This window comes from Streptomyces sp. NPDC045470, assembly GCF_040646595.1.
Lineage (GTDB): Bacteria > Actinomycetota > Actinomycetes > Streptomycetales > Streptomycetaceae > Streptomyces.
This window is the reverse complement of sequence record NZ_JBEZAN010000030.1, coordinates 1-51,638: the sequence shown is the minus strand read 5'-3', so window position 1 is coordinate 51,638 and position 51,638 is coordinate 1. Positions and strand designations below refer to the sequence as shown.

41 protein-coding genes, 2 pseudogenes and 1 riboswitch are annotated in these 51,638 nt (G+C 71.2%); of the genes and pseudogenes, 26 read left to right on the top strand and 17 right to left on the bottom strand.

Translation table 11 applies throughout. From position 1 onward, the window contains the following. Positions 1-132: 132 nt before the first annotated feature. Positions 133-3,804 carry a cobaltochelatase subunit CobN gene (gene cobN / locus AB0A97_RS39155; protein ID WP_361160072.1) on the bottom strand — a complete coding sequence of 1,224 codons (3,672 nt, stop codon included), beginning with the start codon at positions 3,802-3,804 and terminating at the stop codon, positions 133-135. A gap of 55 nt (positions 3,805-3,859) precedes the next feature. Continuing rightward, positions 3,860-3,932, bottom strand: a riboswitch (cobalamin riboswitch). Positions 3,933-4,049: 117 nt separating this feature from the next. On the opposite strand from cobN, the gene cobG reads away from it, so the two are divergent. The 4 genes from cobG to AB0A97_RS39135 all read left to right on the top strand — a co-directional run bounded on the left by cobG (position 4,050) and on the right by AB0A97_RS39135 (position 8,619). Beyond that, positions 4,050-5,690 (top strand): precorrin-3B synthase, encoded by a 1,641-nt coding sequence (gene cobG, locus AB0A97_RS39150; protein ID WP_361160069.1) that lies wholly within the window; start codon positions 4,050-4,052, stop codon positions 5,688-5,690. A gap of 55 nt (positions 5,691-5,745) precedes the next feature. After that, the gene (locus tag AB0A97_RS39145; protein WP_361160067.1) at positions 5,746-6,378 is read left to right on the top strand and encodes a precorrin-8X methylmutase; all 633 of its coding nucleotides are present in this window, start codon (positions 5,746-5,748) and stop codon (positions 6,376-6,378) included. After that, positions 6,375-7,913, top strand: coding sequence for a precorrin-2 C(20)-methyltransferase (locus AB0A97_RS39140; protein WP_361160064.1), 1,539 nt, complete (start codon positions 6,375-6,377; stop codon positions 7,911-7,913). Before AB0A97_RS39145 ends, AB0A97_RS39140 begins: the two co-directional genes overlap by 4 nt. Positions 7,914-8,121: 208 nt before the next feature. Beyond that, complete coding sequence (locus AB0A97_RS39135; protein WP_361160061.1) at positions 8,122-8,619, top strand: hypothetical protein; 498 nt, start codon at positions 8,122-8,124, stop codon at positions 8,617-8,619. 246 nt (positions 8,620-8,865) lie between these two features. On the opposite strand, the gene AB0A97_RS39130 is transcribed toward AB0A97_RS39135, so the two are convergent. Together AB0A97_RS39130 and AB0A97_RS39125 are read right to left on the bottom strand one after the other, a co-directional pair. Next, positions 8,866-9,078, bottom strand: a complete 213-nt coding sequence (locus AB0A97_RS39130; protein ID WP_361160059.1) for a DUF397 domain-containing protein — start codon at positions 9,076-9,078, stop codon at positions 8,866-8,868. Continuing rightward, positions 9,075-9,896, bottom strand: a complete 822-nt coding sequence (locus AB0A97_RS39125; protein WP_361160056.1) for a helix-turn-helix transcriptional regulator — start codon at positions 9,894-9,896, stop codon at positions 9,075-9,077. The genes AB0A97_RS39130 and AB0A97_RS39125 overlap by 4 nt, the downstream gene beginning before the upstream one ends. A 127-nt stretch (positions 9,897-10,023) precedes the next feature. Here AB0A97_RS39125 and AB0A97_RS39120 point away from each other — a divergent pair, with 127 nt between their 5' ends. From AB0A97_RS39120 to AB0A97_RS39110, 3 genes and pseudogenes are all read left to right on the top strand, one after another. Beyond that, positions 10,024-10,251, top strand: coding sequence for a hypothetical protein (locus AB0A97_RS39120; RefSeq protein WP_361160054.1), 228 nt, complete (start codon positions 10,024-10,026; stop codon positions 10,249-10,251). Positions 10,252-10,491: 240 nt separating this feature from the next. Next, a complete protein-coding gene (locus AB0A97_RS39115; protein WP_361160047.1) occupies positions 10,492-10,704 on the top strand; it encodes a hypothetical protein in 213 nt (70 codons plus the stop codon). Between the two features lie 20 nt (positions 10,705-10,724). After that, a pseudogene (locus tag AB0A97_RS39110) lies at positions 10,725-11,045 on the top strand (MvdC/MvdD family ATP grasp protein); the annotation flags it as partial. A gap of 33 nt (positions 11,046-11,078) precedes the next feature. Here the strand turns inward: AB0A97_RS39110 and AB0A97_RS39105 are convergent. Continuing rightward, entirely contained in the window at positions 11,079-11,846 is a 768-nt protein-coding gene (locus AB0A97_RS39105; RefSeq protein ID WP_361160044.1) for a cobalt-precorrin-6A reductase, read from the bottom strand. Between the two features lie 17 nt (positions 11,847-11,863). On the opposite strand from AB0A97_RS39105, the gene AB0A97_RS39100 reads away from it, so the two are divergent. After that, positions 11,864-13,054, top strand: a complete 1,191-nt coding sequence (locus AB0A97_RS39100; RefSeq protein ID WP_361160042.1) for a cobalt-precorrin-5B (C(1))-methyltransferase — start codon at positions 11,864-11,866, stop codon at positions 13,052-13,054. Between the two features lie 32 nt (positions 13,055-13,086). Here AB0A97_RS39100 and AB0A97_RS39095 read toward each other — a convergent pair whose 3' ends face one another. Genes AB0A97_RS39095 through cbiE form a run of 3 tightly spaced genes read right to left on the bottom strand, consistent with a single transcriptional unit; the run spans position 13,087 to position 16,059 of the window. Beyond that, positions 13,087-13,752, bottom strand: coding sequence for a cysteine hydrolase family protein (locus AB0A97_RS39095; protein ID WP_361160107.1), 666 nt, complete (start codon positions 13,750-13,752; stop codon positions 13,087-13,089). A 49-nt stretch (positions 13,753-13,801) separates the two neighbouring features. After that, positions 13,802-14,587 (bottom strand): precorrin-4 C(11)-methyltransferase, encoded by a 786-nt coding sequence (gene cobM, locus AB0A97_RS39090; RefSeq protein ID WP_361160039.1) that lies wholly within the window; start codon positions 14,585-14,587, stop codon positions 13,802-13,804. Beyond that, positions 14,584-16,059 (bottom strand): precorrin-6y C5,15-methyltransferase (decarboxylating) subunit CbiE, encoded by a 1,476-nt coding sequence (cbiE, locus tag AB0A97_RS39085; protein WP_361160036.1) that lies wholly within the window; start codon positions 16,057-16,059, stop codon positions 14,584-14,586. Before cbiE ends, cobM begins: the two co-directional genes overlap by 4 nt. A 294-nt stretch (positions 16,060-16,353) precedes the next feature. Here cbiE and AB0A97_RS39080 point away from each other — a divergent pair, with 294 nt between their 5' ends. The 3 genes from AB0A97_RS39080 (at position 16,354) to AB0A97_RS39070 (ending at position 19,148) form a co-directional block, all read left to right on the top strand. Beyond that, entirely contained in the window at positions 16,354-16,587 is a 234-nt protein-coding gene (locus AB0A97_RS39080; protein WP_361160033.1) for a hypothetical protein, read from the top strand. Positions 16,588-17,202: 615 nt separating this feature from the next. Beyond that, positions 17,203-18,453 carry a hypothetical protein gene (locus tag AB0A97_RS39075; protein ID WP_361160030.1) on the top strand — a complete coding sequence of 417 codons (1,251 nt, stop codon included), beginning with the start codon at positions 17,203-17,205 and terminating at the stop codon, positions 18,451-18,453. Beyond that, the gene (locus AB0A97_RS39070) at positions 18,450-19,148 is read left to right on the top strand and encodes a hypothetical protein (RefSeq protein WP_361160027.1); all 699 of its coding nucleotides are present in this window, start codon (positions 18,450-18,452) and stop codon (positions 19,146-19,148) included. The genes AB0A97_RS39075 and AB0A97_RS39070 overlap by 4 nt, the downstream gene beginning before the upstream one ends. Here AB0A97_RS39070 and AB0A97_RS39065 read toward each other — a convergent pair. Further along, on the bottom strand, positions 19,126-21,189 hold the full coding sequence (locus AB0A97_RS39065; RefSeq protein WP_361160024.1) for a tetratricopeptide repeat protein: 2,064 nt from the start codon (positions 21,187-21,189) through the stop codon (positions 19,126-19,128). The two genes, AB0A97_RS39070 and AB0A97_RS39065, sit on opposite strands and share 23 nt — an antisense overlap. A gap of 560 nt (positions 21,190-21,749) precedes the next feature. Between AB0A97_RS39065 and AB0A97_RS39060 the strand changes: the two genes are divergently transcribed. Further along, entirely contained in the window at positions 21,750-24,737 is a 2,988-nt protein-coding gene (locus AB0A97_RS39060) for a BTAD domain-containing putative transcriptional regulator (protein WP_361160021.1), read from the top strand. 525 nt (positions 24,738-25,262) lie between these two features. After that, on the top strand, positions 25,263-26,291 hold the full coding sequence (locus AB0A97_RS39055; RefSeq protein WP_361160018.1) for a cation diffusion facilitator family transporter: 1,029 nt from the start codon (positions 25,263-25,265) through the stop codon (positions 26,289-26,291). A gap of 78 nt (positions 26,292-26,369) precedes the next feature. Here the strand turns inward: AB0A97_RS39055 and AB0A97_RS39050 are convergent, their stop codons facing one another. After that, complete coding sequence (locus AB0A97_RS39050) at positions 26,370-27,311, bottom strand: NADP-dependent oxidoreductase (RefSeq protein WP_361160015.1); 942 nt, start codon at positions 27,309-27,311, stop codon at positions 26,370-26,372. Positions 27,312-27,593: 282 nt separating this feature from the next. Here AB0A97_RS39050 and ligD point away from each other — a divergent pair, with 282 nt between their 5' ends. Together ligD and AB0A97_RS39040 are read left to right on the top strand one after the other, a co-directional pair. Next, positions 27,594-28,529, top strand: coding sequence for a non-homologous end-joining DNA ligase (gene ligD, locus AB0A97_RS39045; RefSeq protein ID WP_361160012.1), 936 nt, complete (start codon positions 27,594-27,596; stop codon positions 28,527-28,529). Positions 28,530-28,741: 212 nt separating this feature from the next. After that, complete coding sequence (locus AB0A97_RS39040) at positions 28,742-29,899, top strand: betaine/proline/choline family ABC transporter ATP-binding protein (RefSeq protein WP_361160009.1); 1,158 nt, start codon at positions 28,742-28,744, stop codon at positions 29,897-29,899. Between the two features lie 70 nt (positions 29,900-29,969). On the opposite strand, the gene AB0A97_RS39035 is transcribed toward AB0A97_RS39040, so the two are convergent. The 4 genes from AB0A97_RS39035 to AB0A97_RS39020 all read right to left on the bottom strand — a co-directional run bounded on the left by AB0A97_RS39035 (position 29,970) and on the right by AB0A97_RS39020 (position 33,967). After that, positions 29,970-30,887, bottom strand: a complete 918-nt coding sequence (locus AB0A97_RS39035) for an ABC transporter substrate-binding protein (protein ID WP_361160007.1) — start codon at positions 30,885-30,887, stop codon at positions 29,970-29,972. Positions 30,888-31,111: 224 nt separating this feature from the next. Beyond that, on the bottom strand, positions 31,112-31,786 hold the full coding sequence (locus AB0A97_RS39030) for an ABC transporter permease subunit (protein ID WP_361160005.1): 675 nt from the start codon (positions 31,784-31,786) through the stop codon (positions 31,112-31,114). Positions 31,787-31,828: 42 nt separating this feature from the next. Then, positions 31,829-32,500 carry an ABC transporter permease gene (locus AB0A97_RS39025; protein ID WP_361160002.1) on the bottom strand — a complete coding sequence of 224 codons (672 nt, stop codon included), beginning with the start codon at positions 32,498-32,500 and terminating at the stop codon, positions 31,829-31,831. Between the two features lie 204 nt (positions 32,501-32,704). Continuing rightward, positions 32,705-33,967, bottom strand: a complete 1,263-nt coding sequence (locus tag AB0A97_RS39020; RefSeq protein WP_361160000.1) for an alpha/beta hydrolase-fold protein — start codon at positions 33,965-33,967, stop codon at positions 32,705-32,707. A gap of 597 nt (positions 33,968-34,564) precedes the next feature. On the opposite strand from AB0A97_RS39020, the gene AB0A97_RS39015 reads away from it, so the two are divergent. The 11 genes from AB0A97_RS39015 (at position 34,565) to metG (ending at position 49,755) form a co-directional block, all read left to right on the top strand. Beyond that, positions 34,565-36,121 (top strand): VWA domain-containing protein, encoded by a 1,557-nt coding sequence (locus tag AB0A97_RS39015; protein WP_361159998.1) that lies wholly within the window; start codon positions 34,565-34,567, stop codon positions 36,119-36,121. 207 nt (positions 36,122-36,328) lie between these two features. Further along, positions 36,329-36,763 carry an SseB family protein gene (locus tag AB0A97_RS39010; RefSeq protein WP_361159995.1) on the top strand — a complete coding sequence of 145 codons (435 nt, stop codon included), beginning with the start codon at positions 36,329-36,331 and terminating at the stop codon, positions 36,761-36,763. Beyond that, a complete protein-coding gene (locus tag AB0A97_RS39005) occupies positions 36,760-37,377 on the top strand; it encodes a hypothetical protein (protein WP_361159993.1) in 618 nt (205 codons plus the stop codon). The genes AB0A97_RS39010 and AB0A97_RS39005 overlap by 4 nt, the downstream gene beginning before the upstream one ends. After that, positions 37,377-42,098 (top strand): putative T7SS-secreted protein, encoded by a 4,722-nt coding sequence (locus tag AB0A97_RS39000; protein WP_361159990.1) that lies wholly within the window; start codon positions 37,377-37,379, stop codon positions 42,096-42,098. The genes AB0A97_RS39005 and AB0A97_RS39000 overlap by 1 nt, the downstream gene beginning before the upstream one ends. Positions 42,099-42,804: 706 nt before the next feature. Continuing rightward, on the top strand, positions 42,805-43,062 hold the full coding sequence (locus tag AB0A97_RS38995; protein WP_361159987.1) for a DUF1266 domain-containing protein: 258 nt from the start codon (positions 42,805-42,807) through the stop codon (positions 43,060-43,062). Between the two features lie 50 nt (positions 43,063-43,112). Beyond that, positions 43,113-43,358, top strand: a complete 246-nt coding sequence (locus AB0A97_RS38990) for a hypothetical protein (protein WP_361159984.1) — start codon at positions 43,113-43,115, stop codon at positions 43,356-43,358. Between the two features lie 258 nt (positions 43,359-43,616). Further along, the gene (locus tag AB0A97_RS38985) at positions 43,617-45,194 is read left to right on the top strand and encodes an MFS transporter (protein WP_361159981.1); all 1,578 of its coding nucleotides are present in this window, start codon (positions 43,617-43,619) and stop codon (positions 45,192-45,194) included. 148 nt (positions 45,195-45,342) lie between these two features. Continuing rightward, positions 45,343-45,750: a YciI family protein gene (locus tag AB0A97_RS38980; protein WP_361159979.1), complete on the top strand. Its 408-nt coding sequence runs from the start codon at positions 45,343-45,345 to the stop codon at positions 45,748-45,750. Positions 45,751-45,767: 17 nt separating this feature from the next. After that, positions 45,768-46,913, top strand: coding sequence for a DUF6596 domain-containing protein (locus AB0A97_RS38975; RefSeq protein WP_361160104.1), 1,146 nt, complete (start codon positions 45,768-45,770; stop codon positions 46,911-46,913). Between the two features lie 124 nt (positions 46,914-47,037). Beyond that, a complete protein-coding gene (locus tag AB0A97_RS38970) occupies positions 47,038-47,910 on the top strand; it encodes a methyltransferase domain-containing protein (RefSeq protein WP_361159977.1) in 873 nt (290 codons plus the stop codon). Positions 47,911-48,045: 135 nt separating this feature from the next. Further along, on the top strand, positions 48,046-49,755 hold the full coding sequence (gene metG, locus AB0A97_RS38965) for a methionine--tRNA ligase (RefSeq protein WP_361159974.1): 1,710 nt from the start codon (positions 48,046-48,048) through the stop codon (positions 49,753-49,755). A gap of 57 nt (positions 49,756-49,812) precedes the next feature. On the opposite strand, the gene AB0A97_RS38960 is transcribed toward metG, so the two are convergent. The 4 genes and pseudogenes from AB0A97_RS38960 to AB0A97_RS38945 form a co-directional block, all read right to left on the bottom strand. Further along, a complete protein-coding gene (locus AB0A97_RS38960; protein WP_361159971.1) occupies positions 49,813-50,247 on the bottom strand; it encodes a PIN domain nuclease in 435 nt (144 codons plus the stop codon). Next, a complete protein-coding gene (locus AB0A97_RS38955; RefSeq protein WP_361159969.1) occupies positions 50,244-50,453 on the bottom strand; it encodes a type II toxin-antitoxin system VapB family antitoxin in 210 nt (69 codons plus the stop codon). The genes AB0A97_RS38960 and AB0A97_RS38955 overlap by 4 nt, the downstream gene beginning before the upstream one ends. A 120-nt stretch (positions 50,454-50,573) precedes the next feature. Then, positions 50,574-51,190, bottom strand: a pseudogene (locus tag AB0A97_RS38950) (Uma2 family endonuclease). A gap of 68 nt (positions 51,191-51,258) precedes the next feature. Then, a partial coding sequence (locus tag AB0A97_RS38945) for an amino acid--tRNA ligase-related protein (RefSeq protein ID WP_361159966.1) occupies positions 51,259-51,638 on the bottom strand: 380 nt, incomplete at its 5' end.

Here is a 51,638-nt window from a genome sequence, read left to right as displayed (position 1 = left end):
GGCGGGGCGCCCCCCCGCCCGCCCCCCCGCCCCCGGCCTCCCCCGGCCCCCGCCCCCCGGCCCCGCGCGGGGGGCGGTCTCACCCCCCCCCCCCCCCCGGCGCTCCGGCGTCAGTCCGTGTCCGGGAACCCGTCAGCTCTTCTCCTCCAGGTCGCCCTCGGTCTCCAGGAACGCCTCCCGGAGCGCCGTCAGCGTCTCCTTGTCCGGCTCGGCCCACATGCCGCGCGACTCCGCCTCCAGGAGGCGTTCCGCGATGCCGTGCAGGGCCCAGGGGTTGGCCTCCTGGAGGAACGCGCGGTTCTCCGGGTCCAGGACGTACGTCTGGGCGAGCTTGTCGTACATCCAGTCGGCGACGACGCCGGTCGTGGCGTCGTACCCGAACAGGTAGTCGACGGTCGCGGCCAGCTCGAAGGCGCCCTTGTAGCCGTGGCGGCGCATCGCCTCGATCCAGCGCGGGTTGACCACGCGGGCGCGAAAGACCCGGGAGGTCTCCTCGACCAGCGTGCGGGTGCGGACCGTCTCCGGGCGCGTCGAGTCGCCGATGTACGCCTCGGGCGCGGTGCCCTTGAGCGCGCGCACCGTCGCGACCATGCCGCCGTGGTACTGGAAGTAGTCGTCCGAGTCGGCGATGTCGTGCTCGCGGGTGTCGGTGTTCTTCGCCGCCACCGCGATCCGCTTGTACGCGGTCTCCATCTCCTCGCGCGCCGGGCAGCCCTCCAGGCCGCGCCCGTACGCGTAACCGCCCCACACCGTGTAGACCTCGGCGAGGTCCGCGTCGGTGCGCCAGTCGCGGGAGTCGATGAGCTGGAGCAGACCCGCGCCGTACGTGCCGGGGCGGGAGCCGAAGATGCGGGTGGTGGCGCGGCGCTCGTCGCCGTGCGCGGCCAGGTCGGCCTGGGCGTGCGCGCGCACGTAGTTGACGTCGGCGGGCTCGTCCAGGGACGCGGCGAGCCGTACGGCGTCGTCCAGCAGGCCGATGACGTGCGGGAACGCGTCGCGGAAGAAGCCGGAGATGCGCAGCGTCACATCGACGCGCGGGCGGCCCAGTTCGTCCGCCGGGATCGGCTCCAGGCCGGTCACCCGGCGCGAGGCGTCGTCCCACACGGGCCGGATGCCGAGCAGGGCGAGCGCTTCGGCGACGTCGTCACCGGAGGTGCGCATCGCGCTCGTACCCCACAGGGACAGACCCACCGAGGTCGGCCAGTCGCCGTGGTCGGTGCGGTAACGCTCCAGGAGGCTGTCGGCGAGGGCCTGGCCGGTCTCCCAGGCCAGCTTGCTGGGTACCGCCTTGGGGTCGACCGAGTAGAAGTTGCGGCCGGTCGGCAGCACGTTGACCAGGCCGCGCAGCGGCGAGCCGGACGGGCCCGCCGGGACGAAGCCGCCGGCCAGCGCGTGCACGGCGTGGTCGATCTCGTCGGTGGTCGCGGCCAGACGCGGCACGACCTCGCGGGCGGCGAAGGCGAGGATCGCCGCCACCGGCTCGCGCTGGTCACCGGGCAGCTCGGCGGTGACCCGCTCGACGGCCGCCGGGTCCCAGTCCGCGTCGTCCATGGCCTGCACCAGGCCGCGGGCCTGCTCCTCGACCGCGTCGGCGGTCGTCCGGGTCGCCGCCGACTCGTCCAGGCCCAGCGCCTCGCGCAGGCCAGGCAGCGAGGACGTGCCGCCCCAGATCTGGCGGGCGCGCAGGATGGCGAGGACGAGGTTGACGCGTGCCTCGCCCGCCGGCGCGCCGCCGAGGACGTGCAGCCCGTCGCGGATCTGCGCGTCCTTGACCTCGCACAGCCAGCCGTCGACGTGCAGCAGGAAGTCGTCGAAGCCCTCGTCGTCCGGGCGCTCCTCCAGGCCGAGGTCGTGGTGGAGCTTGGCGGCCTGGATCAGCGTCCAGATCTGGGCGCGGATGGCGGGCAGCTTGGCCGGGTCCATGGCGGAGATCGCCGCGTACTCGTCCAGCAACTGCTCCAGGCGCGCGATGTCGCCGTACGACTCGGCGCGGGCCATCGGCGGCACCAGGTGGTCGACGAGGGTGGCGTGCACCCGGCGCTTGGCCTGGGTGCCCTCGCCCGGGTCGTTGACCAGGAACGGGTAGATCAGCGGCAGGTCGCCGAGGGCCGCGTCCGGGCCGCAGGCGGCGGACAGGCCGGCGTTCTTGCCGGGCAGCCACTCCAGGTTGCCGTGCTTGCCGAGGTGGACCATGGCGTCGGCGCCGAAGCCGCCGTCCTCCTGGGAGGCGGCGATCCAGCGGTACGCGGCCAGGTAGTGGTGCGAGGGCGGCAGATCGGGGTCGTGGTAGATCGCGATCGGGTTCTCGCCGAAGCCGCGCGGCGGCTGGATGAGGATGAGCAGATTGCCGCGGCGCAGCGCCGCCAGCACGATGTCGCCGTCCGGGTTCCGGCTCCGGTCCACGAACATCTCGCCGGGCGGCGGGCCCCAGTGCTCCTCGACCTGCTCGCGCAGTTCCTTCGGCAGCGTGCCGTACCAGCGCTTGTAGTCGGCGGCGGGGATGCGGACGGGGTTGCGGGCGAGCTGCTCCTCGGTGAGCCATTCCTGGTCGTGGCCGCCGGCCTCGATCAGCGCGTAGATCAGCTCGTCGCCGTCACCGGACTCCAGGCCGGGCACGGGCTCGTCCCCGTAGTCGTAGCCCTCTTCGCGGAGGCGCCGCAGCAGCGCCACCGCGCTCGCCGGGGTGTCCAGGCCGACCGCGTTGCCGATGCGGGAGTGCTTGGTCGGGTACGCGGACAGCACCAGCGCCAGGCGCTTGTCGGCCGGGGCGACGTGGCGCAGCCGGGCGTGGCGTACGGCGATGCCGGCGACCCGGGCGGCGCGCTCGGGGTCGGCGACGTACACCGGCAGGCCGTCCTCGTCGGTCTCCTTGAAGGAGAACGGGACGGTGATCAGCCGGCCGTCGAACTCCGGCACCGCGATCTGGCTGGCGGCGTCCAGCGGCGACAGACCCTCGTCGTTCTCCTCCCAGGCGCTGCGCGGCCCGGTCAGGCACAGGGCCTGGAGGATCGGCACGTCCAGCGCGGCCAGCGCGCCCGCGTCCCAGGACTCGTCGTCACCGCCGGCCGACGCCTCGGCGGGCTTGGTGCCGCCCGCCGCCAGCACGGTCGTCACGATGGCGTCGGCGGCCCGCAGCTCCTCGATCAGCTCCGGCTCGGGCGCCCGCAGCGAGGCGACGAACAGCGGCATCGGGCGGCCGCCGGCCTCCTCGATCCGCTCGCACAGCGACTCTATGAAGCCGGTGTTGCCGCTCATGTGGTGCGCGCGGTAGTAGAGCACGGCGACCAGCGGGCCGGTCGCGGCGCCCGTGTCGTCCGTACGGGCCACGACCTCCGCGCCGGTACGCGCCTCGGCCGCCAGGTGCTTCGAGCGCTCCAGGTGGCCCCAGGAGGGCGCGGCGGCCGGCGGCTCGAAGCCGTGGCCGGTCAGCAGCACGGTGTCGGACAGGAAGCGGGCGAGCTGCTCCAGGTTGGCGGGGCCGCCGTGCGCCAGGTAGGCGTGCGCCTCGGCCGCGATGCCGATGGGGACGGTGGACGCCTCCATGAGCTGCGCGTCCGGCGCCTGTTCGCCGGTGAGCACCACGACGGGCCGGGTCCGGCCGGCGGCGAGGAGCTGGTCCAGGCCCTCCTGCCAGGCGCGCAGACCGCCGAGGAGGCGGACGACGACCAGGTCGGCGCCGTCCAGGAGCGCGGGCAGCTCGGCGAGGTCGAGACGGGCGGGGTTGGCGAGCCGGTACGGCACGGGACCGGCGGCCGCACGGGCGCTGAGCAGGTCGGTGTCGGACGTCGACAGCAGCAGGATCATTGCGGCGTCTGGCCTTCCTCGGGGTCCGCGCCCCGGGCGGTGTCACGGACGGCGGGAGTTCCTGGCTCGCCCCGCGGTGGCCGGGCTCACAGTGGCGGGACCGCGCCGGGTTTCCACCGGGCTTCCTCCCTTGGCGCCGTCGCTGGCGTCCGATGGGCCAGCTGACCCACCGACCTGCATAGTAGAGGCTGTGATCGAACGGCGGGCAGCAGACCGTACAGACCATCGTCGGTATGCTCGCCGCCATGCCGCCCACCCCCGCGATACCCCCGCACCGGGACGAATCCCTCGTACGGGACAGCGGTGCCGCCTGCGCACAGGACCGTGGCGACGCCGTACCGCCCCGCGGGGACGCCGTACGGGGCCGTGCGGACACCCGGGGACCGGAGCACGCGGACGCCCGCGTACCGGCCCGTGAAGACGCCCTCGCGCAGGACAGCGGACCCGCCCGCACCCAGGACCGGGGCACCGCCCGCGTACGGGGCCGTGAAGACCCCCTCGTACGGGACCGCGGGGACGCCTGCCCCGGAGCGCTGCGGCTGCACTCCGCCGCCGACGGCTCCCTGGCCCGACTCCGGCTCCCTGCCGGGCTCCTGACCCCCGCTCAGGCACGCGCCCTCGCCGACGCCGCCGACCGCCTCGGCGACGGCCACCTCTCCCTCACCTCCCGCGGCAACGTGGAGCTGCGCGGCCTGGGCGACGGCTGCGCCGCGCCGCTCGCTGACCTGCTGCGCACTGCCGGCCTCCTCCCCTCCGACCAGCACGAACGCATCCGCAACATCGTCGCCTCGCCGCTCGCGGGCCTGGACGGGCAGGGCGCCGACGGCGGCGCCGCCGTCCAGGAGTGGGCCCGTGAGCTGGACCGCCTGCTGTGCGCGAGCGACACGGCCCCCGCCCTCTCCGGCCGCTTCCTCTTCGCGCTGGACGACGGCCGCGGCGACGTGGCCGCGCTCGGCGGCGATGTGACGTTGGTCGCAGAACCCGGTGGCACGGCGCTGCTGCGCGTCGGCGACGACTCCGCGGCCCTGCGCCTCCCCGGCAGTGAGGCCACCCGCGCGGCCCGCACCGCCGCAGAAGTCTTTCTCTCCGTGGCCCACGAGGCCGGCAACGGCTCCTGGCGGGTCCGCGAACTCCCGCCGGGGCACGACGCCGCCGCCGTACGCGCCCTGCTCCGTACCCGCCTCCCGCAGCCGTACGAGACGACCGCGGCCCCCGCGCCCACCGCGCCCCGCCCGCCCCGTCCCGGCATCTTCACCGCCCCCGACGGCACCCGGGCCGCCCTCTCCCTCCTCGCCCCCCTCGGCCGCCTCACCACCGCCCAGCTACGGCGGCTGGCGGACGTGGCGGCCCAGGACGGCCACGGCGAACTCCGTATGACACCCTGGCGCGGCGTGGTCCTGCCCGGCCTCTCCCCCGAGGCGGCCGGCCCCCGGCTGCGCGCACTGGCCACGGCCGGCCTGGTCACCGACCCGGCCTCCCCCTGGTACGGACTCGGCGCCTGCACCGGCCGCCCCGGCTGCGCCAAGTCCCTGTCCGACGTACGGACGGACGCCGTGACCGGCCTGCGTACGGACGGCACCGGCGGCCCGCCCGGGGACGGCACCGGCGCACGCCGGGAAGACACCGGCCCGCGCGAGGACGGCACCGCCCCGCACCGGACAGGCGGCACCGGCCTCCTGCCCGTCCACTGGTCGGGCTGCGCACGCCGCTGCGGCCACCCGCACGGCGCGTGGGTCGATGTCGTCGCCACCGGCGACGCCTACGAGGTGTCCGTACGGGGCACCCGGCACGCGGCGCCCGCCACGGCCACCGTCCCCCTGACCGAACCCGGCCGCCTCGCCGACGCCGTCGCGTCGGCCCGCGCGGCCGGCCGCACCACGCCATGACGGCCCCCCGCACACCTGACCTGACCGATGACATGACCGAGGGCAACGAAACACAGTGAGCGAGTTCGACTACGAGAAGGACGGCGCGGAGATCTACCGCCAGTCCTTCGCCACCATCCGCGCCGAGGCGGACCTCGCGGACCTGCCCGACGACGTCAGCCGGGTCGCCGTCCGCATGATCCACGCCTGCGGCATGACCGACCTCGTACGCGACCTGGTGTACTCCCCGAAGGTCGTCGCCCACGCGAGCGAGGCCCTGCGCGGCGGCGCCCCCGTCCTCTGCGACGCCAACATGGTCGCCAGCGGCGTCACCCGCAAGCGGCTGCCCGCGGACAACGAGGTGCTCTGCACCCTCGCCGACCCGTCCGTACCGGACCTGGCCAAGCGCATGGGCACCACCCGCAGCGCCGCCGCCCTCGAACTGTGGCGCGACCGCCTGGACGGCGCGGTGGTCGCCGTCGGCAACGCCCCCACCGCCCTCTTCCGCCTCCTGGAGATGATCGAGGAGGGCGCGCCCCGCCCGGCCGCCGTCATCGGCATCCCGGTCGGCTTCATCGGCGCGGCCGAGTCCAAGGACGCGCTGGCCCAGCACCCCGCGGGCCTGGAACACCTGGTGGTACGCGGCCGGCGCGGCGGCAGCGCCATGGCCGCGGCAGCGATCAACGCGATAGCGAGCGTGGAAGAGTGACCGAGCAGCACACCGCAGGCCACACGGCCGAGCCGTCCGCCCCCGCCCCGGGCCGCCTGTACGGAGTCGGCCTCGGCCCCGGCGACCCTTCCCTCATGACGCTGCGCGCCGTCGAGGTCATCTCCTCCGCCGACGTGATCGCGTACCACAGCGCCCGGCACGGCCGCTCGATCGCCCGTTCCATCGCCGAGCGCCACATCCGCCCGGACCACCACGAAGAACCCCTGGTCTACCCGGTCACCACCGAGTCCACGGACCACCCCGACGGCTACCGGGGCGCCCTCAACGACTTCTACACCGAGGCCGCCGCCCGCCTCGCCGCCCACCTCGACGCGGGCCGCACGGTCGCCGTACTCGCCGAGGGCGACCCCCTCTTCTACGGCTCGTACCAGCACATGCACCAGCGTCTGGCCGACCGGTACGAGACCGAGGTCATCCCCGGCGTCACCTCCGTGAGCGCCGCCGCGGCCCGCCTCGGCAAGCCCCTGTGCGAGGCGGACGAGGTCCTCACCATCCTCCCCGGCACCCTGCCCGCCGAGGAACTGACCGCCCGTCTCGCCGCCACCGACGCCGCCGTCGTCATGAAGCTCGGCCGCACCTTCCCCTCCGTGCACCAGGCCCTGACCGACTCCGGCCGCCTCCCGGAGGCCGACTACGTCGAACGCGCCACGATGCCCGGCGAACGCACGGCGCCCCTCTCGGACGTGGACCCGTCCACCGTCCCCTACTTCTCCGTCGCCGTCGTCCCCAGCCGCATCGCCACCCCGCCCCCCGCCCCCGTCTCCGGCTCGGTCGTGGTCGTCGGCACCGGCCCGGCAGGCCCCCGCTGGCTCACCCCCGAATCGCGCGGCGCCCTCGCCTCCGCCACCGACCTCGTCGGCTACACCACCTACCTGGACCGCGTCCCCGTACGCCCCGGGCAGGAGCGCCACGCCTCCGACAACAAGGTCGAGTCCGAACGCGCCGAACTCGCCTTGGACCTGGCCCGCCGCGGCCGCCGGGTCGCGGTCGTCTCCGGCGGTGATCCCGGCATCTTCGCGATGGCCACCGCCGTCCTCGAAGTAGCCGCCCAGGAGCCTTACCGCGCCATCCCCGTACACGTCCTCCCCGGCGTCACCGCAGCCAACGCTGCCGCCGCCCGCGCCGGCGCGCCCCTCGGCCACGACTACGCGGTCATCTCCCTCTCCGACCGCCTCAAGCCCTGGGAGGTCATCGCCGACCGCCTCCACGCGGCCGCCTCCGCCGACCTGGCACTGGCCCTGTACAACCCCGGCTCCCGCACCCGCACCTGGCAGGTCGCCAAGGCCCGCGAACTCCTCCTGGAACACCGCGCCCCCGACACCCCGGTGGTCATGGCCCGCGACGTCGGCGGCCCGACCGAATCCGTCCGTGTGGTCCCCCTGGCCGACCTCGCCCCGGAGGAGGTCGACATGCGCACCATCCTCCTCATCGGCTCCTCCCAGACGGAATCGGTACGGCGGGACAACACCGACCGGGACACGGTCTGGACGCCACGGCGCTACCCGGAGAAGTAGCCGCGCGACGGCCGGACCGGGCGCACACCCCGGCCCGGCCGTACCGCCCCGTATCCCTTCTCCCGGTCGAATACCCGCCACAAGGTCCCCACTCAGCAGGCGAATTCAGCCACCACCGGGCCGTGCCGCCCCCGATCACCTACCCTCGGCGCGGTCCCGCCCACCCGGCGGACGACACACCGGAACACGCAGGCGGGGGCGGCACCACATGACCGGCACATCCAGAACCAGGCACACGCACTTACGCACCGCCGCAGCCACCGCCACGGCACTCCTGCTGACAACCTCAGCCACCGGCTGCGCCACCGAGGACGAACGCTGCGGTCCGGCCCCCTCGTCGCGCTACCGTGCCGCCGATCTCCACGGCGCCTGGACCTCCCTGAAGGGCGGCCGCCTCAAGCTCAGCGACCTCGGCGGCAAGCTGGGCCAGACCTTCGTCACCCTCGACTGGCCGAAAAACACCACCCTCGACCAGACCGTCAACGACGCCCCCCTCGAAGGCGGCCTCTCCGGCAAGGGCAACTGGTCCCTCTCCACCGACCACACCACCCTCACCCTCACCTTCGACCGCCTGGACGCCGACCTGGAACGCAGCACCATCCACACCCTGCGGACCGGCGAGGAGAAGAACCACCCGGTGCTCTACACCAGGGTCGGAGACCCGAAGGAGTGCCACGTGCTCACGCTGACGCGGCAGGGGGACTGAGCAGGGGGCCGGTGATGGGCCGGGGCCGGCAATGAGAGCCCCGCCCGTACCGCGACAAGGGCGCTTGGCGGTAGTGCGCGACCGCTCCTCCGCCTGTTCGGACGCCCCGACAACCGGTACGCCCTCCGATATGGCCGGCTTTCGGGCGTCCAACGCCGGCGCCCCCGCATGCACCGCTGTCAGCTTCGGCACGGGCAGGGGCTCGAAGGAAGACGGTGTGTCCGCGCTCGACGGGGAGGGGCTGAGTCAGGAGCGGTGGTCGCGCCCCTTCAGTTCGCCTACGAAGGCAACCCACGCGGCGTGGGTGAATATCAGCGTTGGGCCGTCTGCGTCCTTGCTGTCGCGTACGCGCAGCGAACCGGTGACCGCGTCGGCTACCTCGACACAGTTGCCGTCGCCGCCGTTGCTGTGGCTGCTCTTACGCCACCTCCCCGCCGCCGGGCCGTTGCCTCGACTCATGCCGTACTGCCCTCCAACAGGTGCTTGATGTACGCGACCGAGTCACACGGCGCCAGCGCCAAGTCCCACAACCGTTCATAGGACAGGCGGTACTGCGCCACCTCTGCCGCGTCCTCGATGAGTTCCCCCGACTTGTTGCCTTCAAGGTAGGCAACGGCACTTCCGTCCGCCATCCACAAGAGGGAAGGCGAGCCACCGAGCAGGTCGTGTACTCCCGCACTGAGCGGAAGTACCTGCAAGACGATGTTCGGCACGTCGGCGGACGCCATGAGATGCGCAAGCTGGGCCTGCCAGATCCCCGCGTCTTCCAACGGCCGCATGAGTACCGACTCGTCGATGATCACGCGGATATGGGGAGGCGTCGCTCGGCACAGGATTTCCTGCCTGCCGATGCGGGTCGCGACCGCCTCCTCCAATTCCTCTTCGCAGAGAGGCGTCGGGGCCGACGGGAGAACCGCCTTGGCGTAGTCCTCTGTCTGCAACAGGCCAGGCAGCACCATCATGTACTTGTGCATGACAGTGGCCCTCGCCTCGTACCACATGAACGACTTGTAGCGGTCTTTGAAAGCGTCCTGACGTGCGAGCCTCCACAGCCCAACAAGCAATTTGCCCGTTCCGTAGACCCGGTCCAGCGCCTCCATGACCTCCCGCCGCGACAGGCGCTCGCCGTTTTCCAGGCGGTTCAAGTACGTACGGTCGTACCTGGTTTCCTCAGCGAGCTGAGCCAGCGACATCCCGGATGCGTCCCGCAAACGGCTCGACTCACGCGCGAGCACCTCACGCGCCGACTCCTCTGCTCCGGCACCCTCCGTAGCCATGCGGCCTCCTCTGTTGCCCCTTCAGGGGTGACAACAGCGCCCCCCTACCTGCGGCTTGTCCGGAGGGTAACCATGGATGGACACAAGGTGCCCACGAACTCCATCGTCCACTCAAAGGCAGAAACACGTGGCTACGAATACGCCCACCCGAACCACGAACCCGATCAAAAACGCCGAGGAAGCGCGCGACGAACTCCGTACCGCCCTCACCGCAGTCGGCGTCAAACTGCCCACCCTGAGCCTGGACGCCGCCTCCCTCACCGGCGACATCGCCCGCCCGCTCGTCACCCTCGGCCGCTGCACCCCCGAGGTGGCCCGCCGCCTCGCCGCCGTACTCCGGACGTGCTCCACGTGACCGCCGAACAGCCGCGACCTCCGGAGCGGCCGTCAGAGCCGCCTCCGCCCCCGGGCCTGCCCATCCGCCGCGAGGCCCTGGAGGCACGTGTCCGGGAAGCCAACCGTTGGAGTGCGTCATGGCCCGGTGAAACGCGGCTCCGCGCGCCATAATCCAGCCAGAAGCCTGAACATTGCCCCTCGGACAAGAATGCGCGAAGCGACGGCAGTCCCCGCACCGAAGCCCTGGGGTTCGACACGGATGCGGCCCTACCCCAAGGCTTCCACCCTTGCCCCCGCCCGGGCCGTACTCGCCCCCGAGAGCCGAACCGCCCGGTGGCAGCACCCGGACGGGAGCGAACTGTCCACGCTGGAGCGGCACAAGCGATCGGAAACATCTTCCGGGACGACGGTGCTGACCAGCCCGGACGGCAACGCCGACCAGGGCAGTGACCAGGAAGGCGACACCGATTGACCGGTCAGCCACCCGTCCTGGTGGTCACCAGGCCGGACGACGCGACGGCAGACGTGGTGACGACCGAGCTGTACCGGCGCGCGGTCCCGGTCGTCCGCCTGGACCCGGGCGATTTCCCCACCGAGGTCGCCCTCAATGCCCACCTCGGCGAGGACGGCCTCACGGGGACCATCCGTACAGCGACCAGGAACGTGTCCCTCTCTGAGGTACGGGCCGTCTCCTGGCGGCGGCCCACCTCCTGCCCGCCTCCGCCGCTCCTCGCGGAGCAGGATGCTCGGTGGTGCGTGGAACAGGCCCGGTACGGCCTTGGCGGAGTGCTGGCCGCGCTACCGGGTGCGCACTACGTGAATCACCCGTGGCGCAACACCTCGCGGTCACAGCGCCAGCAGCCAGTCGACCGCCTGCCCCGGAGCCTCGACGACCGGTACACCGGGCGGGACCGCCGGCCTCTGTACGACCACCACCGGTACCCCCGCCTCCCGCGCCGCCGCCAGCTTCGGGGCGGTGGCTGTCGCGCCGCTGTCCTTCGTCACCAGGACGTCGATGCGGTGCTCGCGGAGCAGGGCGCGTTCGCCTTCGAGGGTGAAGGGGCCGCGGTCGAGGAGGGTCTCCATCCGGGGCGGGAACGGGGGCTCGGGGGCGTCCACGGAGCGGACGAGGAACCAGAGGTCGGTGAGGTGGGCGAAGGTGGCGAGGCCCATGCGGCCGGTGGTGAGGAAGACGCGGTGGCCGAGGGCGGGGAGAGTGGCGGCGGCCTCTTCGAGGGAGGCGGCCGGGTGCCAGTCGTCGCCCGGGCCGGGGACCCAGCCGGGCCTGCGGAGGGCGAGCAGGGGAACATGGGCGGAGGCGGCCGCCTGCGCCGCGTTGAAACTGATCGTGCCGGCGAAGGGATGGGTGGCGTCGATGAGCGCGTCCACCGCGTGCTCGCGCAGCCAGTGTGCGAGGCCGTCCGGGCCTCCGAAACCGCCGATGCGCACCTCTCCGGCCGGGAGCCGGGGCGCGGCCACCCGGCCGGCCAGGGATGTGGTGACGCGCAGGCCGGGGTGCCCGTCCGCCAGTTCGGCGGCCAGCCGGCGGGCCTCGGTCGTGCCGCCGAGGATCAGGACGTGGGGAACACGCGCAGGTGCGGCGGGACCGGTCATGGCGGGCGGCATTCTCCATGGCTGAGACGGGTGCGGTTCCGGGTTCGGAGGGGAACAGTACGGGAGACGCGGGAAGCGGTGCCGGCGGCCGTACGGCGCAGCTCGCGCACACCGGGCTGCGGCACGGCTGGACGACCGGGGCCTGTGCGACCGCGGCGACGACCGCCGCGTACACGGCGCTGCTGACCGGGGACTTCCCGGACCCGGTGACGATCACCCTGCCGAAGGGGCAGACACCCGCGTTCGCGCTGGCCGCCGAGGAGCTGCCCGCGGACCGCGCCACGGCCATGGCGGCCGTGGTCAAGGACGCGGGAGACGATCCCGACGTGACGCACGGGGCGCTGATCCGGGCCACTGTGCGCCGGCTTCCGGCGGGCAGCGGCGTGGTGTTCAAGGCCGGGCCGGGGGTGGGTACGGTCACCCGCCCCGGGCTGCCGCTGGACGTGGGCGAACCGGCGGTCAATCCCGTGCCGCGGCAGATGATGCGGGAGCACGTCGCGGAGGTCGCGCGGCGGTACGGGGGCAGTGCGGACGTCGAGGTCGAGCTGTCGGTCGATCATGGTGAGGAGATCGCGCGCAGTACGTGGAACCCGCGGCTGGGGATCTTGGGTGGACTGTCGATTCTGGGAACTACCGGGATCGTGGTGCCGTACTCGTGCTCGGCGTGGATCGACTCGATCCGGCGGGGTGTGGATGTGGCGCGTGCGGCGGGGCGTACGCATGTGGCCGGGTGCACCGGTTCGACCTCGGAGAAGGTCGTCGTCGCCGAGCACGGCCTGCCCGAGGACGCGCTGCTGGACATGGGCGACTTCGCGGGCGCGGTGCTGAAGTACGTACGGCGGCATCCCGTGCCCAGGCTGACCGTGTGCGGCGGGTTCGCGAAGCTGTCGAAGCTGGCGGCGGGGCACCTGGACCTGCACTCGGCGCGGTCGCAGGTGGACAAGGGGTTTCTCGCCGAGCTGGCGCGGCAGGGCGGTGCGGACGCGGAGCTGACGGGCGAGGTCGCCGTGGCCAATACGGGGCTGGCCGCGCTCCAGTTGTGCGCGGCGCGCGGCGTACCGCTCGGTGACCTGGTCGCCAGGACGGCCCGCGACGAGGCGCTGGCGGTCCTGCGGGGCGCGCCGGTCGCGGTGGATGTGATCTGCATCGACCGGGCGGGGAACGTGGTGGGACGGGCCGGACCCCGGGGGCCGCGGGACGGGGAGTGACAGGCGCGGGCCTGGCGTACGCCCGCGTTCCGTTATGCGGCGGCCGGGCCCGGCGGTGCGGGCGGCGCGGGCGGCGCTTGGAACGGCACATCCTTCGCGTACGCGATGATTTCGACCTCGTCACCGAGGGCCCACTCCGCGACCCGCGAGGCCATCGCCGCCGGGACTCCCTCCGTCTCGCCCGGCGCGGGCGGTACGTCGTACGTGCCGTGCGCGTCGTGCGGCAGGACGACGCGGTACTCGCGCTCCAGGGCGGACCGCGAGGTCGCCAGCACGCACATCTCGGACATCACGCCGCAGACGACGAGGGACCGTACGCCGGACTCGGTGAGCAGCTCGCCCAGCGGCGTCCCGGCGAAACCGTCGTCCTGCGTCTTGCGGAGCACGACCTCGCGCGGGCCGGGCTCGACGTTCAGGTGCAGCTCCCAGCCCCGGGTGCCCGTCTCGTCGGACATACCGGGCGCACCGTCGTTCTGGAGGTGGACGATGAGCGCGCCGGCCGCCCGCGCCCGGTCGACCAGGTCCTCGGCGCGCGCCTGGACGGCCGCCGCGTGCGGTGCCGCGCCCTCGCCGGCGAAGAAGGCCGACTGCATGTCGACGACGATCAGCGCTTCGACAGGCTCGGGCAGGGGCTTGTCGGACTCGTGCGGGGTCTTGTCGGACTCGGCCAGGGCTTCGACGGGCTCGGGCTGCGGCATCGCGTTCATCCGGTCGATTCTGCTGAGGCCGCCGTACCCGATCAACCGGTTATCCGGCCTGTGCGTCGCGGAGTTGGCCGGACTCCGCCGCGCATCCCCGTTCCCGCTCCGTCGAGTACAGGTGGCTGTCGCGGAACTGCGAGGCGCCCAGCGTGCGGCCGACCATGATGACCGCCGTACGGACCACACCCGCCGCCTTCACCTGGTCCGCGATGTCGGCGAGCGTGCCGCGCAGCACCAGTTCGTCGGGGCGGGAGGCCATCGCGACGACCGCGGCGGGGCAGTCGGCGCCGTAGTGCGGCAGGAGTTCGCCGACGACCCGGTCCGCGTAACGGGCCGCGAGGTGCAGGACCAGGAGGGCGCCGCTGCGGCCCAGGGTCGCCAGATCCTCGCCCTCGGGCATGGGCGTGGCCTGCTGGGCGATACGGGTGAGGATGACGGTCTGGCCGACGGTGGGGACGGTCAGTTCGCGCTTGAGGGCGGCCGCCGCGGCGGCGAACGCCGGAACGCCGGGGACGACCTCGTACGGCACGCCCGCCGTGTCCAGTCGGCGCATCTGCTCGGCCACGGCGCTGAAGACCGACGGGTCGCCGGAGTGCAGCCGGGCGACGTCCTGGCCGGCCTCGTGGGCGCTGACCAGTTCGGCGGTGATCTGGTCGAGGTCCAGGTTCGCGGTGTCGACCAGGCGGGCGCCGGGCGGGCACTCGTCCAGCAGTTCGCGCGGCACCAGGCTGCCCGCGTACAGGCAGACCTCGCAGCGCGCCAGGATGCGAGCGCCCCGCAGCGTGATCAGGTCGGCCGCGCCCGGTCCGGCGCCGATGAAGTGGACGGTCACTGTGCGTCTCCTGAGGCGGTGGGGTCGGAGGGGGCGATGGGGTCGGTGGTGGCAAAGGGGGCTGTGGTGCCGGAGGGGGCCGTCGCGGCGGAGGGGACGGAAGGTGCGGTAGGTGAGGGCGTCGCGGGCTTCGTCACCGACCACTGCGTGACCGGCATCGCCTGCCGCCAGCCGGTGAAGCCGCCCACCGGTACGGCGTGCGCGACCGCGAGCCGTACGAGGTCGCCGCCGTGCCGCCGGTACCAGTCGGCGAGCAGCGCCTCGGACTCCAGCGTGACGGTGTTGGCCACCAGCCGGCCGCCCGGCGGCAGCGCCGCCCAGCATGCCTCCAGGAGGCCGGGCGCGGTGAGGCCGCCGCCGATGAACACGGCGTGCGGGGCCGGGAGTCCGGCGAGCGCTTCGGGCGCGGGGCCGGTGACCACGCGCAGTGCCGGTACGCCGAGCGCGTCCGCGTTGCGGGCGATGCGTCCGGCCCGTACGGCGTCCCGCTCGACGGCGACGGCGCGGCAGGTGCGGTGCGTACGCATCCACTCGATGCCGATGGAGCCGGAACCGCCGCCGACGTCCCACAGCAGTTCGCCGGGGGCGGGGGCCAGCGCGGCGAGGGTGGCGGCGCGTACATGGCGCTTGGTCAGCTGGCCGTCGTGCTCGTACGCGTCGTCCGGCAGACCGGGGGCGGCGGAGAGGCGGAGGGCTTCGGGGGCGCGGGAGCAGTCCAGGGCGATGACGTTGAGCGGGTCGATCGCGTGGAGCGGATGGCCCGTGGGGGTCGGGTCGGTGGCGTCGGTGGCGGGCGGGGGCGGCCAGTCCGCGGCCGTGACCTCGGCCTGCCGTTCGCGCGGGCCACCGAGCTGTTCCAGTACGCGCATCCGGGTCGGCCCGAAACCGTGCTCCCGCAGCAGCCCGGCGACCTGCGCGGGAGTCTCGGCGCCCGCGGAGAGGACGAGCAGCCGGCGACCGTCGTGCAGGGCGGCCGCCAGGCCCGCGAGGGGGCGGCCGACGAGGGTGACGACCTCGGTGTCCTCGACGGGCCAGCCGAGCCGGGCGCACGCGTACGAGACGGAGGACGGGTGCGGCAGCACACGCGGCGGCGCGGCACCCGCCTCGGCGAGCACTTCGGTGAGCGTCCGCCCGATGCCGTGGAACATCGGGTCGCCGCTGGCCAGGACGCACACCTCGCGCCCGGCGTGCGCGGCGAGCAACCCCGGTACGGCGGGCCGCAGCGGCGACGGCCACGGAACCCGCTCGCCCGCGCACTCCGCGGGCAACAGGGCGAGCTGCCGTGCGCCCCCGACGAGCGCCCCCGCGCCCCGCAGCACCTCTTGTGAGGCGGCCGGCAGCCCGTCCCAGCCGTCCGCGCCGATTCCGACGACGGTGACACGGGCGGGGCCGGGGACGCGCGGTACGGGGGCCGCCGACGACGGTTCGGGCGTACCCGGCGCGGGCGCTGCGGGCGGCGGGGCGGGGCTCACTGCCGGTTACCTCATGGCTTCGGGTCGGCCGCCGTACGGGGCGGCACGACGGGGTCCGGTGGACGCGGAAAGTCAACCGGGAGCAGACAACCCGGTCGGTGCGTTTCCAGAGTAAGAGGCGGTGCTCACGGCCCTCACCGGCGGGCTCCGGCCGCCGCTGCGCGCGATGCCCGCGGAACCGCCGCCGAATTCGTTTCACGGGCGCATAATTGGCTACTCCTAGTAATCGTGGCTTCACCGAGCGATGCTGTTCGGTGACGCGCGAACCGGGCTCCGAGGGAAGGCGCTGCGATCATGGACACAGTGGAACGCGCAACGGCGGGCGAAAAGATCACGGACGCGGAGGCGGCGCTGGACGAACTCCAGGCCGCGCTGGCCGGAGTGGGCATCACCCTGCCGTCACTGGGCCTGGACGGCCCGTCGCTGGCGGCCGACGCACCACGGCCGCTGGTGGAACTGGGCCGCTGCGCGCCCGACGTGGCACGGCGGCTGGCGGCCGCGCTGCGGTGCACGGGCCGGGAACGGTGAGGGCGCGGCGACCGGAGAGGGCGCGGCAAGCCGTGAGAGCGCGGCGAACGGCGACGGTGCGGCGGACGGCGACGGTGCGGCGAGCGGTGAGCGGCGGGTGGCCCGGAGAAGAAGGGTGCGGCGGGCTGCGGCTTCCGGGCCCGTAGAACCTGCTGAGCCCGGCCCGGCCCCGGGCAGGACCGGACCCGGCCCGGACCGGCCCCGGACAGGACCTGGCCCGGCCCGAACCCGGATAGGACCCGAACCGAGGAATCGGCTGGGGCGGAGACCGCCGACCCGCGTTGCGGCGGCGTGCCACGGACGCGTGGGCCACGTCGGCGGCGGACGTCTGCGCCCCGCCCTCTCGGCAATACAGGCCCCTCCTGTTCGAGGAGTCTGCGCAGTGGTGGTGCAGGTGTGGCGACGCCCCCGCGCGGACATGAAGGAGTACACCTGCCGCAACGCCCCACCAGCCCCGTGAGCCCCCTGCGCGGGCCCGCCATCGCGGCCGGCCACCGGGGCAAGGTTTCCTCAAGGACCGGTCAAGGCTTCCGTCCCGCGCCGCGGGCATCCCCACCTCAACCGGCCGACGTGTCCGGTCCGGAACACGCCGGCTTGATCCGACAGGGGGATGCCATGGGGGCATTGAGCGCTTTCGACAAGAATTCACCACACCAGTTACGTGAGTGGCTGACCCTCACCGGCCGCAAACGCGTCCTCGTCGTCGCCCACACGGTGACGTACATCAAACGCCTCCAGGAAGTGTTCTCGCTCCTGGAGTCCGACCTGCGGGTCCAGGTCCTGTTCACCGCCCCTCCGCACCCGTTCGGGGACGGGGTGGCCGCGTTCCTCCACCGGCTCGGCAGCGCGGTGCTGCCCTGGGAGAAGGCGGCCCGGCTCGAATACGACCTCGCGCTCGCCGCGGGGCCGCGCGGGCTGGGTGAGATCAGCGCGCCGCTGATCACGTTGCCGCACGGGGCCAACTACCTCAAGCTCATCATCGAGGGCACGGACGCCCGGGTGGCCGGCCTGGGGCGCCCGGACATCGTTCCGGACGGCCGGTGCCTGCCCGCCGCCGTGGTCCTGCCCCACCGGGACGACCTGCACGGCCTGGCGCAGTTGTGCCCGGAAGCCCTCCCCGTGGCCTCCGTGGTCGGGGACCCGGTGCACGACCGCATCGTGGCCAGCCTGCCCCGGCGCCCCGCCTACCGGCGGGCGCTCGGACTGCGCAAGGGGCAGAAGCTCGTCGCCGTGGTGTCCACCTGGGGCGCGCTGTCGTCCTTCGGGGCGATCGAAGCGCTGCTCCCCCGCCTCATCAACGAGTTGTCCGGCAAGGACCGGCGGGTGGCGCTGCTGATCCATCCCAACGTCTGGTCGGGGCACGGCGCCTGGCAGGTACGGGCCTGGCTGGCGCAGTGCCGGCGGCACGGCATCGCCGTCGTACCGCCCGAGGCGGACTGGCGATCCGTCCTGGTGGCGGCGGACTGGATCATCGGGGACCACGGGTCGGTGACGCTGTACGGAACACTGACCCGCGCCCCGATCCTGCTCGCCTCGTCGCCGGAGCGGGAGATCAACCCCATGTCGCCCGCCGCGACCCTGGCGCGGACCGCTCCTGCCCTGTCTCCTGGCCATTCGCTCACCAGCCAACTGGCGTACGCCGCCGCCGAGTACGCGGAGCACCAGGGCGAGGAGTACGCGGCCATCGCGTCCCGGATCACCTCGGAACCGGGGCGGTTCACGAGAAACATGCGGCGGCTGATGTACCGGGTCCTGGGCCTGGGGCAGCCCGCGCACCCGGCGGTCACCCGGCAACTGCCGCTGCCGCCGCGCCTGGACTCCTGGTGCGCCTCGGACGCCGGTGCGGATACGGAGGCGACGGCATGATCGGTACGTGGGGCACGTCGGGCACGGCCGGCACGTCGGGCACGGCCGGTACGCCGGGCACAGCCGGTACGTGGGGCACGGCCGGTACCGCCGGTACCGCCGGTACCACCGCGCTACCGGCATCCGGCGGCCGGTGGGGGTGGCACCGTTCAGTACGGGTGCTCTCCGGGCCGCCGACCGCCGGTGCTTTCCGTACGGGAGCCGCCCCGGTACCCGGCATCACCCTCACCACGCGAACCGGAGTACGCACCGTGCTCGTCCGCACCGGGCAGCCGGACGTACCGGCCAGACCGGCCGCACCGGCCGCACCGGCCGCACCGGCCACGCACCAGGCACTCCTCGGCACCGACGACCACTTCACCGTCGACGCCGACACCTGCGCCGAAGAGCCCTGGCTCGACTGCGCGGACGTCCTGGTCCACAGCCGGCCACGGCAGCGGCGCGAAGCGTGGCTTCGGCTCGACCGCGTACTCGCTCGCCATGTCGGCTGCCGGCTCGCGGCCTCGCCCCTTCTGGACGGCACCTGTGCCGTGGCGGTCCGCGACGGCACCCGATGCCTGCTGCGCCTCACCGAAGGGTCGGGTGCGGCGGGGCCGGAGAGATGGTCGCAGGCCGCGTCGTGCCTCCACGGCCTGGTCTCCACGGGGCACACCCTGGACGGGCTGCGTCACGTCAGCTTTCTGACGGGTCCGTAGGGCGCTCCTCCCGGGGGCCTGCCGGATCCACCGGCCTGCTCGTATCACCCAGGCCGGCCAGCAGGTCCCCTACGCGCCGGGCGTTCGAAGGGCTCTGTGACGCGTACAGATTCCTGGCGCGCTCCCAGTGTTCACGTGCCGTGTCCGGGAGGGAGTGCTCGCGCGCACACGTTCCCAGCATCTCCGACACCCGCGCCTGCCAGTGGGCGGACCCCGCGGAGGCGAAGAACCGCAGCGCCTCGCCGAGACGCTCCGCCGCCGTGTCGTACGTCCCGGTCAGCGCACTCGCCCGTCCGGAGAAGGCGAGCGCCCGCGCGGCGTCGTACGGGTCGTCCAGCGCCACCAGCGCTTCGTACGCCTGCGAGAAGAGTTCCGCCGCTCGCTCGGCCGGGCCGCCCGCGCCGCCGGAACGTTCTCTCTCCGCGTCCTCCAGCGCGATCTCGCCCAGTATGATCCGCGCCAGTGCCACTCCCCGCTCGTACCCCGCGGCCTGCCAGGTCGAGATGGACCGGTGGAGGTGGTCCGCCGCTTCCCGGAAACGTCCCGCCTCCCGGTGCGCGGCGCCGAGGCCGAGCAGCGCCTGCCCCTCGTCACGGGTGTCGCCCGCCTCGCGGGCGGCCCGCAGTGACTGCGTGAACCAGTCGATCGCGTCGTCGGTGCGCCCGGCCGCGTTCAGGCCTATGGCACCGGAGTTCAGCATCTGGCGTTCCGCCGCACGGTCTCCGTCGCGGCGCGCCGCCCGGCGGCCGATCTCGTGTGCTTCGATCCAGAGGTCGTAGTAGCGCAGCCGGTGGAACAAGGGCCATAACGCGTCCACGAGTTGCCAGGCCAGCTTGTCCCACCGCTTCTCGTCAGCGGTGCGCACGGTCGCCATCAGGTCCGCGCGCCGGGTCTCCAGCCAGGTGAGGGCGCCGCTCTCGTCCGTGAAGGGGCAGGAAAGGGCCGGTTCGTAGGCGTACGTGCGACCGAGGGTGAACTGTATGGGAGAGAGCAGCGCCTGTGCTGCTGACGCGGTGCGCAGGTGCCAGTCACCCACGCGCCGAAGCGTTTCTTCCCGGGCTGCCGGGCTCTCTTCCGCCCGGCCGCGTTCCTCGGCGTGCAGGCGGACGAGGTCGTGGAAGCGGTAGGCGTCCGGGCCCGTGTCCTCCACCAGGTTGGCCTCGACCAGCACGTCCAGCAGCCGCTCCGCCTCGCCGAGGGGCACGTCGAGAGCCACCGCCGCGAGGCGCGCGTCCAGTTCCCGGGCCGGGAGCAGCGCGAGGCGCCGGTACAGCCGGGCCGCCTCGGGCGTCAGTACCGCATACGACTCGTCCAGCGCCGCGTACACCGACAATTCCCCCTCCACGGCCAGCGCCGCCAACCGTCCTCGGTCCTGTTCCAACGCTTCCACCATGGTGCGCACCGGCTGCCGGGGGCGGGAGGCGAGCCGGGCGGACGCCAGGCACACCGCCAAGGGCAGACCGGCGCACAGGGACACGACCTGGTGCACCGCGCCGCCCTCACGCCGTACGCGCTCCGCGCCGATCCCCCGGGCAAGAATCTCGACGGCGGCATCCTGCTCCAGCAGGCCCAGTTCGTGGTACAGCGCTCCGTCGGCGCGCAGCCCGGTCAAGCGGTATCTGCTGGTCACGACGGTCAGACTGGGCCGGCCGCCGGGCAGCAGGGCCCGTGCCTGGGCGGCGGACAGGACGTTGTCGAGCATGATCGATATGTGCAGGCCGGCGGTGACCGAGCGCCACAGCGCGGCTCGCTCGCCCAGGCCGCGCGGCACCTCCCCGACGCCCAGCGCGCGCAGGAACTGGCTCATGACGTCGCCCGGAGCGGCCGGCCCGGTGTCCGAGTGGCCGCGGAGATCGGCGTACAACTGGCCGTCGGGAAATCGCTCGGTCATCCCGCGCAGCCATCGGGACACCAGGGCCGTCTTGCCGATTCCGGCGGGCCCGCTGACGACGATCAACGGGGTGGACAGCTCGGGAAATCGTCCGTGGAGATCCGCCAGTGCCGACAGATCATTTTCCCGGTCGGTGAAATGCGGCGTCACGGACAGAAGCTGGCGCGGAACGGGAAGCCGCGCGGCGGGGTCCCCGTGCACGTGTATGCCGCCGCTGACATCTCCCGTCTGGATACTCGTACCGTGAATCCTGGCCGAACCGCCAATGGCGTTCACATCCCGGCGCATCCCCCACCCCCGTCCGGTACGTCATGGATCACTTCAGCTCTACCCACGGAACAGTGACGGGAGACCTCCGGAAGGACGGCGGATGCCGCGAAGCCCGGCCACGGACCCGAACCGGCCACCCCCGGTGCCTACTGGCCACTTCAACCATTGAGTGCCATGCTCACCGAACCGGTATGGGGCGCCGATGAGGGGAGGCGCTGATGGAGATTTTCGTCCTCGGCCCCATTTGCCTCGGCTCGGACACGCACCGGGTCGGCCTCGGCTCCGACAAAGAGCGTGGCGTTCTCGCGTCGCTGGCCTTGTCCGTGGGCCGGCCCGTCGCCCTGGACGCATTGATCGACCGCCTTTGGGACGGCGCACCGCCGGGCAAAGCCCGTGAGTCGGTTCACACGTATGTGTCACGCATTCGCAAATCCATACGCGTGGCCGCCGCCGGAACCGGTCTTCCCGAGGCTGCGGCGATCACCCATCATGCGCACACTTATACCCTCGAAATTCTGCCCGAACGCATTGACTGGCACCGTTTCCGGGCTCTCGTCTCCAGGGCCCGGCGCCTGTCGGACGACGGGGGTGACGACCGGGCGGTCGCGCTGCTTCACCAGGCGGACGACCTGTGGCGCGGCGATCCCCTCGCGGGCCTGCCGGGATCGTGGGCCGAGCGGACGCGGACGAGTCTGGCCGAACAGCGCCTCAGCGCCACGACCTCGCGTATCGCCATGCAGTTGCGTCTGGGGCGCTTCAGCGAGGTGGTCGGTGTGCTCTGCTCCCTGGTCGACCAGTTCCCCGACGACGAAACCCTCCTCGGCTACTACATGCTGGCCTGTTACGGCTGCGGCCGGCACGCGGACGCCTTACGGATCTACCAGGAAGCCCGCCGGAAACTCCGTACGGAACTGGGCTCCGACCCCAGCGAAGAACTCGCGCGCATCCACCAGAGAATTCTGCGGCGCGTGCCGGCCCGCGAGGTCCTTTTCGACGGCCCGCAACATGCCCCTGACACATTCCGTACGGATTACGCCCCGCACAACCTGCCACGTCAGGTCGCTCTCGTCGGCCGCCGGCCGGAAATGCGGCGGTTCCACGCCGTCATCGCCGCCGCGAGCCGGACGGAAGGGGACGGTTACGCCTCCATCGTGGCCCTGGAAGCGATTTCCGGTATGGCCGGCGTGGGCAAGACGGCCCTGGCCGTGAACGCCGCCAGTGCGCTGGGCCGCCACTTCCCCGACGGGCAGCTCTACATCGACCTGCGCACCCATGCCCGCGTCCAGGAACCGATGAGCGCCGCCACCGCGCTGGCAACCCTGCTCCGCCTCCTGGGAGTTCCGGCGACCGCCATTCCTGCCGCGCTCGAAGAACGCACGGACCTGTGGCGGACGATGCTTTCGCACAAAAGAGCCGTCATCATCCTCGACGACGCCGCCGACACCGACCAGGTACGCCCGCTTCTTCCCGGCCTGTCACCCTCGCTCATCATCATCACCAGCCGCCGCCATTTGGCGGGATTACCCGGTGCCCACTCCCTCGCTCTCGATGTACTCCCCCCGCAGGACGCCGTGGCCCTCTTCCGTACGTTCTCCGGTCAGGAACGCACCCAGGACACCACCGGCATATCCCGGATCGTGAGCCTCTGCGGACATCTGCCGCTCGCCATCGAGATCGCCGCCAACCGGTTCAACGCCCGCCCCGCCTGGTCCCTGGCCGACCTCCGCGAACGACTCACCCGGGGCCCCGGCCGGCTCGCGGAACTGCACGACGGATACTCGGAGGTGGCCCGCGCCTTCGAGATGTCCTACCTGACGCTGACTCCCGCTCAGCAGTCCGCGTTCCGCCGCCTCGCCCTCCATCTGGGCGCCGAGTTCGGCCCGCACGCGGCGTCCGCTCTGATGGGCCTGCCCCCGCAGCAAACGGAAAGGCTTCTCGAAAGCCTGCTGTACTGCCATTTGCTCCAGGAGCCCCGCCCCGACCGGTACCGGTTCCACGACCTGCTCGGGGAGTACGCACGGGCACTGGCGCATTCCGAGGACGACGAGGAAACCCGCGACCAGGCCGTGCAGCGCCTGATCGACTATTACTTGTCCGCCACCGAGACCGCTGACGCTCTCGTCTATCCGCAGCGGCCCCGGATGGCCCGCCAGCGCGCCGACAGCACCACCGGCACCGTCGGCACCCGTCTGCCCTGGCGCGACGCCGAGGCGGCGAAGGAATGGCTCGTCACGGAACGCTCCAACCTCCTCACTGTGGAGCGCCATGCGCGCACCCACGGCATTCCCCGCCAGGCCGCACTGCTCAGCCACGCGCTGGCGGAGTTCCTGGACGCCGAATGCCATTGGGTGGACACCGACCGGATGCAGCGGCACGCCGTCGATCACTGGAAACAGGCGGGTGACCAGCGCGCACTCTGCCTGGCCCTGCTCGACCTGAGCGCCACCCGCACGAACACCGGGCACTACCCCGAGGCCATGGCGGCCGCCCGCCACGCGCTCGAACTGGCACGCGCCACACATGCCCCGGACGCGGAAGCCGACGCGCTGCGCAAACTGGGCATCCTGCACTGGAATCACGGCCGGAATCACGAGGCACTCGCCGCGCACCGGGAAGCCATCGCCGTACATGTCCGCTCGGGCAATACCTGGGGCCAGGCCCGCTGCGAAAACAACTATGCCATTTCCCTATTACATCTGGGAAAGCACCAGGAAGCTCTGGAGTATTTCACCCGGGCGATCGACACGTTCCAGCAGGCCGGCGACCGGCGGAATTCCGCCAAATGCATCAACAACCTCGGTGATCTGCACCTGCAAGTGGGCGATGTGGAGCTGGCACGCCGGACGTACGAAACCTCCCTCGCCCTCACCATGGACGTCGGAAGCCTCTCCGACGTGGCGACGATGCAGGCCAATCTCGCCGGACTGCTCTCCGCCTCGGCCGACCGGCACGACGTCGCTTCTGGCATGGACATGTTTAGGGAGTGCCTGTTCACCTTCCGGCGGCTCGGTGACCGAAAGAACGAGGGAAATGCTCTGATCGGCCTGGGCACGGCCCACTTCGGCCTAGGACAGTTCACCGAGGCGGCCACCCACCATCAGCAGGCCCTGACGCTCGCCCGGAGCATCGGCGCCGCCCAGGAAGAGGCGCGCGCTCTGCGGTGCCTGGGAAGCGCGGAGGCGGCACTCGGCCACCTCGCCGTCGCGGCGGAACACCTTTGCGCGGCGATTTCGCTCGCCCACCGAATTCACTTCCCGGAGGAAGAGGCGCGGGCGACGGATGCCCTGGCGGAGGTACGGCTCCGGGAGGGGAGCCGCGAAGCGGCCCAGGAGCTGTGGCGACAGGCGTTCGAATTGTTCAATGGTCTGGACAAGGCGGAGGCGTCTCGGGTGGCTCGACGCCTTGATACAAAAGACGCCAAGAGTTGACAGTATTGTCAACCAACGTGCGTCGGAAGTAAGTTACTGATGAGCAAGTGTTGTCTTCCTGGCGACACGCATGGTCCAATGCGCCCTCAAGATCAGTCAAGCTTTCGACCGAGGACCATGCAAAGTGCACAATTGCGTAACTAGGCGTCTCGTCGCCTTAGCACTGGCCGGCGCCGCAGCCCTTCTGGCGCTGACCGTAGCGACCGCCTCGCCCGCGGCTGTGGAAGATCAAAAAGCCGCCCACAGCATGGTGTCCGCCACCGCGACACCCACCATGCGCGCGATCGCGAGGATATGTATACCGACGTAGACGCTCACGTCCGTCGTCAGTCGCGCCGAGGGGGCCGACGCAAGACCTGCGTCGGCCCCCTCGGCCGCCTCCGCCCCGCACCCCCCTGACCTGCACCGATGCGCCATCCGACGGTAATGACAACGGTCACCGGTGCAGCCTTTGGATCTAGCGGAGAAGTGCGGTTTGCTTCGTGGCGCACGTCCTGTTGGACGCCCCAGGGAGGAGCGCGCCCCATGACCGAGCACGCCCACAGCCACAGCCACGGACATGCGCATTCACATGCGCACTCGCACACCCTCTCCCCCGACGCCGATCGCCGCTGGCTGCGGGCCGCGCTGGTGCTGATCACCGCGTTCATGGCCGTGGAGGTGGTGATCGGGTTCCTGGCGCGCTCCCTGGCGCTGATCTCCGACGCGGCCCACATGCTCACCGACGCCGCCTCGATCGTGCTCGCCCTGGTCGCGATGCGGCTGGCCGCGCGGCCCGCGCGCGGTGGTTACACGTACGGACTCAAGCGCGCCGAGATCCTGTCCGCGCAGGCCAACGGCATCACTCTGCTCGTGCTGTCCCTCTGGCTCGGATACGAGGCGATCACCCGCCTGGTGTCACCGCCCGAGGTGACCGGCGGCCTGGTCCTGGTCACCGCGCTGGCCGGGGTCGTCGTCAACATCGCGGCCGCCTGGTGCATCTCCCGGGCCAACCGCAGCAGCCTGAACGTCGAGGGCGCCTACCAGCACATCCTCACCGACCTGTTCGGGTTCATCGCCACCGCCGTCGCCGGCGCGGTCGTCCTGACCACCGGCTTCGCGCGGGCCGACGCCATCGCCTCGCTCGTCGTGGTCGTCCTGATGCTGCGGGCGGGCACCGGCCTGGTCCGCGAGTCCGGGCGGATCTTCATGGAGGCCGCGCCGAGCGGTGTGGACCCGGACGCGCTGGGGGACCACCTGGTCGAGGTGGACCAGGTCGTGGAGGTCCACGACCTGCACATCTGGGAGATCACGTCCGGCGAACCGGCCCTGTCCGCGCACATCCTGGTCGCGGACGGCGGCGATTGCCACGCCGTACGGCGCGGCCTGCACGAGCTGCTGAGCCTGAAGTACGGCATCACCCATGCCACCCTCCAGGTCGACCACGTGGGCGAGCTGCCCCGGCCCGGCGAGGTGCTGCACATAGCGGCGGGGCCGGACGACGCGGCGCTGGCGCCCCCGCACTGCGAGGGCACGCACGGGCCGGTGCACCGGCCGGGCCCGCACGACCACTGAGGCGAGTCCGTCAGAAAGTGCCGTCCATCAGAAGGCGATGACTGTCAGAAGGTGCTGACTGTCGAAAGGTGACGACCGTCAGAAGGTGATGACCGTCTTGCCCTGCGTATGCCCCGCCCGGCTGGTCTCCAGCGCCTCCGGGGCCTCCCCCAGCGTGATCTCGTCGCCGAGGATCACGGTCAGCCGGCCCGCGTCGAGCTGACCGGCGAGGATCTCCAGGAGCTGCGGCGACGGCCGGTTCTGGAAGTTGAAGCCGCGCAGGTTGTGGTCGGTCAGCACGTCCGCGTCGGCGGACCCGACCGTGGAGACGGCCGTACCGCCGTCCCGTACGGTCCGGGTCATCTCGCCGAACGCGGCCGGACCGCTGACCAGGTCGAGCAGCACGTCCACACCGTCCGGGTGGGCGGCCAGCACCTGGTCGGCCACCGGGCCCAGCGTGTGGTCCACCGTCTCGGCGGCGCCCAGGCCGGCCACCAGGTCCGTCAGGCCCGGCCGCGCGGTGACGATCACCTCGGCGCCCCGGCCGGCCGCGAGCTGGGTGGCGAAGGTGCCGACACCGCCGGTCCCACCGACGATCAGGACCCGTTTGCCCTCGCTGATCCGGGTCTCCTCCACCAGGTTGTAGGCCGACGTCCCGGCGGTGGGGACGGCCGCCGAGGTCGCGTACGTGACGTTGCGGGCCGCGCCGGCCAGGGCCTTCTCCTCGGCCACCGCGAACTCGCCGTACGAGCCGCCGCCCCGCTCCGGCCGCTGGAACTGGCCGAACACCGAGTCGCCCACCGTGAAGCGGCGCACTCCGGGGCCCACGGCGACCACCTCGCCCGCGCCGTCCGACCCCAGGACGAGCGGGAAGGTGTGCGGTGCCGCGTCCTTGAGAAGACCGTCGGCGATCTTCCAGTCAAGGGGGTTGACCCCGGCGGCGGACATCCGCACCAGGACCTCGCCCGGTCCGGGATCGGGCTCCGACAGTTCCATGAGCTGGGGCTGTTCGCCGAATGCGGTGACTGCTACGGCCTTCATCGTCGCGTTCCCTTCCGCCCGAACGATCCTCGATCCACCCTCCCGACCGGTGGCAGGGCAAGGGCCGCCGTCAACATGGCGCCCGTCGCGGCCCGCCTTCGGGTGAAACGACGCCAGGTGACGACAGCCCACAGGATCGTAAGCACGCGAACCGGGCGTATCCGGCAGGACGAGGGGCGGTGCCCCGGAAGCAACTCGTACGGCCCCCTTCCGAACCGGTGCCGCCCGGCTCCGCGCCGCGCCGCGTTTGCCCCGCGGCCCGGCCGGTTACCCGTCCTCGGTATGAGCGGCAGCAGCGGCGGCGCGGACGACGCACACACCATCAAGGCGGGGCGGCGCACGGTCAGGATCAGCCGGCCCGGCAAGGTGCTCTTCCCGGACGACGGGATCACCAAGGCCGACCTGGCCGACCACTACAAGGCGGTCGCCCGGCGCGCCGTACCGCAGCTGCGCGACCGGCCGCTGATGATGGAGCGGCACCCCGACGGCATCGGCGGCAAGCCCCTGATGCAGAAGAACGCCCCCGACCACTTCCCCGACTGGGTACGGCGTTCCGAGCAGTCCAAGGAGGGTGGCACCGTCACCCACGTCGTGTGCGACGACCCGGCGACCCTCGTCTACCTCGCGGACCAGGCCACCGTCACCGTCCACCGCTGGCTCTCCCGTGAGCACCGCCCCGACCACCCCGACCTGATCATTTTCGATCTCGACCCGGCCGAGGGCGCGGACTTCGAGGACGTACGGTGGGCCGCCCACCGGGTCTGCGAACTGTGGGACGAACTGAAGCTGCCCGCCCGCCTGATGACCACCGGCTCGCGCGGCCTGCACGTCATCGCGCCGCTGGACGGCGGCTCCGCCTTCGACGCGGTGCGCGACTTCGCGCACCTGGCCGCCGAACGGCTCGCCCGCCAGTACCCGGACCGGCTCACCACCGAGCAGCGCAAGGCCGACCGCAAGGGCCGCATCTACCTGGACGTGCAGCGCAACGCGTACGCGCAGACCGCGGTCGCGCCCTATTCCGTACGGGCGAAGCCGGGCGCGCCGGTGGCGACACCGATCTCCCGCGACGAGCTGGACGACCCCGGCCTGACGGCCCAGCGGTGGACGGTCGCCACCCTCCCCGACCGTCTCGCCGAGGACGACCCGTGGGCCGGACTGTCCTGGCGCGGCCGGTCGGTCCGGGCGGCGCGGGAGCGGCTGGAGGCGTTGGAGGAGTAGGGCGGGGGGCGACTGCGCTCGCGCGGCCCGCCTGCGGGGCGGGCGGCGGGCGTGACTGCCCCTCGCGCGCGGTTCCGCCCGTTCGCAGGGCCAGCACGCACACTTCCGCACAGTCCCGCCCGTTCACAGGGCCACCGCGCACGCTTCCGCACGGCCCCGCCCGTTTGCCCGCATAAGGCGACCGCCTCCGGACCGCGGGCTTCAATGGACCAATGATCCGGTTCGAGTCCGTCACCAAGCGCTATCCGGACGGCACCACCGCCGTGGACGACCTGTCCTTCGAGGTCGCCGAGGGCGAGCTGGTGACGCTGGTCGGACCGTCCGGCTGCGGCAAGACCACGACGATGAAGATGGTCAACCGGCTCATCGACCCGACCGGCGGCCGCATCCTCGTCGAGGACGAGGACATCGCGACGGCCGATCCCGTACGCCTGCGCCGCCGCATCGGCTACGTCATCCAGCAGACCGGCCTCTTCCCCCACCGCACCGTCCTCGACAACACGGCCACCGTGCCGCACCTGCTCGGCTGGCCGCGCAAGAAAGCCCGCGCCCGCGCCGCCGAACTCCTGGACCTGGTGGGCCTGGACCCCGGCCTGCACGGGCCGCGCTACCCGGACCAGCTCTCCGGCGGCGAGCGGCAGCGCGTCGGCGTGGCCCGCGCGCTGGCCGCCGACCCGCCCGTCCTGCTGATGGACGAACCGTTCGGCGCGGTCGACCCGGTCGTCCGCGACCGGCTCCAGCGGGAGTTCCTGCGGCTCCAGGCCACCCTGCACAAGACGGTGCTGCTGGTCACGCACGACATCGAGGAGGCCATCCGGCTGGGCGACCGGATCGCGGTCTACGGGCAGGGCCGGATCGAGCAGTACGACACTCCGGCGAGCGTGCTGGGCGCGCCGGCCTCCCCGTACGTCGCCGAGTTCGTCGGCAGCGACCGGGCACTGAAGCAGCTCGCGGTCACCGGCATCGACCCCGGCGACCTGGAGCACCCGCCCTTCGCCCGGCTCGGCGAACCGGCCGGCCGGGCGGCGGAGCGGCTGCGCGCGGAGGGCGCGCGCTGGGCCGTCGTCCTGGACGAGGAGGGCGGGCTGCACGGGTGGGTGGGGACGGAGGAGGTGACCGAAGCGCGGGGGAACGTTTCGGCGCACGCGCGCCGGATGGAGGCCTGGGTCCCGGTGAGCGGCTCGCTCAAAGACGCCTTCAGCGAGATGCTCAAGTACGACGCGGGCTGGATCGCCGTCGTGGACGGCACCCGCTTCCTGGGCGTCCTGACCCCGGCCAGGCTGCACGAGGCGCTGCGGCGCACGATCGGGTCCGACGAGCAGGGGGTGCCGCGGGAGGAGGCGGAGGTGGATTCCGTACCCACGGAGTGAGCGGGCGCCGCGACTGAGGGTCCGGTCACCGGCCCTACAGCAATCCCGCTGAGGGGACCGGCCACCGTCCCTACAGCAATCCCTTCTTCCGCAGGTAGTCCCGTGCCACGTCCTCCGGAAGCCGCCGCCAACTGTCCACCCGCTGGTTGAGGTCGGCCAGGTCCTCCGTCGTCAGTACGGAGTTGAGCTTGCCGAGGGCAGCGGCGACCCGGGCGCTGCCCGCGCGGGCCCGGTTGACCACCGGAACGACGTAGTCCGCGTTCTGCAGCTTCTTGTCGTCCGCCAGGAAGACCAGCCCGAACTGCTCGACCGTCGCGTCCGTACTGGTCGTCAGCACCATCTGGTCCTGTCCGTTCTGCACGGCCTGCTTGGCGGGCGTGGTGCCCACCCCCTTCGGGTCGACGGCCGTGATGTCGATCCCGTACGTACGCTTCAGACCGGGCGCGCAGAACGGCCGCCGCACGCACTCGTCGCCCGCCGCCAGCCGCACCGGCAGCTTGGCGCGCCCCAGGTCGCTGAGGGTTTTCAGGCGGTGCTGCTTCGCGTACGAGGCGGCCACGGCGAACGCGTTCTGGTCGACGGCCCGGCCTGGCGGCAGCACGGTCAGGCCGCGGGGCGTGGCGAGGTCGCGCAGCGCCTTCATCGTCGTGCCGAGGTCCGGTGAGGCGACCGGGTCGGCGTCGGCCCCCTTGGTCTTGGCGTTCAGCCAGTCGGCGAAGGTCGCCGCGTACTCGGGTACGACGTCGATCTGGCCGCTCTCCAGAGACGGCTCGTACAGCTCCCGGTTGCCGACGGTGAGGATCTCGGTCTCGTACCCGGCCTTGTCGAGCAGCACCGCGTACAACTGGGCCAGCAGCTCACTCTCGGTGAAGCCGGCCGAGCCGATCGAGAGACGGTGGCTGTCGCCGGGCGCGGCGGTGACCTGCCCGCGGTTCTCCAGGGACGGGCCGGTGGCGCACCCGGAGAGGGCCGACGCCACCAGCGCCACGGCGACGACGAAGCGGCGGGCGCTGCCGGGCGTACGGAGACGACCGGCCGCGGGGTCTCGTGGCCCGGTCGCGGAGCCTGGTAGACCGGCGGCGGAGCCGCGTAGACCGACGGCGGAACCTCGTAGCCAGGCCGCGGAACCTCGTAGCCCGGCCGCGGCTCCTCTGGTCGCTGTGCCTCGTCGCCTGATCGCGGCTCCTCCGGCCGCGGTTCCGCGTCGTCCGCTCACCGTGCCCTCCCCCGTGCCCAGGCCGGCCCCAGCCGCTGCACCACCTCGAACAGCACCTCCATCACCAGCGCGAACACCGCCACGATCACCGCCCCCGCCACCACCTGCGGCGTACTCGCCAGGTTGAACCCCGCCGTGATGATCCGCCCGAGCCCGCCACCGCCGACCAGCGCGGCCAGCGTCGCCGTGGCCACCAGTTGCACCGCCGCGATCCGCACCCCGGTCAGCACCAGCGGCAGCGCCAGCGGCACCTCAACCCGCCGCACCAACTGCCCGCCGGACATCCCCATCCCGCGCGCCGCCTCCACCACGTCCCGGTCCACCTCCCGCATCCCGACGTACGCGTTGGTCAGCAGCGGTGGCAGCGCGAACAGCACCAGCGCGATGAACGTCGGCCAGTCCCCGTGCCGGCCGAGCGGGGTCAGCAGGAGCAGCACCAGCACCGCGAAGGTGGGCACGGCGCGCCCGACGTTGGCGAGGTTGACGGCCAGCGCGCCGCCGCGGCCGAGGTGCCCGAGGGTGACGGCGACGGGCAGCGCGATCAGGCAGGCGGCGAGCAGGCAGCCGACGGTCAGCAGCAGATGTTCCGTGAGGCGGTGCCAGACACCGTTCTCCCCCGCCCAGTTCGCGCCCGTGGCGAGCCAGGTCCAGACGTCTCCGAGCGTGCTCATACGTACCGCCACATCGAGCTCATGCGCGCCGCCACATCGTGTTCATGCTCGCCGCCACGGCGTCAGCAGCCGTTCCAGGCCGAGCAGCAGCAGGTCGAACGCGACGGCGATGACGACGCACAGGACGGACGCCGTCAGCACCTGCGCCTTGAAGAACGAGTTCATCCCCGCGTAGATCAGGTTGCCCAGCCCGCCGTGGCCGACGATCGCCCCGATCGTCGTCAGTGCGACGGCGGAGACGGTCGCGATGCGCAGCCCCGCCATCGCGGCGGGCACCGCCAGCGGCAGTTCGACGGCGAGCAGTTGCCGCAGCGGCCCGTACCCCATGCCGCGGGCCGCCTCCTTCGCCTCCTCCGGTACGCCGGCCAGGCCCGCCAGGATGTTCCGTACGAGCAGGGTCAGGGAGTACAGCGCCAGACCCACGATCACCAGGGTGGACGACAGCCCGTACAGCGGCAGCAGCAGCGAGAACATCGCCAGCGACGGGATGGTGTAGAGCACGGTGGTGACGCCCAGCACCGGCCCCACCGCCCAGCGCCACCGGCGCGCGATCAACGCCAGCGGCAGCGCGATCACCAGGCCGAGCAGCACGGACACCACGGTCAGGTGGAGGTGCTGGAGCGCCGCGTCGAGGAGGATGTGGCGGCGGGTGGCGAGGTAATCGCCGCAGATCCAGTCGTTGCGGGCCAGGCAGTCGTCCGGAGGGGCGGTCACGACAGCAGTCCACCGCGGTGCGGGGCGGGTGTCCTGCCGGGTGAGCCGGACGGGTGAGGGCGCCCGCACCTGCGCTGACCCCTACCTTGTCCGCTCCTTCCTTTTCCGCGCCTACCTTGTCCGTGCCTTCCTTTTCCGCGCCTACCTTGTCCGTGCCTTCCTTTTCCGCACCCTCCTTGTCCGCACCTTTCCCCTGCCTTGTCCCTACGGCGTCGGAGACGGAGACGGAGACCGGGACGGCCGGGATGGCGACGGCGTCGCCCCCGCCCCCGGCCGCTTCGGCGGCGCGTGCGCGGCCTCCACGTCCTGCGGGAACGTGAGCTGACGCCCCTGCCACTCCAGGGCCGGCGCCACCTCCCGCCGCCATGTCGCGAACTGATGGCTGCCCCGCGGCAGGATGATCGAGTCGACGGTCATCGGGGGCTTCGCCGCCTCGACGAACCGCAGGGTGTCCCGGTAGTTCGGCTCACCCAGGCGGCTGCTGGCCACCAGTACCGAGACCCGCGGTACGGGCCGGTGCGCCAGCCGCCACAGCAGGTCGTGCTCGCGCTCCCGGCGCGCGGCGGCCGCACCGCTACCGAACAGGCTCCCGGTCGTCAGGTCGTCCTTGACGGCGTAGTCACCGGAGAGCGAGACCGCCGAGGTGTAGGTGCCGGGGCTGCGCAGGGCCAGCAGCATCGAACACGTACCGCCGGAGGAGTAGCCGAACGCGCCCCACGCGCTGGGGTCGTGTCCGACCCGGTAGGCCGCCTTGACGGCCTCCGGCAGATCCTGGGTGAAGAACGTCTCGGCCTGCGGCCCGCCCGGCACGTCCACACACTCGGTGTCCCGCGGCGGCGCGATCGTCGGCCGGACCATCACCAGCACGGTCGGCTGCATCCGGCCCTCCTCGATCAGCCTGCCCGCGGTCTGCGGGATGCGGAGATGCTGCGCGAGGTTCATGATGCCGCCCGGGTAGCCGCTGATGACGACGGAGACGGGGAAGCGCTGGCGGCGGTACTGGTGCTGGAAGTACTGCGGCGGCAGGTAGACGAAGGCCGGATTGACGACGCGGGTACGGCGCCCGACGAGCCGTACGGACTCCACCTTGCCGACCTCGTGGGGCGGGCCCTCCGGCAGCCCGGTCACCCGGTCCAGACCCTGCGGCCCGGCCGGCTGGACCAGTCCGCCCCGGAGGCTGCGGGCATCGGCGTACCGCGGGCCGCCGCCCCCGCTCACCGCCACCGGCCCCTCGTCGGCGGTGCCCAGCAGCTCGTCCCAACTGCTGTAGAACTCGAAGCTGGAGTTCACGGCCAGCGCGAGCGAGCACAGGACCGCCACCTGGGTGACGAGAATGGACCCGATCCTGCCCAGTACGGGGAGCACACCGCGCAGGGACAGCCGCGGCCACAGCCACACCGTCAGGGCCACACAGGCCACGGCCAGCGTGATCACCGCGATTTCGAGCGACTGACTGGTCAGCCCCATGCGCCCACATCTCCCGTCACCCGTACGAGGGTTGCCCGGTCCTCCGGACCGCCGCCAGGGTCAACGGGCGTCCGGTCGATGGGTCACCACACGGGCCGCGCCCACCACGGTCCCGCCGCCTCCGCCGCCGGGCGCCGAACTGCCCGTCCCTCCCACGACACCCCCATGTGACGTGCGCAGACGCCTACGTCACCAGCCCCGCACGCGGTCTTTCCGCAACCTCCACCCCCTCCTCACCACCCCTCACCGCACAAACATCCGCCTCGCCCAGTCGTCACGCCTCCTCCCTACCGTTCCCCTCCGCGTCCTCCGCGCCCTTCCGTCCCCTTCCGCTCCCCTCCGCCCCCTCGCTCCCGCCCCTTCGCACATCCGCCCGCCGCACATACGCTCTCCCCACACACGTCCCACCCGCACACCCCCCACACCTCCACACCACCCCGCTACACAAAACACCCAAACGGGGCGTGCCGCGAGACGCGCGGGCTCCCACGATGGGACCGGCCCAGGCGGCTACCCTTACGTGTCCGGCCTGGTCAGGGACATGTCCGCGCTTCTCGGACATTCGCCGCACCCCACACACGCTAGAGAGGTTCGCCGATGGGCATTCGGAGTCTGCTGCGCAACGCTTTCGGTCGCTCCAAGGCGGCCCGCGAGGAATCGAACACCGCGGCGAGCGGCACCAAGGCGCCGGAAACGGCGACGATCCCGGAGGCCCGCGAAGAGGCCACCCCGGAACCCGCCACGCCCCGCGACCCCGCCGTCCCCACGGCCCGCACCGCCCCCGCCGACCCCCCGGCCGCCGCCCTCCCCGCCCAGACCACCCGCACGGACACCACGTCCCCCGCCGAGGACTCGGCCTCCGACCTCGTCTCCCAGGCATTCGACGCACCGAAGCCGACGCGGGGGGCGGAGGCGGAGACGGCAGCCAAGGCGGAGACCGAGGCGAAGGCGAAGGCGGAGACCGAGGCCAAGGCCGAAGGCGAGGCGAAGCACGGACCGGAGGCGGCGAAGGCGGAGCCGGAGGCCGTGGTCGAGGCCGTCGTCGAGGCAAAGCCGGAAGCCGTGGCCAAGACGGCGCCTGACACCAAGCCGGAGGCCGCGGCCAAACCGGAGACCGTGGCCGAGGCTGCGCCTGAGACCAAACCGGTGGCCGCGGCCAAGCCGGAACCTGACACCGAGCCGGAGGCCCTGGCCGAGCCGGAGCCCGAAGCGAAGGCAGAGCCCGAAGCCGCGGCGGAACCCCAGCCCGTAGCCAAGACCGAGCCCGAGACCACGCCCGAACCCGAGGCCACGCCCGAACCCGCGCCCGTAGCCAAGACGGCCCCCGAGCCGACCGTCGAGCCCGAACCCGTAACCGACACGGCCCCCGAGCCGACCGTCGAACCCGAACCCGAACCCGTAACCGAGACAGAACCCACCCCCACCTCCCCCTCCGCCCCCACCTCCCTGACCAAGGTCGAAGCCCAGGCCCCCGCCCTCGTCAGTCTCTACAAGGCGGCCCGGGTCTCCCTGGAGAAGCAGGGTCTGGCCACCCAGCGCGCCGCGGTCTACCTCGTCCTCGACCGCTCGGGTTCGATGCGCAACTACTACAAGGACGGCACCGTCCAGCACCTGGCCGAGCAGGCCCTCGGCCTGTCCGCCAACCTCGACGACGACGGCACCGTCCCGGTGGTCTTCTTCTCCACCGATGTCGACGGAACCGCCGACCTCGACCTGACCAACTACGCGGGCCGCATCGAAGAGTTGCACGCGGACCTCGGCCACATGGGCCGTACGAACTACCACTGGGCGATCAACGCCGTGATCGAGCACTACGAGAAGTCCGGCGCCAGCGACCCCGCCTTCGTCATCTTCCAGACGGACGGCGCCCCCACGTCCAAGCCGGCCGCCGAGAAGGCGCTCTGCGAGGCCGCGAAGCTCCCCATCTTCTGGCAGTTCGTCGGCTTCGGCGACCCGGACGCCAAGGGCTTCGACTTCCTCCGCAAGCTGGACGACCTGGCCGTGCCGGAGAAGCGCGTGGTCGACAACGCGGGCTTCTTCCACGCCGGCCGCGACCCGCGCGCCCTCGCCGACGCCGACCTCTACCAGCAGCTCATGGTCGAGTTCCCCGCCTGGCTCCAGGAAGCCCGCTCCGCCGGCATCCTCCCCGCCTGACGCACCACCCCTGCACTCCCCTGCACCACCCGTCGGCCGCGGCCGGGCCACCCGCCCGCCGCGGCCGACGGCATTTCCGCCACCACCCCTTGGTTGAACCCTTCACGGCAACCGCGGCCCAGCCGGTTCCCACAACTCCCAGCTCCACCGTCAGTGCCATGTGTAAGAGTGTTACGGCGTTGACCACACGGGGGTAGGGGGGTCGCTATGTCATTGACCGAAGAAATCGCCGACATGTACGCGCACGACGGCGACCCACCGGCACTGATCGGGGAATTCCGCCGCACGAGCGTCTTGGTGCCCGTAACCGACGACGGGCTCATGTCCGCTGAATGGGGCGGAATACGCTGGCTCTACGCATTCACGGACGAGGACGCGCTCAGCCGCTTCGCCCTCGCCAGGGGAAGCACACCGGGCACCCGTTGGCATTATGTCTCCGCGCTCGGCGCCCGCCTGCTCGACGTCGTCATACCCGCGGTGGAAGGGCCGGCCGGTGTGGCCCTGAACGCCGGCAGCGAGCAGGGGATGCTGTTCCCGCCCGCGCCCGGAATCGTGCCGGACTCCGTCGCCGTCCGTACTGATGCCGACGTTCAGGTGTCGCCGTCCTCCACCACGCCCGGCCAGGGCGGTGAGCGGGCATGAGCGCGGGGGACGGTTACCAGCTCGACCAGCAGGCCCTCCAGCAGGTCAGCAAAGGCATCAACGACGCCATCTCGGAACTCAAAGAGCTGGGATTCGACAGCCAGGCACAGCTCGGCCACGGCTTCGAGAAGATCCAGTTGACCGGAATGGAAGCCGGACATGCCGAACTGGCGTCGACTTTCGAGTCGTTCTGCGAACGCTGGTCCTGGGGAGTGCGTGCCCTGGTGCACGAAGCCAATTCCTTCGCCCGCCGCCTCGACCTGTCGGCCGGTCTTTACCACGAGCAGGAACAGTACGTCTCCGACCAGCTGAAGATCACGGCGAATGCGGCGATCGGCGACCCGTCACTCTCCTCGGAGGAGATCAAGAAAAAGTCCTGGAAGCAGATCCGCGACGACAACCCGATCAGTCACATCGGGGACACCGACTACGACATCAACTCAGGCGCCACGAGAGAGTCCTTCGAGCGGGTTCGCTCGTCGTGGGAGCAGACGAAGCAGGACTGGTCCACGTCCAAGTGGGCGGGGGATGCCGATCACAACCTGGCCCTCAAGGCCATGGGCGCCGGCCAGGACAAGACCGAGAACACGCAGCACGCCGGGGGTGAGGGCTGATGGGCATCCTCGACGGACTGGGCAATGTCGTCGACACGGTGGCCGACAAGGCCGGTGACGTCGTCGACGGCGCCAAGGAAAAGCTGGGCGAAGGGGTCGAGTTCGTCACCGACAAGGCCGCGGGCGCCCTGGACTCGGTCGGCGCGGAAGGAGTGGCCGACAAGGTCCGCTCCGCGGGCGAGGACGTTGCCGACAACCTCGGCGCCCACGTCGACGAGCGGAACCTGGGCGAGACCGACGACCCCAAGGACCTGGTCCACGGCGACGCCTCCGCGATCAACGAATCCGCTGCGCACCTGAAGGACTTCTACGCCGCCTTCGAACGGGTCGGCCAAGGCCTGCGCAAGCTGGACTCCGGCGGCTGGGAGGGCAAGGCGGCGGACAGCTTCCACGAGGAGTTCGACGCCCACCCGAAGCAGTGGATGCAGGCAGCGGACGCCTGCGAAGCAGCAGGCAAGGCCCTGCACGCGTACGGGGAGACGGTCTCCTGGGCCCAGAGCAAGGCCGAGACGGCCATCCACAAGTACCAGGCCGCGCAGGACGCCACCAAGAAGGCCATGGACGCCCACCAGGCCGAGGTCGACTCGTACAACGCCAAGGCGGACGCGTACAACGCCGCCTTGGAGAAGAACGCCGACCCGGGGCAGAAGCCCCAGAAGCCGGGCGCCTTCTCCGACCCCGGCGCGGAAGGGCGCAAGGCCGCCCAGGAACTGCTCAAGAACGCCCGCCACCAGCGGGACGAGGCTGCCGAGCGCGCTCAGCACGCCATCAGCCAAGCGCTGGCCCACGCGCCCCGGGAGCCGAAGTTCGGCCAACAGTTCCTCTCCGACGTGTCGGACGGGGCGGTGTCCGGCGGCATCCAGCTCATGCACCTGGCAGGGGGTGTCCTCAGGACCGGGGCGGAAACGGTGAAACTGGTCCGTACGGTCAACCCGCTGGACATCTACAACCTCACCCACCCCTTCCAGTACATGTCCAACCTCTCCACCACGCTGATGGGACTCACCACCACGGCGGCCCACCCCGAGCGGCTGCCCAAGGCCCTGCTGGGTACGGGGTGGGGCAGCGACCCGGGGGACGCGACAGGGGCTCTGATCGGCAACCTCGTGGGCGGCAAAGGGGCCGGTGGCCTGGTCAAGGGCGCCGCCAAAGCCGGCGCGAAGGGGGCCGCCAAGGACTCCGCGCGCGCCGCGGTCAAGGAAGGCGGCAAGACCGCCCTTCGCGACCGCGCCCGCCGCTCCTGGTGCAAGGTCTTCGGCAGCGACCCGATCGACATGGCCACCGGCCGCATGATCCTGCCGCAGACCGACATCACCCTGCCCGGCAGCCTCCCGCTCGCCTTCAGCCGCACCTTCGAGTCGTCCTACCGGACCGGCCGCTGGTTCGGCCCCACCTGGATGAGCACCGTCGACCAGCGTCTGGAGATCGACGCCGAGGGCGTCGTCCTCATCGGTGAGGAAGGCAACCTGCTCGCCTACCCGCATCCGGCCGTCGGCGTCCCCTCCCTCCCCGTCGAGGGCGAAGGCCACCCGCTGGAGCGCACCCCGGACGGCGACTACTTCCTCACCGATCCGGTCGGCGGGACCCGCTGGTACTTCACCACGTACACCGACGACACCGCCGTCCTCGACGAGATCTCCGACCGCCGCGGCAACCGTCACACCTTCGACTACGACGAGACCGGTACACCGACCGCCATCACCCACAGCGCCGGCTACCGCCTGGTGTTCACGACCGAGGCGGGCCGCATCACCGCCCTCCACCTGGCAGGAGCGGCCCCCGGCGGCGGCGATCAGCTCATCCGCCGCTACGGCTACGACGAAACCGGCAACCTCACCACCGTCACCAACTCCTCCGGCCGGCCGCTGCGCTTCACCTACGACACCGCCGACCGCATCACCTCGTGGACGGACACCAACAACAGCTCGTACAGCTACGCCTACGACGACCGGCACCGCTGCATCTGGCAGAGCGGCACCGAAGGCCACCTGCGGGCGCACTTCACCTGGGGCGACACCGACCCCGACACGGGTCTGCGCACCAACCTCCACCACAACTCCCACGACCAGGTGACCCGGCACCTGATGAACGACCACCATCAGATCGTCGCCTCCACCGACCCCACCGGTGCCACGACCCGTACGGTCCGCGACGCCCTGCACCGCGTGCTGTCCGTGACCGACCCGCTGGGCCGCACGACCCGCTTCACGTACGACGACGGCCGCCCCACGGAGGTCACCCTCCCCGACGGCAGCCGCACCACCTCCACGTACAACGGCCTCGGCCAGCCGCTCACCACCACGGGGCCGGACGGAACCACCTGGTCCCACACCTACGACCTCGGCGGCAACCGCACCTCCTCCACGGACCCCGCAGGCGCGACCACGCACTACGCGTACGACGCCCGAGGTCACCTCTCCTCCGTCACCGACGCCCTCGGCAACACCACCCGCCTCTACTGCAACGAAGCGGGCCTGCCGCTCTCCACCACTGACCCCCTCGGCGCCCGCACCCATTACCGGCGCGACGCCTTCGGCCGCATCACCTCCGTCACGGACCCGCTCGGCGAGACCACCCACCTCATCTGGACCGTCGAGGGGCAGCTCGCCACCCGCATCGACCCCACCGGCGCCGCCGAACACTGGACGTACGACGGCGAGGGCAACCGCACCTCCCACACCGACGCCATCGGCCAGGTCACCCGCTTCGCATACACCCACTTCGACCTGCTCGCGGCCCGCACCGACCCGGACGGCACCCGTCACACCTTCACCCACGACACCGAACTACGCCTGACCCAGGTCACCAACCCCAAAGGCCTGACCTGGAGCTACGCCTACGACAGCGCCGGCCGCCTGTCCTCCGAGACCGACTTCGACGACCGCGTCCTCGCCTACACGCACGACGCGGCGGGCCGGCTCACCAGTCGTACCGACGCGCTGGGCCAGGTCACCACCTACACCCACACCCTCCTCGACCACCTCGCCGAGAAGAACGCCGCGGGCCTCGTCACCACCTACGAGTACGACATCGCCGGCCGCCTCCTGCGCACCGCCAATCCCGACGCGTCCATCACCTACACCCGCGACGCCCTCGGCCGCGTCACCACCGAAACCGTCGACGGCCGCACCCTCTCCTTCACCTACGACGCCCTCGGCCGCCGTACCTCCCGTACGACGCCCACCGGCGCCACCACCACCTACGCCTACGACGCCGTCGGCAACCGCACCCACATGTCGGCCTCCGGCCACCCGCTCGCCTTCGACCACGACGCCGCCGGCCGCGAAACCACCCGCCACCTCTCCGACGCCCTCACCCTCATCCAGTCCTGGGATCCCACAGGCCGCCTCACCTCCCAGTCCCTCACCTCTTCCTCTTCCCCTTCCTCTCCCTCCTCCCCTACCTCACCCCAAGCTCCCCTCCCCCCTCTCCTCTCCCGCACCTACACCTACCGCCCGGACGGCAACCTCACCGGACTCGACGACTCCGCCCGCGGCCACCGCACCTTCGACCTCGACCGCGCGGGCCGCGTCACGGCCGTCAACGCCGCCGACTGGTCGGAGACCTACGCCTACGACGAGTCCGGCAACCAGACCCACGCCACCTGGCCCGCCGAACACCCCGGCGCCGCCGCACAAGGGCCTCGCTCCTACACCGGCACCCGCATCAACCGAGCCGGCTCGATCCGCTACGAACACGACGCCCTCGGCCGCGTCACCCTCCGCCAGAAAACCCGCCTCTCCCGTAAACCCGACACCTGGCACTACACCTGGAACGCGGAAGACCGCCTCACCAGCGTCACCACCCCCGACGCCGCCCTCTGGCACTACACCTACGACCCACTGGGCCGCCGCACCGCCAAACACCGCCTGTCCCCGGACGGCTCCACGCCCCTCGAATCCACCCGCTTCACCTGGGACGGCCCCACCCTCACCGAACAATCCACCACAACCCCCACCTCCCCCCAGTCCCTGACCCTCACCTGGGACCACGAGGGCCTGACTCCCCTGACCCAAACGGAACGCAAACTCACCACAGGCGACCTGTCCGCCGCTCCCCAACGGGTCGTGGACGAACGCTTTTTCGCCATCGTCACGGACCTGGTGGGCACGCCTACAGAGCTGGTCTCCGAGACGGGCGAGGTGGCGTGGCAGTCGCGCCCTACCCTCTGGGGCACCACCACCTGGAACGCGGGCGCCACGGCGTATACGCCGCTTCGGTTCCCTGGGCAGTATTTCGACTTGGAGACACACCTTCATTACAATCTTCAACGTCATTACGACCCGCACACAGCTCGCTTTATATCGAGCGATCCACTCGGCCTGAGGCCCGCAGATAATCCGGCTACCTACGTATCAAATCCGCACATATTCGTCGACCCACTCGGCCTCTCCCCATGCGAATGGAACATGGCGAAGATCGACGAGAAGTACGATAAGCACGTGTATGGCGACGGGAAGCCCAACGGCAGACCGGACATGCCCGAATACCAAGACCAAAGTCCAACCGACGACGGATTTGTCAGATACCAAAGGGACTCGCAAGCCCTTTCTCGTGACCCGCTACCCGAGGGCGCCCGAGAGATTGTGCGCAGCGGAGACGGCGCGATACTCCGCATGGACAAGGAAGGGCGACTGATCATCATGCAAGACGGTAAAATCAACACATACTTCCGACCGGACAACCCTCGCGAGTACATGGAAAATGAAAGTGAACGCTAAATCTTCGCCTTTCGCCTCGCACTTCAATCAGACTTTCCACTCACTGGGATGGACTCACGACATTTCACCAACCCAAGCGATTGACAGGTGGAATACATTCGAAGTGGATTGTCGGCAAGGGTACCCATGGGACCTTGAGGACTACCAGAACGAACTCACCCTCAGGAGCACACTGAAGAAAGCAATCCCCCAGCTACACCGGTACGAACCGACAGCTACTGCCGAAATGGTCGAGCGGATAGGAGCCATCGACCAGAGCCTCCAAACGCTCTTTACGAACCTCCTCAGCCCAGTCGCGGTTGACTGGTGGGTAAGGTTCACTCTCCCGTACGCATCAGCTTCGTTCTGCGAACAGGTTGGCGAGGCTTACGGAGTCCACATCCGGCCGAGTTCCAAATTCGATGAAAACTTGTTGCAATTGCAGCAAGCCTTGTCCAAAAGGCGAAATCCTGCCGAAGCATACCTGATAGCACGACGGGACGGATGGTACGTAACCGAACGCCCATCCTTGTTCTACCGGTGCTGCACGCATGCTTTCACCATGGACCGTCGACAAAGACAAGCACTCAGGTTGTGGATTCATGGGAAGCTGACGGATGAAGCATTCCAAGCCGCCTTTCAATCCGAACCGATTCAGTAAGAGAGGCGCAGATGCACGACACCGCCCAAACTGAACTTATGTTGTGACTCCTCGCCCGGGCGACGTGTGGCCGAGACGGAGCGTGTCCTCCTGCACCCGGCCCGCCTCAGCCGGGCCGCCCACATCTCTTGGACGGATCTCGGCCTGGGCTTCGTCCTCGGGCGCTGCCTGCATTTCGACGAGGAGCGCTTCGGGAGATGGTTCACCGAGACGGTGGGCATCTACCGCACCCTAATGACGAATCCCGCGAGGGTGGGCCCAACTACAAGACGGTGGTGCCGAAGGCCCCCGTGGACGGGAAATACACCCTCACTAAGAATTTGAGTGACACGGTGGGCGCCCAGGTCCCGCGCAACGGCTCGTACGCTCACCGCATGACCACGGTGGACTGGCAATACCAGTCCGGCGCCAAGTCACTGGTGCTGCTCTCGATGTACGGCTCCGTCAGCGACCCGATGGAGGCCGTCAAGCAGACGATTCACGGAATGGAGAGCAGCGGCGGCGAACTGGTCGTGCCGAAGCGCGAAGAGCGGCCGCACGGCACCGAGGAACCGGTGTATTGCGGTGTCTTCGTGAAGCGGCAGATGGGCCAAAAATTTACCGCGCCGTTCTGCACCTGAGCGGATTCGAGTACGACCGGGAATGTGATGGAGACCGACGCGGAGCGGGTCGACGCCGATCCGTACTCGGTGAACCTGGAAGCACTCGCGGAAAAGACGGACCGGATCCGTACCGATATCAAGGTACCGACCGGGCCATAACCGGAGCCCGGGCGGCCGACAGGCGAGGGGGCGGGCCAGCGCCTACGCTGGTTTCGGGCTGCGGTGCTCGCCCGATGGGTGACCGCTGTCCGTTGTCCACGGCGGAGGCGGGTATTCATGAGCCAGGGTCAGGGTCAGAGCCGGACGCGGGAACGGACGGATACGGCAGGGGAGCCTGATCCGCGGCGGTGGTGGGGGCTCGTCGTCATTGCCGTGGCTCAGTTGATGGTTGTGCTGGACGCGACGATCGTGAACATCGCCTTGCCGTCCGCGCAGCGGGAGTTGCACATGTCGGATGCGAACCGGCAGTGGGTGATCACGGCATACACGCTTGCGTTTGGTGGACTGCTGTTGCTGGGTGGGCGGATCGCTGACCTGGTGGGGCGGAAGCGGTCGTTCGTCATCGGTCTGGTGGGGTTCGCGGTCGCTTCCGCGCTGGGTGGGGCGGCGTCCGGGCAGGGGTTGCTGTTCGGGGCCCGGGCGTTGCAGGGTGCGTTCGCTGCTGTGCTGGCACCGTCCGCGTTGTCGTTGTTGACGACGACCTTCACGGACGGGAAAGAGCGGAGCAAGGCGTTCGGGATTTACGGCGCCATTGCGGGTGGCGGGTCGGCCATCGGGCTGATAGCCGGCGGGTTGCTGACGGAGTATCTGGACTGGCGCTGGTGTCTCTACGTGAATGTGCCGATCGCGGTGGTGGCCATCGCGGGGGCCTGGGTCTTTCTGCACGACCGGCGGGGGCATGGGGAAGCTCGGCTGGACGTTCCCGGCGTGGTGTTGGGGTGTGGTGGGCTGGTCGCGATCGTTTACGGGTGCAGTGAGGCGCAGCCGCGGGGGTGGGGGGATGCGATGGTTATCGGGCTGCTGGTGGGTGGGGCCCTGTTGTTGGCCGTTTTTGCGTGGTGGCAGGGGCGGGCGCGTTCACCGTTGCTGCCGTTGCACATCGTGCGGGACCGGAATCGTGCGGGGGCGTTTCTGACCATGGCGTTGGCGGTCATCGCCATGTTCGGGATGTTCCTTTTCATGACGTACTACCTCCAGGTGGTGCTGGGGTATTCGCCGGTGAAGACGGGCCTGGCGTTTCTGCCGATCACGGCGGCGATCATTGTGGGGTCGACACAGATATCGGCACGGCTGCTGCACCACCTGCCGCCGCGCGTGCTGATGGTGCCGGGCGCGGTGTTCGCGGCGGCGGGGCTGTTCTGGCTGACGACGTTGACCGCCGAACCCGCGTACGTCTCGCATGTGCTGCCGTCGGAGTTGCTGGTCGGGCTCGGGATGGGCCTGATCTTCATGCCGGTGATGTCCACGGCCACGGCGGGCGTCGCGCCGCAGGACTCGGGGGTGACCTCCGCGACCGTCAACACGGCTCAGCAGGTGGGTGGTTCGATCGGCACGGCGCTGCTGAACACCATCGCCACGTCGACGAGTGCCACGTACATCGAAACTCATCTGGCCACGGCTGCGAAGGAGGCGGGCGGGCGCCTGACGCCCGCGATGCGGGAGGGGGTTGTCAAGGACGGTGTCGTGCACGGGTTCACCGTGGCCATCGGGTGGGGCGCGGGGATCATGCTGCTGGCGGGGGTGGTCGCGGGCGTACTGGTGAATGGGAGGGCGCCGAAGCACGGGGATGGGGCTGAGGATGGGCCTGGGCCTGGGGCGAGGGCGGAGGCAGAGGCGGGGGCGAAGCCCGGGTGACGGCTTCGGGCACTGCGGGGTTCGCGCTGAGGGACTCGTACCGCGGGCCCGAAAAAATGTTGGCCACCCATGTCGAGAACTCCCGATCGGCTCCGTCCCCGTAGTGAACGCGACCACAATGGGCCGCACCACTCCGAGGAGACCCACGATGGCCAAGTACCTGCTGCTGAAGCACTACCGTGGCGCGCCGGCCCCGGTGAACGACGTGCCCATGGACCAGTGGACGCCGGAAGAGATCTCCGCCCACATGCAGTACATGCAGGACTTCGCGGACCGGCTGGAGAAGACCGGCGAGTTCGTGGACGGTCAGGCACTCGCCTCCGAGGGGGCGTGGGTCCGGTACGACGGGGAGGGCCGTCCGCCGGTGACCGACGGGCCGTTCGCCGAGACCAAGGACCTCATCGCCGGGTGGATGGTGATCGACGTCGACCGTTACGAGCGCGCCGTCGAGCTGGCCGGCGAACTGTCGGCCGCTCCCGGGGCGGGCGGGAAGCCGATTCACGAGTGGCTGGAGGTGCGCCCGTTCCTGGCCGCGCCGCCCACCGTCACGGAGTGACCTCCCAGGTGACGCGGATGGACGAGGCCCTGCTGCGGAGCCTCACGCCGAGCGTGATCGGGGTCCTCGTCCGCCGCGGGGCCGACTTCGCGGCGGCCGAGGACGCCGTACAGGAGGCTCTGGTCGAGGCGGTCCGCGGCTGGCCGGACGACCAGCCGCGCGATCCCAAGGGCTGGCTGGTCACGGTGGCCTGGCGCCGGTTTCTCGACGCGGCCCGGGCGGACGCGTCCCGCCGCCGCCGGGAGGACCTCGTCGACCAGGAGCCGGCGCCCGGGCCCGCCCCCGCGGCGGACGACACGCTCCAGTTGTACTTCCTGTGCGCCCACCCGTCGCTGTCGCCGTCGTCCGCGGTCGCGCTCACGCTGCGGGCGGTCGGCGGGCTCACCACCCGCCAGATCGCCCGCGCCTATCTGGTGCCCGAGGCGACGATGGCGCAGCGGATCAGCCGGGCGAAACGGACCGTGTCCGGTGTACGTCTCGATCGGCCCGGCGACGTCGCCACCGTGCTGCGCGTCCTCTACCTGGTCTTCAACGAGGGGTACTCCGGCGACGTGGACCTCGCCGCCGAGGCCGTCCGGCTCACCCGGCAGCTCGCGGCCGTGATCGACCACCCCGAGGTGGCGGGCCTGCTCGCCCTGATGCTGCTCCACCACGCACGCCGTGCCGCCCGTACCGCGGCCGACGGCAGTCTGGTGCCGCTCGCCGAGCAGGACCGGGGCCGGTGGGACACCGGGGCGATCGCGGAGGGCGTCGGGATCTTGCAGGCGGCGCTCGCCCGCGACCGGCTCGGCGAGTTCCAGGCCCAGGCCGCCATCGCGGCCCTCCACGCCGACGCGCCCACCGCGGCGGAGACCGACTGGGTGCAGATCGTCGAGTGGTACGACGAGCTGGCGCGCCTGACCGACAGCCCGGTCGTACGGCTCAACCGCGCGGTGGCCGTCGGTGAGGCCGACGGGCCGCGGGCCGGGATGGCAGCGCTCGCGAAGCTGGACGCCTCGCTGCCCCGCCATGCCGCGGTGGCGGCGTACCTCCACGAGCGGGACGGCGACCCGGCGACGGCGGCGCGGCTGTACGCGGAGGCCGCGCGAAAGGCGCCCAACCTCGCCGAGCGCGACCACCTGACGCGCCAGGCCGCCCGGCTCAACGCCCGCCGGGACCGCTGACAGCCATAGCAGTCCCAGTAGTCCCAGTAGTCCCAGCAACATCAGCAGCGTCAGCAGCCCCCGGCATCGCAGTCCGCACGCGGAACGGTCCATGGCGGAGAGCCGACCTCAGTACGCTGGCCCCGTGTTCACCCCCGAGGGACCGACGCTCCGCGAGCTGACCGTGCAGGCGCTCTCCTCCGTCGAGCGCGGCTACGACCTGCTGGCCCCGAAGTTCGATCACACACCGTTCCGTACGCCGGACCGGATTCTCGACGCGACGGCGGAGACGCTGCGGGGCCTCGGCCCGTTCGGGTCCGGGCTCGACGTCTGCTGCGGCACGGGAGCGGGCATGGGCGTGCTGCGGTCCCTGTGCCGGGAGCGGATCGTGGGGGCCGACTTCAGTACGGGGATGCTCGCGGCGGCGCGGAGCGCGCAGGAGCCCACAGTCCGTCCGGAGCCCACGGTCGGTCCGGAGTCCACGACGGGTCGGGAGCCCACGACGGGTCCGCCCGCCGACCCCACCACCGAGGGGCCATCCACCGGTCCCGCCACGGAAGCCCCGCCCACCGGCCCCACCGGCCCCACCGGCCCCACCGGCCCCACCGCAGCGTACGTACGCGCCGACGCCCGCGCCCTCCCCTTCCCCGCCGCCTTCGACCTGGCCGTCACCTTCGGCGCCCTCGGCCACTTCCTGCCCGCCGAGCGCGCCGCGGTCTTCGCCGGTGTGCACCGGGCGCTGCGTCCGGGCGGGATCTTCGCCTTCCCGATCGCCGCGCCCCCGCACCCCCGCTCCGCGCTGTACTGGACCCTGCTCGGCTTCGACGCGGTGATGCGCGCACGGAACGCGCTGTGGCGTCCCCCGTTCGTCATGTACTACCGGACCTGCGCGCTGCGCGACATACGGGCCGATCTGCGCACGGCGGGGTTCACCGTGGAGCTCCGGCCGGTGCGGGGAGCCGCCCGTCGCCCCGACGGCAGCCCCGGCTGGGGGCTCGTGGTGGCCCGCCGGCCCTGACCGCCCGAAAGAGACGATCAAGGACCGTACCGAGCGCGGAAAACCGGGCGCGGTCGCCCCGTACCCGTCCAGTACGATATTGACGTTCCGTAGAACAAAACCTCACTCACCGTAGCGACTTGGGAGCAGCCGGCAATGGCTCGACACCTCATCACCAGCGCCCTTCCGTACATCAACGGGATCAAGCACCTGGGCAACATGGTGGGGTCCATGCTCCCGGCCGACGTGTACGGGCGGTATATGCGCCAGCGCGGCCACGAGGTGCTCTACATCTGTGCGACGGACGAGCACGGCACGCCCGCCGAGCTGGCGGCCAAGGACGCCGGCCAGTCCGTCGACGCGTACTGCGGCGAGCAGCACGACGCGCAGAAGGCCATCTACGACGGCTTCCATCTGCAGTTCGACCACTTCGGGCGCAGCTCCTCGCAGCAGAACGTGGAGCTGACCCAGCACTTCGCGCGCAAGCTGCACGAGAACGGCTTCATCGAGGAGCGCGCCATCCGGCAGGTCTACTCGATCGCCGACGAGCGCTTCCTCCCGGACCGCTACATCGTCGGCACCTGCCCGCACTGCGGTTACGACAAGGCGCGCGGCGACCAGTGCGAGAACTGCACCCGGGTCCTGGACCCGACCGACCTGATCGACGCCCGGTCGGCGATCAGCGGCAGCAGCGACCTGGAGGTGCGCGAGACCAAGCACCTCTTCCTGCTCCAGTCCAAGCTCCAGGGCGAGGTCGAGCAGTGGATCGACGACAGCAGCGAGGACTGGCCGACGCTGGCGTCGTCCATCGCCCGCAAGTGGCTGACCGAGGGCCTCCAGGACCGGGCGATCACCCGTGACCTGGAGTGGGGCGTGCCGGTGCCGGCCGACGTGTGGCCGGAGCTGGCCGCCGAGGGCAAGGTCTTCTACGTCTGGTTCGACGCGCCGATCGAGTACATCGCCTCGACGAAGGAGTGGGCGGACGCCGACCCGGCGAACCGCGACTGGAAGTCGTGGTGGTACGAGGCCGACGACGTGCGCTACACGGAGTTCATGGCCAAGGACAACGTCCCGTTCCACTCGGTGATGTTCCCGGCCACCGAGCTGGGCACCCGCGAGCCGTGGAAGAAGGTCGACTTCCTCAAGGCGTTCAACTGGCTGACGTACTACGGCGGCAAGTTCTCCACCTCGCAGCGGCGCGGCATCTTCACCGACGCGGCGCTGGAGCTGCTGCCCGCCGACTACTGGCGCTACTTCCTGATCGCCAACGCGCCGGAGTCCGACGACACGTCCTTCACCTGGGAGCTGTTCTCCTCCTCGGTCAACAAGGACCTGGCCGACACCCTCGGCAACTTCGTCAACCGGGTGCTGTCCTTCTCCCGCAAGCGCTTCGGCGACGAGGTGCCGGCGGGCGCGGCGGCCGGGGAGGCCGAGGCGAAGCTGGGCGAGCAGATCGCCGAGCTGCTGGCGGAGTACGAGGGCCACATGGAGGCCCTCCAGTTCCGCAAGGCGGCCGCGGCCCTGCGGGCGCTGTGGAGCGCGGGCAACTCCTACCTGGAGGAGAAGGCCCCCTGGCTGGAGATCAAGACCGACCAGGAAGCGGCGGCGCTGACGCTGCGTACGGCGATGAACCTGATCCACCTGTACGCGATCGTCTCGGAGCCGTTCATCCCGGCGGCGGCGAAGGCGATGCGCGGCGCGTTCGCGCTCGACGGCGACACGGCGGCCTGGGTCACGGCGGAGGAGGCGCGGGCGCTGGCCTCGGTCCCGGCGGGTACGGCGTTCACGGTCCCGCCGGTGCTCTTCGCGAAGATCACGGAGGATGACCTGGCGGCGTACCGGGAGCGGTTCGGCGCGGCGGAGTAGGCACGCGGACGACGTAGGCCGAGGGGCCCGGAACCGGTCACCGGTTCCGGGCCCCCGTCATGTCTCCCGCTTCGATTCCACGCCCGGCTCCGCCAGCCAGCAGGACGGCTGGCAGGTACGCCGGGAGACCGTGTCGAAGTCACGGTCGTAGTGCAGAAGCGTCATGCCGGAGAGTTCCGCGGTGGCGGCAACGATCAGGTCGACCGGGCCGGCGGAACGGTGTTCGCCGTGGTCGGTGAGGAGTTGCTGCACCTCACGGGCTCGCTGGAAGACCAGGTCGGGCACGGGGGCCCAGACGAACGCCTGGCGCAGTTCTTCCTGTATGCCATCCCGGTCCCGGCGCGACCTCGCCGAGCAGAGAACCTCGATCTCCGTGAGGTCGCACATGGCGATCAAGCCGTTGACCATAGGTTCTGCCCAGTGATCGTCATACGCTTCGCTGCTCAGCAGTCGTACGGCGGCCGAAGTGTCGATCAGGTACGAGTTCTTCACCCGCGGTAGTTCCTCTTGTCGAGGAGAAGATCGAAGTCGCCGCGCGCACCCCTCTTCCTGAGCTTGGCGAGCGCTATGGCCCGACTACGCCGCTTGGCCACCTCCATCAGCGCCATGTTGACGGTGTCCTTCTTGGTCTTCGTGCCGAGGAGCTTCGCGGCTTCCGCCAGCGCCTCGTCGTCGACCTCCAGCAAAAGTTTCGACATACCGATCACTCCCCATATATCAGTCTACAAAAACTGTATATGCGGGCCATCCGGCCGTCCAATGAACCGTCAACGCGACGCCCGCAGAACCCTCCCCAGCTCCCTCGCCGATACGCCGCCTCAGCGCACCCAGCCCTTCAGCGGCTCGGTGTCCAGTTCGATGCCCACCGGGTCCGGCAGGGCGACCGTCTTCCCGAACGGCACCGTCAGGAGCATCTCGTAGCGGCCGCCGTCGGGCTGCGAGTGCACCTTGACCTCGCAGGTGTCCCGGTCGATCAGCAGGTACACCGGGATGCCGGTCTCGGCGTACGCCTTCGGCTTCTCCACGCGGTCCCGGCGATCGGCGGCGTGGTCACGGGAGGTGATCTCGACGGCCATGAGCACTCCCTCGGCGTCCGTCCACCCGCCCTGGCCGACGAAGTTCTCGTTCGGCGCGAGGCAGCCGGCAGGGCGAGCATTGCTCTTGCGGTACGTCCCGACCCGCAGCCCCCGTCCCGCGTGAAGCCACCATCCCTCATCGGCCTTCATGCACAGACGCGTCAACCACGCGACGATCTCTGCATGGTCGCCGTCCGGCATGGCTTCTCCCGGATCCTCCCGTTGACGAACTCCAGGCGCAGCGCCTCGTCCACGCGCTCACCGAAGCGAGCCAGCTCCTCGAACTGCTCCTGGCTCAGGACACTCGCGTGTACGTCTTCGCTGTCCGCAGCGGCCGGAGCCGCTTCGCGTGTCGCCATCCCCGCAGCGTGGCACGCGAAAGGGCCCGCGATCATCCGATCGCGGGCCCTTCACACGTACGTATGAACTACTTGACCTGCGGCTTCCGGATCGACAGGTGCAGCTCCTTCAGGCGCGACTCCTCGACCTCCGACGGGGCGCCCATGAGCAGGTCCTGGGCGTTGCCGTTGAGGGGGAAGGCGATGGTCTCGCGGATGTTGGGCTCGTCGGCGAGGAGCATGACGATGCGGTCGACGCCGGGGGCGATGCCGCCGTGCGGCGGGGCGCCGAACTTGAAGGCGCGGAGCATGCCGCCGAACTCGGCCTCGACGGTGTCCTTGTCGTAGCCGGCGATGGCGAACGCCTTGTACATGACGTCCGGCTCGTGGTTGCGGATGGCGCCGGAGGACAGCTCGACGCCGTTGCAGACGATGTCGTACTGCCAGGCGAGGATGTCCAGCGGGTCCT

Bases quoted from the DNA above. Each gene is read 5' to 3' on its own strand.
- metG (WP_361159974.1), top strand. From the start codon at position 48,046: ATGGCTCGACACCTCATCACCAGCGCCCTTCCGTACATCAACGGGATC.
- AB0A97_RS39125 (WP_361160056.1), bottom strand. From the start codon at position 9,896: ATGGCTACGGAGGGTGCCGGAGCAGAGGAGTCGGCGCGTGAGGTGCTC.
- cobG (WP_361160069.1), top strand. From the start codon at position 4,050: ATGCCGCCCACCCCCGCGATACCCCCGCACCGGGACGAATCCCTCGTA.
- AB0A97_RS39005 (WP_361159993.1), top strand. From the start codon at position 36,760: ATGAGCGCGGGGGACGGTTACCAGCTCGACCAGCAGGCCCTCCAGCAG.
- AB0A97_RS39010 (WP_361159995.1), top strand. From the start codon at position 36,329: ATGTCATTGACCGAAGAAATCGCCGACATGTACGCGCACGACGGCGAC.
- AB0A97_RS38980 (WP_361159979.1), top strand. From the start codon at position 45,343: ATGGCCAAGTACCTGCTGCTGAAGCACTACCGTGGCGCGCCGGCCCCG.
- AB0A97_RS39115 (WP_361160047.1), top strand. From the start codon at position 10,492: ATGCGGCCCTACCCCAAGGCTTCCACCCTTGCCCCCGCCCGGGCCGTA.
- AB0A97_RS39080 (WP_361160033.1), top strand. From the start codon at position 16,354: ATGGACACAGTGGAACGCGCAACGGCGGGCGAAAAGATCACGGACGCG.
- AB0A97_RS39130 (WP_361160059.1), bottom strand. From the start codon at position 9,078: ATGAGTCGAGGCAACGGCCCGGCGGCGGGGAGGTGGCGTAAGAGCAGC.
- AB0A97_RS39105 (WP_361160044.1), bottom strand. From the start codon at position 11,846: ATGACCGGTCCCGCCGCACCTGCGCGTGTTCCCCACGTCCTGATCCTC.
- AB0A97_RS39095 (WP_361160107.1), bottom strand. From the start codon at position 13,752: ATGCCGCAGCCCGAGCCCGTCGAAGCCCTGGCCGAGTCCGACAAGACC.
- AB0A97_RS39030 (WP_361160005.1), bottom strand. From the start codon at position 31,786: ATGAGCACGCTCGGAGACGTCTGGACCTGGCTCGCCACGGGCGCGAAC.
- AB0A97_RS38975 (WP_361160104.1), top strand. From the start codon at position 45,768: ATGGACGAGGCCCTGCTGCGGAGCCTCACGCCGAGCGTGATCGGGGTC.
- AB0A97_RS39050 (WP_361160015.1), bottom strand. From the start codon at position 27,311: ATGAAGGCCGTAGCAGTCACCGCATTCGGCGAACAGCCCCAGCTCATG.
- AB0A97_RS38955 (WP_361159969.1), bottom strand. From the start codon at position 50,453: ATGTCGAAACTTTTGCTGGAGGTCGACGACGAGGCGCTGGCGGAAGCC.
- ligD (WP_361160012.1), top strand. From the start codon at position 27,594: ATGAGCGGCAGCAGCGGCGGCGCGGACGACGCACACACCATCAAGGCG.
- AB0A97_RS38990 (WP_361159984.1), top strand. From the start codon at position 43,113: ATGACCACGGTGGACTGGCAATACCAGTCCGGCGCCAAGTCACTGGTG.
- AB0A97_RS39000 (WP_361159990.1), top strand. From the start codon at position 37,377: ATGGGCATCCTCGACGGACTGGGCAATGTCGTCGACACGGTGGCCGAC.
- cobN (WP_361160072.1), bottom strand. From the start codon at position 3,804: ATGATCCTGCTGCTGTCGACGTCCGACACCGACCTGCTCAGCGCCCGT.
- AB0A97_RS39020 (WP_361160000.1), bottom strand. From the start codon at position 33,967: ATGGGGCTGACCAGTCAGTCGCTCGAAATCGCGGTGATCACGCTGGCC.
- AB0A97_RS39040 (WP_361160009.1), top strand. From the start codon at position 28,742: ATGATCCGGTTCGAGTCCGTCACCAAGCGCTATCCGGACGGCACCACC.
- AB0A97_RS39015 (WP_361159998.1), top strand. From the start codon at position 34,565: ATGGGCATTCGGAGTCTGCTGCGCAACGCTTTCGGTCGCTCCAAGGCG.
- AB0A97_RS39100 (WP_361160042.1), top strand. From the start codon at position 11,864: ATGGCTGAGACGGGTGCGGTTCCGGGTTCGGAGGGGAACAGTACGGGA.
- AB0A97_RS39135 (WP_361160061.1), top strand. From the start codon at position 8,122: ATGACCGGCACATCCAGAACCAGGCACACGCACTTACGCACCGCCGCA.
- AB0A97_RS39075 (WP_361160030.1), top strand. From the start codon at position 17,203: ATGGGGGCATTGAGCGCTTTCGACAAGAATTCACCACACCAGTTACGT.
- AB0A97_RS38985 (WP_361159981.1), top strand. From the start codon at position 43,617: ATGAGCCAGGGTCAGGGTCAGAGCCGGACGCGGGAACGGACGGATACG.
- AB0A97_RS39070 (WP_361160027.1), top strand. From the start codon at position 18,450: ATGATCGGTACGTGGGGCACGTCGGGCACGGCCGGCACGTCGGGCACG.
- AB0A97_RS39055 (WP_361160018.1), top strand. From the start codon at position 25,263: ATGACCGAGCACGCCCACAGCCACAGCCACGGACATGCGCATTCACAT.